The sequence below is a fragment of the Sphingomonas beigongshangi genome (genome assembly GCF_016820445.1).
GTDB classification, from domain to species: Bacteria; Pseudomonadota; Alphaproteobacteria; order Sphingomonadales; family Sphingomonadaceae; genus Sphingomonas; species Sphingomonas beigongshangi.
On the sequence record NZ_JADHDT010000010.1, the window covers coordinates 1 to 53,857 of the forward strand.

61 protein-coding genes (1 of these 61 cut by a window edge) are annotated in these 53,857 nt (G+C 68.5%); 31 read left to right on the forward strand and 30 right to left on the reverse strand.

Annotated elements, in window-relative coordinates:
• The first annotated feature begins 186 nt into the window (after positions 1 to 186).
• Entirely contained in the window at positions 187 to 1,668 is a 1,482-nt protein-coding gene (locus IQ292_RS16185) for a lipopolysaccharide biosynthesis protein (protein WP_203311366.1), read from the forward strand.
• Between the two features lie 4 nt (positions 1,669 to 1,672).
• Here the strand turns inward: IQ292_RS16185 and IQ292_RS16190 are convergent, their stop codons facing one another.
• On the reverse strand, positions 1,673 to 2,098 hold the full coding sequence (locus tag IQ292_RS16190) for a CBS domain-containing protein (protein ID WP_203311367.1): 426 nt from the start codon (positions 2,096 to 2,098) through the stop codon (positions 1,673 to 1,675).
• 89 nt (positions 2,099 to 2,187) lie between these two features.
• Here IQ292_RS16190 and IQ292_RS16195 point away from each other — a divergent pair, with 89 nt between their 5' ends.
• Positions 2,188 to 2,469 (forward strand): hypothetical protein, encoded by a 282-nt coding sequence (locus IQ292_RS16195; RefSeq protein ID WP_203311368.1) that lies wholly within the window; start codon positions 2,188 to 2,190, stop codon positions 2,467 to 2,469.
• A 78-nt stretch (positions 2,470 to 2,547) separates the two neighbouring features.
• Here IQ292_RS16195 and IQ292_RS16200 read toward each other — a convergent pair whose 3' ends face one another.
• From IQ292_RS16200 to hisS, 4 genes are all read right to left on the reverse strand, one after another.
• Positions 2,548 to 3,387 carry a DUF4167 domain-containing protein gene (locus tag IQ292_RS16200; RefSeq protein WP_203311369.1) on the reverse strand — a complete coding sequence of 280 codons (840 nt, stop codon included), beginning with the start codon at positions 3,385 to 3,387 and terminating at the stop codon, positions 2,548 to 2,550.
• A gap of 290 nt (positions 3,388 to 3,677) precedes the next feature.
• Positions 3,678 to 4,499, reverse strand: a complete 822-nt coding sequence (gene prmC, locus IQ292_RS16205) for a peptide chain release factor N(5)-glutamine methyltransferase (protein ID WP_203311370.1) — start codon at positions 4,497 to 4,499, stop codon at positions 3,678 to 3,680.
• Positions 4,500 to 4,652: 153 nt separating this feature from the next.
• Positions 4,653 to 5,726, reverse strand: coding sequence for a peptide chain release factor 1 (gene prfA / locus IQ292_RS16210; RefSeq protein WP_203311371.1), 1,074 nt, complete (start codon positions 5,724 to 5,726; stop codon positions 4,653 to 4,655).
• A 121-nt stretch (positions 5,727 to 5,847) separates the two neighbouring features.
• Positions 5,848 to 7,092 (reverse strand): histidine--tRNA ligase, encoded by a 1,245-nt coding sequence (gene hisS / locus IQ292_RS16215; RefSeq protein WP_203311372.1) that lies wholly within the window; start codon positions 7,090 to 7,092, stop codon positions 5,848 to 5,850.
• Between the two features lie 49 nt (positions 7,093 to 7,141).
• Between hisS and IQ292_RS16220 the strand changes: the two genes are divergently transcribed.
• The 3 genes from IQ292_RS16220 to ppa all read left to right on the forward strand — a co-directional run bounded on the left by IQ292_RS16220 (position 7,142) and on the right by ppa (position 10,391).
• Positions 7,142 to 7,795, forward strand: coding sequence for a DUF1345 domain-containing protein (locus IQ292_RS16220; RefSeq protein ID WP_203311373.1), 654 nt, complete (start codon positions 7,142 to 7,144; stop codon positions 7,793 to 7,795).
• 65 nt (positions 7,796 to 7,860) lie between these two features.
• Positions 7,861 to 9,780, forward strand: coding sequence for a M61 family metallopeptidase (locus IQ292_RS16225; RefSeq protein WP_203311374.1), 1,920 nt, complete (start codon positions 7,861 to 7,863; stop codon positions 9,778 to 9,780).
• Between the two features lie 29 nt (positions 9,781 to 9,809).
• The gene (ppa, locus tag IQ292_RS16230) at positions 9,810 to 10,391 is read left to right on the forward strand and encodes an inorganic diphosphatase (protein ID WP_203311375.1); all 582 of its coding nucleotides are present in this window, start codon (positions 9,810 to 9,812) and stop codon (positions 10,389 to 10,391) included.
• 114 nt (positions 10,392 to 10,505) lie between these two features.
• Here the strand turns inward: ppa and IQ292_RS16235 are convergent, their stop codons facing one another.
• The 3 genes from IQ292_RS16235 to IQ292_RS16245 form a co-directional block, all read right to left on the reverse strand.
• Positions 10,506 to 11,366 carry a S1/P1 nuclease gene (locus IQ292_RS16235; protein WP_203311376.1) on the reverse strand — a complete coding sequence of 287 codons (861 nt, stop codon included), beginning with the start codon at positions 11,364 to 11,366 and terminating at the stop codon, positions 10,506 to 10,508.
• A 134-nt stretch (positions 11,367 to 11,500) separates the two neighbouring features.
• Positions 11,501 to 12,430, reverse strand: coding sequence for an isoaspartyl peptidase/L-asparaginase family protein (locus IQ292_RS16240; RefSeq protein WP_203311377.1), 930 nt, complete (start codon positions 12,428 to 12,430; stop codon positions 11,501 to 11,503).
• Positions 12,427 to 13,635: an acyltransferase family protein gene (locus IQ292_RS16245; RefSeq protein WP_203311378.1), complete on the reverse strand. Its 1,209-nt coding sequence runs from the start codon at positions 13,633 to 13,635 to the stop codon at positions 12,427 to 12,429. Before IQ292_RS16245 ends, IQ292_RS16240 begins: the two co-directional genes overlap by 4 nt.
• Positions 13,636 to 13,698: 63 nt before the next feature.
• Here IQ292_RS16245 and ispG point away from each other — a divergent pair, with 63 nt between their 5' ends.
• Genes ispG through IQ292_RS16270 form a run of 5 tightly spaced genes read left to right on the forward strand, consistent with a single transcriptional unit; the run spans position 13,699 to position 16,858 of the window.
• A complete protein-coding gene (ispG, locus tag IQ292_RS16250; RefSeq protein WP_203311379.1) occupies positions 13,699 to 14,826 on the forward strand; it encodes a flavodoxin-dependent (E)-4-hydroxy-3-methylbut-2-enyl-diphosphate synthase in 1,128 nt (375 codons plus the stop codon).
• Positions 14,827 to 14,878: 52 nt separating this feature from the next.
• Positions 14,879 to 15,124 (forward strand): AbrB/MazE/SpoVT family DNA-binding domain-containing protein, encoded by a 246-nt coding sequence (locus IQ292_RS16255; RefSeq protein ID WP_203311380.1) that lies wholly within the window; start codon positions 14,879 to 14,881, stop codon positions 15,122 to 15,124.
• Positions 15,121 to 15,501, forward strand: a complete 381-nt coding sequence (locus IQ292_RS16260) for a type II toxin-antitoxin system VapC family toxin (RefSeq protein WP_203311381.1) — start codon at positions 15,121 to 15,123, stop codon at positions 15,499 to 15,501. Before IQ292_RS16255 ends, IQ292_RS16260 begins: the two co-directional genes overlap by 4 nt.
• Entirely contained in the window at positions 15,498 to 16,391 is an 894-nt protein-coding gene (locus tag IQ292_RS16265) for a DMT family transporter (protein ID WP_203311382.1), read from the forward strand. Before IQ292_RS16260 ends, IQ292_RS16265 begins: the two co-directional genes overlap by 4 nt.
• The gene (locus IQ292_RS16270) at positions 16,388 to 16,858 is read left to right on the forward strand and encodes a GNAT family N-acetyltransferase (RefSeq protein WP_203311383.1); all 471 of its coding nucleotides are present in this window, start codon (positions 16,388 to 16,390) and stop codon (positions 16,856 to 16,858) included. The genes IQ292_RS16265 and IQ292_RS16270 overlap by 4 nt, the downstream gene beginning before the upstream one ends.
• 2 nt (positions 16,859 to 16,860) lie before the next feature.
• Here the strand turns inward: IQ292_RS16270 and pal are convergent, their stop codons facing one another.
• The 6 genes from pal to IQ292_RS16300 all read right to left on the reverse strand — a co-directional run bounded on the left by pal (position 16,861) and on the right by IQ292_RS16300 (position 21,668).
• Positions 16,861 to 17,391 (reverse strand): peptidoglycan-associated lipoprotein Pal, encoded by a 531-nt coding sequence (gene pal / locus IQ292_RS16275; protein WP_203311384.1) that lies wholly within the window; start codon positions 17,389 to 17,391, stop codon positions 16,861 to 16,863.
• A 52-nt stretch (positions 17,392 to 17,443) separates the two neighbouring features.
• Complete coding sequence (gene tolB, locus IQ292_RS16280; RefSeq protein ID WP_203311385.1) at positions 17,444 to 18,853, reverse strand: Tol-Pal system beta propeller repeat protein TolB; 1,410 nt, start codon at positions 18,851 to 18,853, stop codon at positions 17,444 to 17,446.
• Positions 18,854 to 19,020: 167 nt separating this feature from the next.
• Positions 19,021 to 20,046, reverse strand: coding sequence for a cell envelope biogenesis protein TolA (locus IQ292_RS16285; protein ID WP_203311386.1), 1,026 nt, complete (start codon positions 20,044 to 20,046; stop codon positions 19,021 to 19,023).
• On the reverse strand, positions 20,046 to 20,501 hold the full coding sequence (tolR, locus tag IQ292_RS16290; protein ID WP_203311387.1) for a protein TolR: 456 nt from the start codon (positions 20,499 to 20,501) through the stop codon (positions 20,046 to 20,048). Before tolR ends, IQ292_RS16285 begins: the two co-directional genes overlap by 1 nt.
• Positions 20,502 to 20,514: 13 nt before the next feature.
• Positions 20,515 to 21,207, reverse strand: coding sequence for a protein TolQ (gene tolQ / locus IQ292_RS16295; RefSeq protein ID WP_203311388.1), 693 nt, complete (start codon positions 21,205 to 21,207; stop codon positions 20,515 to 20,517).
• On the reverse strand, positions 21,204 to 21,668 hold the full coding sequence (locus IQ292_RS16300) for a YbgC/FadM family acyl-CoA thioesterase (RefSeq protein WP_203311389.1): 465 nt from the start codon (positions 21,666 to 21,668) through the stop codon (positions 21,204 to 21,206). The genes tolQ and IQ292_RS16300 overlap by 4 nt, the downstream gene beginning before the upstream one ends.
• Before the next feature lie 128 nt (positions 21,669 to 21,796).
• On the opposite strand from IQ292_RS16300, the gene IQ292_RS16305 reads away from it, so the two are divergent.
• The 3 genes from IQ292_RS16305 to IQ292_RS16315 are packed head-to-tail and all read left to right on the forward strand — an operon-like array spanning position 21,797 to position 22,897.
• Positions 21,797 to 22,216 carry a hypothetical protein gene (locus IQ292_RS16305; RefSeq protein ID WP_203311390.1) on the forward strand — a complete coding sequence of 140 codons (420 nt, stop codon included), beginning with the start codon at positions 21,797 to 21,799 and terminating at the stop codon, positions 22,214 to 22,216.
• 40 nt (positions 22,217 to 22,256) lie between these two features.
• Complete coding sequence (locus IQ292_RS16310) at positions 22,257 to 22,691, forward strand: hypothetical protein (RefSeq protein ID WP_203311391.1); 435 nt, start codon at positions 22,257 to 22,259, stop codon at positions 22,689 to 22,691.
• Positions 22,688 to 22,897, forward strand: a complete 210-nt coding sequence (locus IQ292_RS16315) for a helix-turn-helix transcriptional regulator (protein ID WP_203311392.1) — start codon at positions 22,688 to 22,690, stop codon at positions 22,895 to 22,897. The genes IQ292_RS16310 and IQ292_RS16315 overlap by 4 nt, the downstream gene beginning before the upstream one ends.
• On the opposite strand, the gene IQ292_RS16320 is transcribed toward IQ292_RS16315, so the two are convergent.
• The 3 genes from IQ292_RS16320 to IQ292_RS16330 form a co-directional block, all read right to left on the reverse strand.
• Positions 22,891 to 23,646 (reverse strand): hypothetical protein, encoded by a 756-nt coding sequence (locus tag IQ292_RS16320; protein WP_203311393.1) that lies wholly within the window; start codon positions 23,644 to 23,646, stop codon positions 22,891 to 22,893. The genes IQ292_RS16315 and IQ292_RS16320 overlap by 7 nt on opposite strands.
• Positions 23,647 to 23,794: 148 nt before the next feature.
• Positions 23,795 to 24,814 (reverse strand): NAD(P)H-dependent flavin oxidoreductase, encoded by a 1,020-nt coding sequence (locus tag IQ292_RS16325; RefSeq protein WP_203311430.1) that lies wholly within the window; start codon positions 24,812 to 24,814, stop codon positions 23,795 to 23,797.
• A gap of 106 nt (positions 24,815 to 24,920) precedes the next feature.
• On the reverse strand, positions 24,921 to 26,177 hold the full coding sequence (locus IQ292_RS16330) for an aspartate kinase (RefSeq protein WP_203311394.1): 1,257 nt from the start codon (positions 26,175 to 26,177) through the stop codon (positions 24,921 to 24,923).
• A 53-nt stretch (positions 26,178 to 26,230) separates the two neighbouring features.
• Between IQ292_RS16330 and ubiG the strand changes: the two genes are divergently transcribed.
• The 3 genes from ubiG to IQ292_RS16345 are packed head-to-tail and all read left to right on the forward strand — an operon-like array spanning position 26,231 to position 29,217.
• Positions 26,231 to 26,992, forward strand: coding sequence for a bifunctional 2-polyprenyl-6-hydroxyphenol methylase/3-demethylubiquinol 3-O-methyltransferase UbiG (ubiG, locus tag IQ292_RS16335; RefSeq protein WP_203311395.1), 762 nt, complete (start codon positions 26,231 to 26,233; stop codon positions 26,990 to 26,992).
• Positions 26,993 to 27,052: 60 nt separating this feature from the next.
• A complete protein-coding gene (locus IQ292_RS16340; RefSeq protein ID WP_203311396.1) occupies positions 27,053 to 28,495 on the forward strand; it encodes a hypothetical protein in 1,443 nt (480 codons plus the stop codon).
• A complete protein-coding gene (locus IQ292_RS16345) occupies positions 28,492 to 29,217 on the forward strand; it encodes a DUF2334 domain-containing protein (RefSeq protein ID WP_203311397.1) in 726 nt (241 codons plus the stop codon). Before IQ292_RS16340 ends, IQ292_RS16345 begins: the two co-directional genes overlap by 4 nt.
• On the opposite strand, the gene IQ292_RS16350 is transcribed toward IQ292_RS16345, so the two are convergent.
• Genes IQ292_RS16350 through IQ292_RS16360 form a run of 3 tightly spaced genes read right to left on the reverse strand, consistent with a single transcriptional unit; the run spans position 29,193 to position 31,877 of the window.
• Entirely contained in the window at positions 29,193 to 30,389 is a 1,197-nt protein-coding gene (locus tag IQ292_RS16350) for a glycosyltransferase (protein WP_203311398.1), read from the reverse strand. The two genes, IQ292_RS16345 and IQ292_RS16350, sit on opposite strands and share 25 nt — an antisense overlap.
• A 1-nt stretch (position 30,390) precedes the next feature.
• Positions 30,391 to 30,927 (reverse strand): DUF2141 domain-containing protein, encoded by a 537-nt coding sequence (locus tag IQ292_RS16355; RefSeq protein ID WP_203311399.1) that lies wholly within the window; start codon positions 30,925 to 30,927, stop codon positions 30,391 to 30,393.
• A complete protein-coding gene (locus IQ292_RS16360) occupies positions 30,924 to 31,877 on the reverse strand; it encodes a hypothetical protein (RefSeq protein ID WP_238941187.1) in 954 nt (317 codons plus the stop codon). The genes IQ292_RS16355 and IQ292_RS16360 overlap by 4 nt, the downstream gene beginning before the upstream one ends.
• A 114-nt stretch (positions 31,878 to 31,991) precedes the next feature.
• Here IQ292_RS16360 and IQ292_RS16365 point away from each other — a divergent pair, with 114 nt between their 5' ends.
• Complete coding sequence (locus IQ292_RS16365; protein WP_203311400.1) at positions 31,992 to 33,089, forward strand: glycosyltransferase; 1,098 nt, start codon at positions 31,992 to 31,994, stop codon at positions 33,087 to 33,089.
• On the opposite strand, the gene IQ292_RS16370 is transcribed toward IQ292_RS16365, so the two are convergent.
• Genes IQ292_RS16370 through pyrE form a run of 5 tightly spaced genes read right to left on the reverse strand, consistent with a single transcriptional unit; the run spans position 33,034 to position 36,819 of the window.
• Complete coding sequence (locus tag IQ292_RS16370) at positions 33,034 to 34,092, reverse strand: AI-2E family transporter (RefSeq protein ID WP_203311401.1); 1,059 nt, start codon at positions 34,090 to 34,092, stop codon at positions 33,034 to 33,036. The two genes, IQ292_RS16365 and IQ292_RS16370, sit on opposite strands and share 56 nt — an antisense overlap.
• 10 nt (positions 34,093 to 34,102) lie before the next feature.
• Positions 34,103 to 35,068: a signal peptidase I gene (lepB, locus tag IQ292_RS16375; RefSeq protein WP_203311402.1), complete on the reverse strand. Its 966-nt coding sequence runs from the start codon at positions 35,066 to 35,068 to the stop codon at positions 34,103 to 34,105.
• A complete protein-coding gene (acpS, locus tag IQ292_RS16380) occupies positions 35,065 to 35,475 on the reverse strand; it encodes a holo-ACP synthase (protein ID WP_203311403.1) in 411 nt (136 codons plus the stop codon). The genes lepB and acpS overlap by 4 nt, the downstream gene beginning before the upstream one ends.
• Positions 35,476 to 35,485: 10 nt before the next feature.
• On the reverse strand, positions 35,486 to 36,238 hold the full coding sequence (locus IQ292_RS16385) for a pyridoxine 5'-phosphate synthase (protein WP_203311404.1): 753 nt from the start codon (positions 36,236 to 36,238) through the stop codon (positions 35,486 to 35,488).
• Complete coding sequence (gene pyrE, locus IQ292_RS16390) at positions 36,235 to 36,819, reverse strand: orotate phosphoribosyltransferase (protein WP_203311405.1); 585 nt, start codon at positions 36,817 to 36,819, stop codon at positions 36,235 to 36,237. The genes IQ292_RS16385 and pyrE overlap by 4 nt, the downstream gene beginning before the upstream one ends.
• Before the next feature lie 258 nt (positions 36,820 to 37,077).
• On the opposite strand from pyrE, the gene coxB reads away from it, so the two are divergent.
• The 4 genes from coxB to IQ292_RS16410 all read left to right on the forward strand — a co-directional run bounded on the left by coxB (position 37,078) and on the right by IQ292_RS16410 (position 43,271).
• A complete protein-coding gene (coxB, locus tag IQ292_RS16395; RefSeq protein WP_203311406.1) occupies positions 37,078 to 38,250 on the forward strand; it encodes a cytochrome c oxidase subunit II in 1,173 nt (390 codons plus the stop codon).
• A gap of 1 nt (position 38,251) precedes the next feature.
• Positions 38,252 to 39,922 carry a cytochrome c oxidase subunit I gene (gene ctaD, locus IQ292_RS16400; RefSeq protein WP_203311407.1) on the forward strand — a complete coding sequence of 557 codons (1,671 nt, stop codon included), beginning with the start codon at positions 38,252 to 38,254 and terminating at the stop codon, positions 39,920 to 39,922.
• A 252-nt stretch (positions 39,923 to 40,174) separates the two neighbouring features.
• Entirely contained in the window at positions 40,175 to 41,887 is a 1,713-nt protein-coding gene (locus IQ292_RS16405) for a DUF1800 domain-containing protein (RefSeq protein ID WP_203311408.1), read from the forward strand.
• Position 41,888: 1 nt separating this feature from the next.
• Entirely contained in the window at positions 41,889 to 43,271 is a 1,383-nt protein-coding gene (locus IQ292_RS16410) for a DUF1501 domain-containing protein (protein ID WP_203311409.1), read from the forward strand.
• Between the two features lie 28 nt (positions 43,272 to 43,299).
• Here the strand turns inward: IQ292_RS16410 and IQ292_RS16415 are convergent, their stop codons facing one another.
• Positions 43,300 to 44,193, reverse strand: coding sequence for an iron-containing redox enzyme family protein (locus IQ292_RS16415; RefSeq protein ID WP_203311410.1), 894 nt, complete (start codon positions 44,191 to 44,193; stop codon positions 43,300 to 43,302).
• Positions 44,194 to 44,343: 150 nt separating this feature from the next.
• Here IQ292_RS16415 and IQ292_RS16420 point away from each other — a divergent pair, with 150 nt between their 5' ends.
• The 8 genes from IQ292_RS16420 to IQ292_RS16450 are packed head-to-tail and all read left to right on the forward strand — an operon-like array spanning position 44,344 to position 50,200.
• On the forward strand, positions 44,344 to 45,249 hold the full coding sequence (locus IQ292_RS16420; RefSeq protein WP_203311411.1) for a heme o synthase: 906 nt from the start codon (positions 44,344 to 44,346) through the stop codon (positions 45,247 to 45,249).
• Positions 45,246 to 45,380, forward strand: coding sequence for a hypothetical protein (locus tag IQ292_RS17840; protein ID WP_275298340.1), 135 nt, complete (start codon positions 45,246 to 45,248; stop codon positions 45,378 to 45,380). Before IQ292_RS16420 ends, IQ292_RS17840 begins: the two co-directional genes overlap by 4 nt.
• Positions 45,377 to 45,934, forward strand: a complete 558-nt coding sequence (locus IQ292_RS16425; protein WP_203311412.1) for a cytochrome c oxidase assembly protein — start codon at positions 45,377 to 45,379, stop codon at positions 45,932 to 45,934. The genes IQ292_RS17840 and IQ292_RS16425 overlap by 4 nt, the downstream gene beginning before the upstream one ends.
• A 37-nt stretch (positions 45,935 to 45,971) precedes the next feature.
• Positions 45,972 to 46,904, forward strand: a complete 933-nt coding sequence (locus IQ292_RS16430; protein ID WP_203311413.1) for a cytochrome c oxidase subunit 3 — start codon at positions 45,972 to 45,974, stop codon at positions 46,902 to 46,904.
• 23 nt (positions 46,905 to 46,927) lie between these two features.
• Positions 46,928 to 47,332, forward strand: a complete 405-nt coding sequence (locus IQ292_RS16435; RefSeq protein WP_203311414.1) for a DUF983 domain-containing protein — start codon at positions 46,928 to 46,930, stop codon at positions 47,330 to 47,332.
• Positions 47,333 to 47,337: 5 nt separating this feature from the next.
• Positions 47,338 to 47,940, forward strand: coding sequence for an SURF1 family cytochrome oxidase biogenesis protein (locus IQ292_RS16440; RefSeq protein WP_203311415.1), 603 nt, complete (start codon positions 47,338 to 47,340; stop codon positions 47,938 to 47,940).
• Positions 47,940 to 49,334: a threonine synthase gene (gene thrC / locus IQ292_RS16445; RefSeq protein ID WP_203311416.1), complete on the forward strand. Its 1,395-nt coding sequence runs from the start codon at positions 47,940 to 47,942 to the stop codon at positions 49,332 to 49,334. Before IQ292_RS16440 ends, thrC begins: the two co-directional genes overlap by 1 nt.
• Complete coding sequence (locus IQ292_RS16450) at positions 49,331 to 50,200, forward strand: class I SAM-dependent methyltransferase (RefSeq protein ID WP_203311417.1); 870 nt, start codon at positions 49,331 to 49,333, stop codon at positions 50,198 to 50,200. The genes thrC and IQ292_RS16450 overlap by 4 nt, the downstream gene beginning before the upstream one ends.
• Before the next feature lie 126 nt (positions 50,201 to 50,326).
• Here the strand turns inward: IQ292_RS16450 and IQ292_RS16455 are convergent, their stop codons facing one another.
• From IQ292_RS16455 to IQ292_RS16465, 3 genes are read right to left on the reverse strand one after another with little or no spacing between them, the layout of a single operon-like run.
• The gene (locus IQ292_RS16455) at positions 50,327 to 50,953 is read right to left on the reverse strand and encodes a heme exporter protein CcmB (protein ID WP_203311432.1); all 627 of its coding nucleotides are present in this window, start codon (positions 50,951 to 50,953) and stop codon (positions 50,327 to 50,329) included.
• A gap of 2 nt (positions 50,954 to 50,955) precedes the next feature.
• Positions 50,956 to 51,510: a heme ABC exporter ATP-binding protein CcmA gene (gene ccmA, locus IQ292_RS16460; protein WP_203311418.1), complete on the reverse strand. Its 555-nt coding sequence runs from the start codon at positions 51,508 to 51,510 to the stop codon at positions 50,956 to 50,958.
• Positions 51,507 to 51,917 carry a metallopeptidase family protein gene (locus IQ292_RS16465; RefSeq protein ID WP_420853713.1) on the reverse strand — a complete coding sequence of 137 codons (411 nt, stop codon included), beginning with the start codon at positions 51,915 to 51,917 and terminating at the stop codon, positions 51,507 to 51,509. Before IQ292_RS16465 ends, ccmA begins: the two co-directional genes overlap by 4 nt.
• A 47-nt stretch (positions 51,918 to 51,964) precedes the next feature.
• Between IQ292_RS16465 and IQ292_RS16470 the strand changes: the two genes are divergently transcribed.
• Positions 51,965 to 52,270 (forward strand): 4a-hydroxytetrahydrobiopterin dehydratase, encoded by a 306-nt coding sequence (locus IQ292_RS16470; protein WP_308814841.1) that lies wholly within the window; start codon positions 51,965 to 51,967, stop codon positions 52,268 to 52,270.
• 55 nt (positions 52,271 to 52,325) lie between these two features.
• On the opposite strand, the gene IQ292_RS16475 is transcribed toward IQ292_RS16470, so the two are convergent.
• Complete coding sequence (locus IQ292_RS16475; RefSeq protein WP_203311420.1) at positions 52,326 to 53,114, reverse strand: SDR family oxidoreductase; 789 nt, start codon at positions 53,112 to 53,114, stop codon at positions 52,326 to 52,328.
• 53 nt (positions 53,115 to 53,167) lie between these two features.
• Here IQ292_RS16475 and IQ292_RS16480 point away from each other — a divergent pair, with 53 nt between their 5' ends.
• A protein-coding gene (locus tag IQ292_RS16480) for an ATP-binding cassette domain-containing protein (RefSeq protein WP_203311421.1) crosses the window boundary here: on the forward strand, positions 53,168 to 53,857 show its 5' portion. It continues 63 nt past the right edge of the window; only the first 690 of its 753 coding nucleotides appear in the window; it begins with the start codon at positions 53,168 to 53,170; the stop codon falls past the right edge of the window.

A 53,857-nucleotide genomic window follows, 5' to 3' on the forward strand; every position in this document is an offset into this window, starting at 1 on the left:
GTCAGCGCGCCAGATTTTTCGTGACTGCCTCAGCGACCGTGTCGGCCACCGCTGCGGTGACACCCATCTAGGGAAGGGGTTCCGGACCGTCAAACACTTTTTTGCATTTTTCTTTCGGTCGCGCCGAAAGCCGCGGAAAAGCTGGGGTTTACGCCTTGTGAAGGCCTTTCCCGCTATCGCTCTGGCATGGAAGTCGCGTCGAATCAGCCCTCAAACGGTGCCGAATCCCTCGGATCGCAGATTCGCCGCGCGGTGATCTGGCGCTCGGGCAGCCAGATTCTCGCCCAGACGCTGCAATGGGCGGCGACCTTCCTCGTCATCCGCATCCTCGATCCGCACGATTATGGGCTGTACGCGATGACGGGCGTCGTGCTCGGCTTCCTCAACATGCTCAACGGCTACGGCCTCGCGAGCGGACTCATCCAACGCGAGCATGTCACAGAGCACCAAGTCCGGCAGCTGTTCGGCATGCTGATCGCGCTCAATGTCGCACTGGCGCTCGCCCAGCTCGCGCTCGCGCCCGTCGCCGCCCGCTATTACGGCCAACCCGCTGTCGCGCACCTGCTGCGGGTGCAGGTGCTCATCTACTTCATCACGCCCTTCGCCGCGCTGCCCTATGCGCTGCTCAGCCGCACGATGGACTTCCGCCGCCAAGCGACGGCCAACGTCGCCGCCTCGATCGTCGGGGCTTGCACCGCGCTGGGCGGCGCGCTCGCCGGCTGGGGGGTCTGGGCGCTCGTCGCCGCGCCCATCGCGCTCTTCGCGGCGCGGGCCATCGTCCTCACCTGGAATGCGCATTCGCTGATGTGGCCGAGCTTCGACTTCCGCGGCGCGGGCCATCTTGCCCGCTTCGGGGGGATCATGGCGGCCGGGCAGTTCTTCTGGTTCCTGCAGAGCCAGGCGGATGTCTTCATCGCGGGCCGTCATGTCACGCCGCATCTGCTGGGCATCTATACCACGGCGTTGTTTCTCGCGCAGATCTTCGTGTCGAAGTTCGTGCCGCCGCTCAACGAAGTGGCGTTCAGCGCCTATGCGCGCATGCAGGGTGACGCCGCGGCGATCCCACGCAGCTTCCTGCGCGCGCTCCGGGTCATCATGCTGGTAGCGATGCCCTTCTACGTAGGGCTGGCGACGACTGCGGACCCGCTGGTCCTCAGCGCGCTCGGCGACAAATGGGGCGAGGTGGCACCGATCGTGCGACTGCTGGCACTCGCCATGCCGCTGATGACGCTGCACGTCCTCTATGCCCCCGCCTGCGATGCGCGGGGGCGGCCAGATATCAGCGCGGGGAACGGCGCCTTCGCCGCGGGCATGCTCACGATCGCCTTCCTCGTCAGCATCCGCTGGGGCATCACGGGACTCGCCTGGAGCTGGATCGCGTCCTACCCTGCCCTGCTGACGATCATCAGCTGGCGCTCGATACCCGTGATCGGCGTCTCCGCGCGCGATGTCGCGGCGGCTGTCGCACCCTCCGCGATCGCGGCGCTCGGCATGGGGGCGGTGGTCCTCATGGCCGACCGCGCGCTTCCCGCCATGCCGCCGCATCCCCATCTGGCGATCCTCGTCGCGACCGGTGCGGCGACCTACGGCCTGTGGCTGGCGCTGTTCGCGCGCGGGACGTTGCGCGAGCTGGTGGCGATGGTCCGCAAGCGACCGCTGCCAGCTTGAAGCGCTATTGCTGGATATAGTCACGCATCGCCGAGGCCTCCGCCTCGATGCGGTCGATGCGGTATTTTACGAGATCACCGATCGATACGAAGCCGATCATCCGGCCGCCTTCCACGACGGGCAGGTGCCGGATCCGCCGCCGGGTCATCAGAGAGAGCGCCGCGATCACCGCCTGATCGGGTGCGACGCTTTGGACGGGACGGGTCATCACCTCCACCAGCGGGCGATCGAGCGCGGCCGCCCCATCCCGCGCGATGCCATGGACCAGGTCGCGTTCCGAGAAGATGCCTGCCACCAGGTCGCCGTCCATCACGGGAACGGCGCCGATGCGCCGCTTCGCCAGCAGCGCCACCGCCGCCGCGACGGTGGCCGTCATCGGGAGCGATGCGACCTCATCGCCCTTCGTCCGCAGGATTGCCGCAATCGTCATCCTCGCCTCCTCGGTTCGCCGACAACCGGTACGCGCCGGCCTGCTTCAGGTGATTGAGGAAATCACGTTTTCGCGGCACATGCAAAGCCATGGATTATCCCGGCCTCGACGACCCCGATCAGGCGGCGCACGCCTGGGCCCGATTCCGCAGGATCATGGCATGGATGACGCTGGTCGCGGCGATCGCGAGCGCCGGGACGATCGTCGCGCTCGCCTGGGTCCAGGGACCGCTCCACCTCGTCACGATGCTCGCGGTCCTGGGCGGCGTCGGCGGCTCGATCATGATGGCGGGCGCCCTGATGGGCCTCGTCTTTCTTAGTTCGGGCACGGGACACGACGAGGCGGTCGAGCGATTCGACAAAGACGCCTGACCGAAGGCTTGATACGAAAAGGGCCGGTCCTCCCGCGACGGGAGAGCCAGCCCCTTGGCCACCGGATCGGCGGACCAGTTATTCCGCGGCGGGTGCCTCCACCGCGCGGGTGGTGCGGCGGCGCCGCGGCTTCGGCGCGTCGTCCGCATCGTTGGCGACCAGGGTCAGCGACGGCAAAAGGCGATCGGCATCGACCCCGTTGCTTTCGCCCTCGGCCTGCGCCGCCTCGACCTGCGCGTCGCGGCGCGGACGGCCGCGACGGCGCGGCGCCGCCGGCGCATCGGCAGCGATCACCGCCTCGCTGCGCGCCTCGGGCGTTTCGCCCTCCGCGAACGGCTCGGCGCGATGCTGCCCCGCGACCTCGACCGGCCGCTCGTCTGCCGAGGGGTCGGCAGCGGCCTCCGCGCGACGCGGCCGGCGCTCGTCCCAGTTGCGGCCCTGACGCGGCTCGCCCTCGTTGCCCCGCTGCTCGCCACGGTCGTTGCCGCGCTCGCGGCGACGCTGCTGCCGACTCTCGTCGAACCCGCGCTCGGCCTGGCGGAACTCGCCACCGTCCTGCTCACCCACACGGATCGGCTCGCCCTCGTCGCCGAACTCGTCGTCGCCATCGAGATCGAACGGCTGCTGGCGACGCGGCTGCTGGTCCTCGAACCGGCCGCGCTGATCGGCGAGCACGCGGAAATAATGGTCGGCGAACTGCAGATAATATTCGGTGTTGATCCGGTCGCCCTGACGCTGCGCCTCGGCCGCCAGGTTCTTGTACTTCTCGAGCAGCTGATTGGCGTTGCCGCGCGCGCGGCTGTCGATGCGGTTGCCGTTGTCGGGACGCCCCTGGCCACCGCCACCCTGGCGCGGACCATTGTTGTTGCCACCACCACCACGGCCGCGACGACGACCGTTCTGCCGATTGTTTATCAAGCTACTGTCCTATGATCCGAGTATGTGGTCCGTGAAACCAAACTGGTCCAAGCTCCTGCCCACCAAGGGCTTCCCGACCCGATGGCGCAAACCTCCGGCACCGGCGCCAGGTTCACCGCGACGCGCGGGCCTTGCCAGGGCCGCTGGATCGCAGCGGCTTCCATGACGAAGGATGCGGGCCATCGCCCTGCAATCAACCACATGACGGTGATGATGCGTGCCCCGACGCTTGCAATAGCGGCCGGCAGGGCGGTCCTACAAGCGAAATATGCGTCCTGGCCCGGCAATATTCAAGTCGTGACCAGCAGACAGCGGTCGTGCCCGGCGAGGTCGCGATGGACCCGGCAGTCGAGGCCCGCGTCACCGAACAGGCCGGAGACGGCCGCAGCCTGCCGATGGCCGATCTCAACGGCGGCGCAGCCGCCCGGCGCGATCAGCCGCGGCAGCTGCTGCGCAAGGGTCCGATAGTCGTCGAGGCCATCACTACCCGCGAACAGGGCCGCGGCGGGCTCGTAGGCGCGAACCTCGTCGGGCAGCGGCTCGTCCGTGCCGATATAGGGCGGATTGGCGAGCACCAGGTCGAACCGCCCCGCGATCGCCGCCGCCCAGTCGCCGCGCACGAAGACCGCACGATCCGCCATGCCGAGCGCCGCCGCATTGGCCCGCGCATAACGAAGCGCGATGTCGGAGCGATCGACCCCCAATCCGCGCCCCGGCCATTCGTCGAGCGCGGCCAGCAACAAAGTCCCCGGTCCCGTACCCAGATCGAGGATGCTGCCGGGCGGGCGGCCGGCGAAATGCGACGCGGCGGCGACGAGCAGCGTCTCGCTGTCGGCGCGCGGCACGAGCACGCCGGGGCCGACCTTGAGGTCGATCGTCCAGAAACCACGCGTGCCGACGATATAGGCGACCGGCTCCTGCGCCTCGCGGCGCGCGACGAGGTCCCAGAATGCGGGGGGAACGGCGCGCTGCATGTCGAGAAGCAGCGCATTGCGATCGATGCCGAGCGCATGGGCGAGAAGCAGCTCGGCGTCGAGCCTGGGCGTGTCGGAGAAGGCGAAGCGGGCGGCAGCCTCGGCGAGGGCGGTGCTGACCGCGTGAGACGCGCTCATCTCCCCTCGTCATCCCGGCGAAAGCCGGGCCCCATGGTCTCGGTATGGCGCACCGCATCACGGACCATAGGCCGCTCGCGGCCATCGGCCCCTGCTTTCGCCGGGATGAGGGGGAAGAACGGAGCGCCGCCGGCTCTCAGCCCTCGCACACCCTCACGCATCCAGCGCCGCCAGCCGCTCCGCCTCGTCCTCGGCGATCAGCGCGCCGAGCAATTCCTCCATCTCGCCCTCGATGATCTCGGGCAGGCGGTGCAGGGTCAGATTGATACGGTGGTCGGTGACGCGCCCCTGCGGAAAGTTGTAGGTGCGGATGCGCTCCGACCGGTCGCCCGACCCGACCATCGCCTTGCGCGTGCCGGAGCGTTCCGCCGCCAGCCGCTCGCGCTCCGCCTCGTACAGGCGCGTGCGCAGAACCTTGAGCGCCTTGGCCTTGTTCTTGTGTTGCGACTTTTCGTCCTGCTGGATGACGACGAGGCCGGTAGGCAGGTGCGTGATGCGCACGGCGCTGTCCGTGGTGTTGACCGACTGGCCGCCCGGCCCAGACGATCGATAGACGTCGATGCGCAGGTCCTTGTCGTCGATCTGCACGTCGACATCCTCGGCCTCGGGCAGAACCGCCACCGTCGCGGCGGAAGTATGGATGCGCCCGCCGCTCTCCGTCGCCGGCACGCGCTGGACGCGGTGCACGCCGCTTTCGAACTTGAGCTTCGCGAACACGCCCTGCCCGGTGACGGAGGCGACGACTTCCTTGTATCCGCCCGCATCCGAGCTGGAGGCGCTGATCAGTTCGACCCGCCAGCCCTGCGACTCCGCATAGCGCTGGTACATGCGAAAAAGATCGCCGGCGAACAGCGCCGCCTCGTCGCCACCGGTGCCGGCGCGGATCTCGAGCATCGCCGCGCGGCTGTCGGCCGCGTCGCGCGGCAGCAGCGCGAGCGCCAGGCTGCGATCCGCGCTTTCCAGCGCCGCCTTGTTGGCGTGGAGCTCCTCCGCCGCCATGGCACGCAGTTCCTCGTCGCCATCTTCCGCCATGAAGGCGAGGCTGTCCGCCTCCTGCCGCAGCCGCCGGACTTCGGCCGCCGCGCGGGCGACGGGTTCCAGCTCCGCATATTCCTTCGACACCTGCACGAAGCGGTCGGACGGCAGATCGCCGGTCGCCATCAGCGCCTGCAGCTCGTCGCGCCGCGCCTCGATCTGCGCGATCCGTTCGGCAGAGATGGTGGTCATGCGCGCGGCACCCCCGCTCCATCATTCCCGCGCAGGCGCGAGTCCAGACTCGCGGACGGCGTGGCCCTTGCGGCGTGACAGCGGCTCTGGATCCCCGCCTCCGCGGGGATAACGAGCGGGGTCACCGTAGCGCCTCCGCCACCGCGTCCAGCGGCACCTGACGCTGCTCACCGTTCGACAGCGTCTTCACCGCGACGACGCCTGCCGTCAGCTCGTCGTCGCCGAGGATCAGCGCATGGCGCGCGCCCAGCGTATCGGCTTTCGCCAGACGCTGCTTCATCTTGCCCTTGTACGCCATGTCGACCGCCAGTCCGCAGCGTCGCAGCTCGGCGAGCAGCCCGGTCGCGCGCACTTCGGCGGCCTCGCCCATCGGCACGATGACCGCGTCGATCGTGGGCCTGGCGGGCTCCTCCAGCAGCATCGCGAGCCGCTCGACGCCCGCCGCCCAGCCGACGCCAGCGGTCGGCGCGCCGCCCAGGCTCTCGATCAGCCCGTCGTAGCGGCCGCCCGCCAGCACCGTGCCCTGCGCACCCAGCCGGTCGGTGACGAACTCGAAGGCCGTATGCCGATAATAGTCGAGGCCGCGTACCAGCCGCGGATTGCGTGTCCAGGCGACGCCTGCCGCGTCGAGCCCCGCGGTCACCGCGTCGAAGAAGGCACGCGCGTCGTCGGTCAGGAAGGCGTCGATGTCCGGCGCGGCATCGGCGATCGACCGGTCGCGCGGGTCCTTGGAATCGAGGATGCGCATCGGATTCTTGTCGAGCCGGACGAGGCTGTCCTCCGACAATGCCCCGCGATGCGCCTCGAAATGCCCGACCAGCGCGCTACGCCAGGCGTCGCGCGTCTCGGCATCGCCCAGCGTGTTCAGCTGCAACGTCACGCCGTCCGCGATGCCGAGGTCACGCAGCAGCTGGTCCGCCATGACCAGCAGCTCGACGTCCGCCGCGGGTTCCGCCGCGCCCAGGATCTCCGCATCGATCTGGTGGAACTGGCGGTACCGTCCCTTTTGCGGACGCTCGTACCGGAAGACCGCGCCGCTGGTGGCCAGCTTGAGCGGCACATATTGCTGCCACCCTTCCGTCAGGAAGGCGCGCGCGATGCCGGCGGTGAATTCGGGCCGTAGCGTCAGCGAGTCGCCGCCCCGATCCGGAAAGGTGTACATCTCCTTCGACACGACATCGGTCGTCTCGCCGATCGATCGCGCGAAAACCGCGGTATCCTCGAAAACCGGCACGTCGACGCGGCCAAAGCAGTAGAGGCGCCGGACGCGGTCGAACGTGTCGAGCACGTGCCCGAATCGCCGCTGGTCCTCGCCGAAGATGTCCTGGGTGCCGCGTATGCGTCGCGGAGTTTCTATTCGGGCCATGATCGGCGGGTATCTAGGCGAGGCGCGCCGGAAGCGCTAGCGCCACCATATGACAGAAAGACCGCGCTGGTGGGGAATCGGCAAACGGGTGGCGCCGCCGCGCTTCGCCCTGTTCGCATTGCTGTTCGCGGTCGGGCTGGTTCCGCTGATCCCGTGGCTGGGACGAGCACGAGGGTGCATGATCGCCTTCGACATGGCCAGCGCGGTGTTCCTCGTCTCGCTGATCCCCCTGTTCAGACGCGGCAGCGTCGAGCACATGCGCCGTGCCGCTCGCGACAATGACGCCAATCGCGCGGTGCTGCTCGGCATCACGGGGGCGACGATGCTGGTCATCCTGGTAGCGGTCGCGGACGAGCTGAAGGGCAAGAACGACGCGATCGCCATCCTCATCGTGATCGTCACGCTCGCCCTCGCGTGGCTGTTCTCGAACATGGTCTATGCGCTGCACTATGCGCATCTGTTCTACAGCGCGAACGAGAAGGGTAAGGACGCGGGCGGCCTCGACATCCCCGAATGCGACCAGCCCGACTACTGGGATTTCCTCTATTTCAGCTACACTTTGGGCATGACCTTCCAGACCTCGGACGTACAGATCACCTCCCGTCGCATCCGCCGCGTGGCGATCGGCCAGTGCCTGGCGGCATTCGTGTTCAATCTCGGCGTCATCGCCTTCACGATCAACGTACTCGGGGGAGGGAGCTAAGGGGCTGGACGGCTGACGTTTTCCGCGCAACATTCGTACATCGTCTTCAGCCGCAAAGGCCTTCCATGCACGCCAAGCTTTTCGTCGCCTCCCTTCTTGCGTCCGCCATCGCCGTTCCCGCGATCGCGCAGGTGCCCACCGGCAACACCGCGCCGCAGCCTGTTCCCTTCGTCGACACCATCCCCGTCGCCGTCGACGCGCCTTATCCCGGCACGATCAAGCTGGACGTCGACGCGACCGACACGGAACGCGGCATCTTCCGCGTGAAGGAGACGATTCCCGTGACGAAGAGCGGGCCGATGGCGCTGCTCTATCCGAAGTGGCTGCCCGGCAATCACGCGCCGCGCGGAGAGATCGAGAAGCTGGCCGGCCTCGTCATCCGCGCGAACGGCAAGGTGCTTCCCTGGACGCGCGATACGGTCGACGTCTACGCCTTCCACATCGACGTGCCCGCGGGCGCCAAGTCGCTCGACGTCGAATTCCAGTTCATCTCGGCGACGCAGGGCAACCAGGGCCGCATCGTCGCCACGCCGAACCTGATCAGCCTTCAGCCCAATTCGGTCAGCCTCTATCCGGCCGGCTATTTCACCCGCCAGATCCCAATCCAGATGACCGCGCGCTTCCCGACGGGCTGGACCGCGGCGGGCGCGGTGCCGGCGAACGCGAACGGCTCCACCTATGCCTATCAGACGACGAACTACGAGATCCTCGTCGATTCGCCGGTGCTCGCCGGCCGCTATGGCAAGACCTGGCCACTGTCTCCGCGCGTCAACCTCAACGTCTTCGCCGACTCGCCCGAACTGCTCGCCGCCACGCCGGAGCAGATCGACGCGCACAAGCGTCTCGTCGATCAGGCGGTGAAGACGTTCGGCGCGCAGCATTACGACCATTACGAATTCCTCGTCTCGCTGAGCGATCAGCTCGGCGGGATCGGCCTCGAGCATCACCGCTCGTCGGAAGACGGGACGGCGAAGACCTATTTCACCGAATGGGATTCGAACGTCGCCGCACGCAACCTGCTGCCGCACGAGTTCACGCATAGCTGGGACGGCAAGTTCCGCCGCGGCGCCGACCTGTGGACCCCGGACTTCCGCACGCCGATGCGGGACTCGCTGCTGTGGGTGTACGAAGGGCAGACGCAATTCTGGGGCTATGTGCTCCAGGCGCGCTCGGGCCTCGTCAGCAAGCAGGATACGCTCGACGCCTATGCCGCGATCGCCGGCTCCTATGCGCTCGCGCCCGGCCGCCAGTGGCGCGACCTGCTCGACACGACCAACGATCCGATCATCTCGGCGCGGCGGCCGAAGGGCTGGACCAGCTGGCAGCGCAGCGAGGATTATTACAACGAAGGCCTGATGGTGTGGATGGAGGTCGACGCGATGCTCCGCCAGAAATCCGGCGGGACCAAGTCGATCGACGATTTCGCGCACGCCTTCTTCGGCATTCGCGACGGCGACTGGGGCGAGGTCACGTACACGTTCGATGATGTCGCGCGGACGCTGAACGGCATCGTTCCCTACGACTGGGCCGGTTTCCTCAACAAGCGGCTGACGGAAACGGGCAAGCCCGCGCCCGTCGACGGTTTCGCGATGGACGGCTACAAGCTCGTCTATACCGACACACCCACCAAATATTTCAGCAGCCTGGAAAAGACCCGCGGCACCGACGTCACCTATTCGATCGGGCTCAACGTCGCGCCGGACGGCAACGTCAACGGCGTGATCTGGGATTCGCCCGCGTTCAAGGCGGGACTGGACGTCGGCACCCAGATCCAGGCGATCAACGGCGAGGCCTATAGCGGCGACAAGCTCAAGGCGGCGATCCTCGCGGCCAAGACGTCGAAGGAACCGATCCGCCTGTTGGTCAAGAACGGGCCGCGCTTCCGCGATGTCGCCATCGACTATCACGGCGGCCCCCGCTATCCGCGGCTCGAGAAGGTCGGAACCGGCGAAGGCGGTCTCGATCGTCTTCTCGCCCCGCGGTAAGCGGCGGCAGGTCTTAACAAGGGAAAAGCATGCGCATCGATCTCATCCCGGTCGGCAAGTCGCCGCCCGACGACCTCAACGTCATCATCGAGGTGCCGACCGGCGGCGAGCCCGTGAAGTACGAGTTCGACAAGGCAAGCGGCGCGCTGTTCGTCGACCGCATCCTGCACACGCCGATGCGCTATCCCGCGAACTACGGTTTCGTGCCGCACACGCTGTCGCCGGATGGCGATCCGCTCGACGCTCTGGTGATCGCGCGCTCGCCGTTCATCCCGGGCTGCGTCGTCCGCGCCCGGCCGATCGCCGTCCTCAACCTCGAGGACGAGGCGGGCGGCGACGAGAAGCTGGTCTGCGTGCCCGTCGACCAGGTCTTCCCTTACTATTCCAACGTCGGCGAACGGGCCGACGTGCCGGAGATCGTCTTCGAGCAGATCGAGCACTTCTTCACCCACTACAAGGACCTGGAGAAGAAGAAGTGGGTGCGCGTCGGCACCTGGGGCGACGCCGCCGAGGCGCGCCGCATCACGATCGAGGCGATCGATCGCTACAACGCCGCCAAGGCGAAGGGCGAGGAACCGCACGATCACGACGTGCCGGGCCGCGAAGGATAACGACGTCGTCCTCCCCGCGCGCGGGGAGGAGGTCGCCTGCCGTACTTTGTGGAGGGACGGTTCGTCGGCGCACCGCCGCGCGTCCCTCCGCCCCCTCGTTCGCGGCAGGGTCGATCAGCCGAGCGCCTCGTCGAGCAGCTTCGCCAGCCTCAGCCCGCCGCGCTCGACCTCGAGCCGTGCGACGGGCACGATCTTCGCCACCGTCGCATCGTCCAGCGTCACTTTCGCGGGGGTGGGGCCGCACGGGTCGCCGTGCAACGCGCTGGCGTAGACGACGTCATGCGCGACCTGCCACGATTCGCGGCTCCAGTCGTCGACGCCGCCCCGGGCGATCCGCGCCTTCTCCGCAGGCGAATACCGCCGGACAAGGCTCGGCCCGCTGGTGATCGCACGTTCGGCCAGCGTCCCGTCCCAGACGGAGTGCAGATTGAACCGCTTGGGGCTGTACACGCCATAGGCCGCCGCGACGTCGTTGCCGCCCTTGTCGCCCTTCTCGCCGGCATGCAGCGGCTGGTGCAGGTCGCCGACGAAGTGGATCAGGAAGACCAGCGCCTGCGCCCGCTCCTTCGCTCCGGCACGCTTGTCCTTGAGCACTGCGACATCACGCTTGATCTGCGCGGAGACGCAATTGCCGTCCTTGCACGCCTCCTCCAGGCTGAACGGCGCGCAGATGTTCACGTCCTGGAAGTGCCAGTTGTAGGCATAGCCGAACCGCGGCTTGCCCTCGGCGGTCTTCAACGGCTTGACGCAATCGGCCCAGGTGCTCGCCCCCTCGATGGTCGTCGCGGGACAGGTGGGCGTATCCAGCTTCGGCGTATCGGCAAGGATGCGCCGGATGGCCGCGCGTGTCCGCGGCGCGACATTGGCGTATGCGATCCGCGCCACCGTCTGATGCCCGAATTCCCAATAGGCGTGGGCCGGTGCGGCGACGACGAGCGCAGGCAGCGCGGCGAGACAAAAGCGAAGCGTTTTCATGGACTCACGCTGTAGCGAGAAGCGGCCCCGGACAGAAGGGTCAGGATCGCTGAAGCGCTTGCGCCAGAGTTTGAATTACGGGCGTGGAAGCGGCACCGCCCCGATCCAGCCGCGCCGGATCGCACGCCAGCCCGTCATGTCGCGCTTTCGCCATACAGCGCCACGTCGCGCACCCCCGCCGAGGTGGCGCGGGCACGGTACATGCCGGGCGTGGTGAAGTGCCACAACGCCTCGCCCGACGACGTCACGACGATGACGCCGCCCGTGCCGCCCAGCGCCCGGACGTCCGACAAGGCGGCGGCGGCGGCGATCGCGGCGGCGTCTCCGGCCAGACGGATGCGCGCGGCGATCTCGTGCGCGACGCCCACCCTGATGAACTGCTCGCCCGACCCGGTGCAGGAAACCGCGCAGGCGCGATCGTCGGCGAACGTCCCGGCGCCGATCAGCGGCGAATCGCCGATGCGCCCCCATCGCTTGCCCGTCACACCGCCCGTCGAGGTCGCCGCGGCGAGATGGCCGTGCACGTCGCACGCCACGGCGCCGACGGTGCCGTATTTCATATCGACGTCGAACGCGTCGCCGCCGCGTGCGACCAGTTCATCGAGCTGCCGCCGCCGCTCCGCCACCGCGAACCAGGCGGGGTCGACCGTCTCGACCCCCAGCGTCGCGGCAAAGGCTTCCGCGCCGTCGCCCGACAGCAGCACGTGCGGGCTGTCGCTCATCACGCGGCGGGCCAGCGTGACGGGGTTGCGGATGCGCGTCAGTCCCGCGACCGACCCTGCCGCGCGCGTCGTGCCGTCCATGATGGCGGCGTCGAGCTCGATACGTCCGTCCAGGGTGAAGGCGGCCCCGCGCCCCGCATTGAAGTGCGGATCATCCTCCAGCACCCGCACCGTCGTCTCGACCGCGTCGAGCGCGCTGCCGCCGCCGGCCAACACCGCCGCCCCGGCGTCGCGCGCGCGGGCAAGTGCCTCGCTCGCTCCGGCTTCGGCCGCGCCACCGATCCGCGCGGGGGTGATCGTGCCTGCGCCGCCGTGCAGGACGAGGCTCCAGGTCTGGGTCATGATGCGGGCACCTTGTGCTTGGAAAGACGGCGGAGCCCGATCAGCGGGCGCAACGGCTCGACCTTTCGGCCGATCAGATAGAAAGCGAGCGAACCCAGCACCGTGGCGGCGACCAGGATCGCGAATTCCGCGCCCCCGGCCAAACCGGCCGGGATCAGCCAATAGGCGACGACGACGATGATCGTCTGGTGGACGAGATAGAAGGGGAAGACCGCCTCGGTAAGAAGCGGTCGCCAGCGGTGATCGCGGTTCCAACGCCGTTCGGCATGCCCGATCAGCGCGACGATCGCGCCCCATTGCTGGATCGCATGCGCGGCGCCGTAGGTGGGGTAGAGCCAGCGCGGCGGCTCGGCCGCATCGGGGGAAAGTTCGATGCCGACGATCACCCCATAGCCGAGGATCGCCGCGATGCCCGCCGGCCAGCGATAGCGCACGCAGGCGGCCAGCACGCGCGGCGCGCCGGCCAGTGCGAAACCGAACAGGAAGGCGGGCAGATAGATCAAATGCGCCATCAGGTCATGCGCGGGATCGTGCGTTTCATAGCCCATCGGAAACCACCAGGCATGGACGCCGATCAACCATGCCGTCGGGACCAAAAGCACCAGCGGCCCGGCGAAGACGCGCTCGAACAGGTGCTGCATGGTGTCTGCACGGAGCAGCGCCCTGTGGGCCGGTCCCGCCGAAGTCACCTTCGCCAATCCGACCACCGCGGCGAGCACGACCGTGTACAACCAGAGATAGAGCACGAACCAGAGGTGGTTGAGCGCCGGCAGGCCGATGCCCGCGAGCTTTCCGAAGCGGAAATAGTCGTGCAGCCAGAAGGTCGCAAAGCTCGCGCGATAGCCGTGCTGGGTCACCAGTTCGACGAAGGATTGCGGCGGCACGAGGACCGCCACGCCGAACGCCAGCGGCACCAGCAGCCGCATCGTCCGTTGCCCCAGGAACCCGCCGACGCCCGTCGCACGCCCGAGCAGGGCCCGGCTGGCATAACCGGAGACGACGAACAACAGGCTGAGCCGCCAGGCGTTGACCGCAAGCATGGGCAGCACCGCCCAATCTGCGCCATGCGGGCTCTTCGCATGGAAACCCCATGGCACGAACACCATGCCGACGTGATAGGCGATCAGGATCGCAAAGGCCGCGATACGCAGCCAGTCCAGGCCGAAATGCCGTGGGATCGGCGATGTGGGAAGGGGGCGCGCCATGGCAGGCATGCTTCCCTACACCAGCGTCTTTGAACCGCAACCCGCGCGCTGTATATGAGAGCCATGTCAGTACGTCCGTGGCGCGACATCGTCCGCCGTCCGAGCCGCCAGATCATGGTCGGCAATGTTCCCGTCGGCGGCGATGCGCCGGTCACCGTCCAGACGATGACCAACACGCCCACGCCCGACATCCGCGGCACGGTCGATCAGATCCGCCGCTGCGAGGAGGCGGGCGTGGACATCATCCGCGTATCCTGTCCGGACATCGAATCGACGACCGCGCTGAAGCAGATCGTGCGCGCGAGCCACGTGCCGATCGTCGCCGACATCCATTTCCACTACAAGCGCGCGCTGGAGGCGGCGGACGCGGGCGCCGCCTGCCTGCGCATCAATCCGGGCAATATCGGCAGCAACGAGCGCGTCGCGGAGGTCGTCCGAGCCGCCAAGGCGAACGGCTGCGCGATCCGAATCGGCGTCAACGCCGGCAGCCTCGAGAAGGACCTGCTCGAGAAATATGGCGAGCCGTGCCCCGATGCATTGGTCGAAAGCGCGCTCGATCACATCAAGCTGCTGCAGGATCACGACTTCCACGAATATAAGGTCGCGGTGAAGGCGTCGGACGTCTTCTTGGCGGTCGCCGCCTATCAGGGTCTGGCCGAAGCGACGGATTGTCCCTTGCACCTGGGCATCACCGAGGCGGGCGGCCTGATCGGCGGCACCGTTAAATCGTCGATCGGCATCGGCAGCCTGCTCTGGTTCGGCATCGGCGACACGATTCGCGTGTCGCTATCGGCGGAGCCGGAGGAGGAAGTCCGCGTCGGCTTCGAGATCCTCAAGGCGCTCGGCATCCGCAACCGCGGCGTGCGCGTGGTGTCCTGCCCCAGTTGCGCCCGACAGGGATTCGACGTGATCCGCACCGTGCAGGCGCTGGAGGAACGGTTGCAGCATATCCGCACGCCGATGAGCCTGTCGGTGCTGGGCTGCGTCGTCAACGGCCCCGGCGAGGCGCGCGAAACCGACATCGGCATCACCGGCGGGGGCAATGGCAAGCACATGGTCTATCTGTCCGGCGTCACCGACCACCACGTCCAGGACGCCGACATGATCGATCATATCGTCAAGCTGGTCGAAGCGAAGGCGGCGGAGATCGAGGCTGCGTCGGTACCGTCGCAGCCGGTCGCGGCGGAATAGCCCTGACGCCTCTTGGTACCTGTGCTATGACACAGGTACTGGAGGTTTCGACATGACCTATCATGCCAAGGTGATCGCGGGCGGCAAGGTGGTGATTCCGGCGGATATCCGCCGCGAACTCGGCATCAAGGACGGCGATTCGCTGGTCGTCGACCGCACGGATGATGGTGGCGTCAGATTGATGACGTTCGATCAGTCGGTCCGCAACGCGCAGGCCAAGGCGCGCGCCATCTTCGGTGAGGATTATACGGTCGATACGTTTCTGAGGGAACGACGCGCCGACTGGGGCGAGGAATGAGCGCGGTCGTCGATGCATCCGCGGTGATGGCGCTGATGCTCGGCGAAACGGGGGCAGACATCGTTGCCGGGATCGTCCGGGGCAGCCGGATGTCGACCGTCAACGTCGCCGAATGCTGCGCACGCGGGGTGGAACGCGGCGCGAGCGCCGAGGCGGTGCTGGCTATCCTCGGTAGCTACGAGATCGCGGTCGTCCCCTTCGATCTGCCCATGGCGCTCGAGGCGGCACGGCTGCGGGAGCCGACCCGCGCGCAGGGCGCGTCGCTCGGCGATCGGGCGTGTCTGGCGCTGGGTCTTCTCTACCGCCTGCCCGTCTATACGAGCGATCGCCGTCTCGCGGAGGTCGAACTCGATATCGACATCCGGCTGATCCGGTGACCCGCGCCGCATCGCCCCTTCTCGCCTTCGGCGTCGCCGCCGGGGGAATCGCGGTCTATTCGGCGATGGACGCGCTGATGAAGGGGCTGTCCATCACCAGCGGCGCTTACGATGCCGTGTTGTGGCGCTCGATCGCGGGGGTGGCGCTGATGCTGCCGGTGTTCCTCCTCCGGCGCCGTCCCTGGCCGACGCGCGCGGCGCTGAAGCTTCATGCGGCACGTGGCTCGGTCGCGGGCGCGTCGGTGCTGCTGTTCTTCTGGGGTCTGGTGCGCGTGCCGATGGCGCAGGGCGTCGCGCTGACCTTCCTCGCGCCGCTCATCGCGCTGTTCCTCGCCGCGCTCACCCTGGGCGAGCGGATCAGGCGCGCCGCGATCGGTGGTTCCCTTGTCGCCAGTCTCGGCGTCCTCGCCATCGCGATGGGCGAGGTCCAGGCGCGCGCGTCGCAGGACGCGGTACTCGGGAGCGTGGCGGTGGTCGCGGCGAGCATCCTCTACGCGGGTAGCCTGATCCTGTTGCGTCGCCAGGCGCAGGTGGCGGACCCGCTGGAAGTCGCGCTGTTCACCAGCGTCGTGCTGAGCCTGCTGCTGCTCGTCGGCGCGCCCTGGTTCGGCAGCATGCCCGCGACCGGACAATGGCCCGAAATCCTCGTCGCGGCGCTGCTCGGTTCGGCGTCGGCGGTCGCGCTCGCCTGGGCCTATGCGCGGGCGGAGGCGCAGGTACTCGCGCCGGTGGAATATACCGCCTTCGTCTGGTCGGCGCTGTTCGGCTGGTTCGTTTTCGCCGAGGTCGTCTCGGCATGGACGGTGGCGGGAGCGGCACTGATCATCGCGGGCTGTATCGTCGCCGTGCGCCGCCCCTTCCCCGCCCCGCAGACCGAGGCTTCCGCATGATCCGACCCGCCACATCCGCCGACATACCCACGATCCTCCACCTCGTCCGCGAACTGGCAGCCTTCGAGCGCGAGCCCGATGCCGTCACCGCGAGCGAGACGGACCTGCATGCCGCGCTGTTCGGGCCACGACCCGCCGCCGAGGCCGTGATCGCGCAGGAGGACGACGCCGTGCTCGGCTTCGCGCTCTTCTTCCACAATTTCTCGACCTGGACGGGGAAGCGCGGCCTCTACCTGGAGGATCTATACGTCACGCCCGCCGCGCGGGGCAAAGGTATCGGCACGGCCCTGCTCCGCCATCTCGCGCAGGAAGCGGTGGCGCGGGGCTGCGCGCGATTCGAATGGTCGGTGCTCGACTGGAACGCCGACGCCATCGCCTTCTACCGGGCGATGGGTGCGGTCGGCATGGAGGAATGGACGATCCAGCGCGTGACGGGCGAAGCGCTGGAGCGCCTCGCCCGCGGCTGAATTCAGCCGACCACGACGGTCACGGCGCGCCGGTTCTGCGCCCAGGAGGCGTCGTCGGACCCGAGCGCGACGGGGCGCTCCTTGCCGTAACTGATCGTGGTCAGGCGCGACGGGTCGATCCCCTTGGCGACCAGATAGTTCTTGGCCGCATTGGCGCGACGATCGCCGAGCGCCAGATTGTATTCGCGCGTGCCGCGCTCGTCGCAATGGCCCTCGATCGTCGCGCGGACGTTCGGGTGGCTCGCCAGCCACTGTGCCTGCGTGTCGAGGATCGTCCGTGCTTCCGGATCGATGTCGTACATGTCGAGCCCGAAATGCACCGTGTTCGAGCTGACCGAGCGGCGGAAATCCGCGTCGGAGCCCGGCACCGTCGCGTCGCCGACCTGGCCATTGTTCGACGGCGGCAAGTTGCCGGTGTTCATCCCGCCGGTGTTGTCGACCGGCGGCGGCGGCAGCTGCTTCGGCTTGTGCGCGCAGGCGGCGAGCGACAGCATCGCCGCAGCGGTCATCAGCGTCGTGGAAAGCTTGGCCATCATCGTATCTCCCTAAGAATCGTCCCGCCCCCGAAACGCCCCCAATTCGGCGTCACGGCCTGATCGGCCCCCAGGCCGGATCCGAGCCGTCGAGCGGCGTCGGGATCTTGCGTTCGACCTGACCCGTCAGGTCGACCATCCACAGATCCGCCTTGCCCGATCCGCCCTGCGTCGAGCGGAAGAAGGTGATGGCGCGGCCGTTCGGCGACCAGCTCGGCCCCTCGTCCTGCCAGCTGTTGGTGAGCAGCTTCTCGCCCGACCCGTCCGGCGCCATGATGCCGATCCGGAACGCGCCACCCAATTTGGTGAAGGCGATGAGGTCGCCGCGCGGACTCCACACCGGCGTGCCGTAGCGGCCGCCGCCGAAGCTGATGCGATGCTGGTTCGACCCGTCGGCGTTCATCACGTAGAGCTGCTGTCCGCCGGAGCGGTCGCTCTCGAACACGATCCTCGATCCGTCGGGCGAATAGCTGCCGCCGGTGTCGATGCCGGGCGAGGTCGTCAGCCGTTGCGGCGTGCCGCCGCTCGCCGCGACGCGGTAGATGTCGGTGTTGCCGCCCTGCGCCATCGAGAACAGGATCCAGCGACCGTCCGGCGAGAAACGCGGCGCGAAGGTGAGCGACACGTTCTGCACGATCCGGCGCGGCCGGCCCGAGCCCAGGTCGTAGACGTAGATCGACGGCCGGTTGTCCTCGTAGCTCATGTAGACGATCGACTGCTGGTTCGGTGCGAACCGCGGCGTCAGCACGATCGCCTGGCCGTTGGTCAGGAAGCGGTGGTTGAAGCCGTCCTGGTCCATGATCGCCAGCCGCTTGATCCGCTTCGCCTTCGGCCCCGTTTCGGAGACGTAGACGATGCGGCTGTCGAAATAGGGGCCCTCGCCGGTCAGGCGCGCATAGACCATGTCGGCACATTTGTGCCCCGCGCGACGCCAGTCGGCCGGCGGCACGACGAAGCCGGTGCGCGTCAGCTCGACCTTGGAGAAGACGTCGTACAGGTAGCAGCCGACCGTCAGATTGCCGTCAGCACCGGCGCGTACGAAACCCTGGACCAGCGCCTGCGCGCCCGTGCCGCCCCAATAGTCGAACGCCGGCGCATTGACCTCCTGGAAGCCGACCGGTCGCAGCTTGCCCGGCGCGAGCGGGGTGAAAAGGCCCGAATTCCTCAGGTCGTTCGCGACGATGTCGGCCAGCTGGCGGCCGAGCACGTCGGTCGATCCCGCCGGCGTGTCGACCACCTGCGCGGTCGGCATCACGGGGATGGCGATCGGCATCGGCTCGGACACGCCGCCGGTCACGGACACTTCGAGCGGGGCGGCGTTCTGATCCTGCGGCTGGCCCGCCGGCTGCTGCTGCGACGGCGGCGTGGAGGCGGGTGCCGTCTGCGCCGCTGCCGGAACAGCAAGGGCCGACAGGGCCGCGGTGGCGGCCAGCGCCGCGAAGACTTTTCCAATCATGCGCATGTTCCTGTTGGCATTCCGGCCTGTATCACGTCCGGCGGGTCCGGGCTTTCCTGCTGCATCCGCGCCAGATCCGCGCCGAGCGTGTCGAAGCCTCGCCCTTCCACGCGAAGAGGAGGAAAGCCCGTCGACGGACGCACGGCGAACGGCCGGAGGATGCCCTTGGGCCATCACCGGATCGTCCAATGGAAGTTGATGTTATTCCAGCCGCCGGTGGGCGTCGAATAATATTCGGCCGGGAGCTTCAGTGGCGAACATGCCTTCAGGGCAGCGATGCCGAGATCGATCACCCGCTGCTTGTACCGATCGTTTTCGTCGGTGACGCCGGTCTGGCGCACCATCCGCGGGGTCGCCGCGAGCGAACCGTCCTGATTGAGTCGCAGATTGAGGACGGACACGATGGAATTTGCCCCGGGCATGCCCGTGGTCGCCTGCCGGTCCGCGCACGGCTGGATCTGGCGCTTGATGGCGTCCTCGATCCCCGCCATCGCTCGCGCGTCGATCTTCGCTGCCTTGGGCGCGGGCGACGTGCTCGTCGACGCCTCGCTGGTCAGGCCCTTCAGGAAGTCGCTGCCGAGCCGCGAGCCGCGAGGACGCTCGGCCTTGCTCGCCTCATCGCTGCCGCGACCCGCCTTGGCGGCAGGCCTGGCTGCGGCTTGCGGCTTGGCCGCCGGCTTCGACGGCGCTGGACGATCGGCCGGCTTCGCTTCCGCTCTCGGCTTGGCGGCGGGCTTGCTCGGCTTGGGCGTCGGCTTGGCCGGTTGCTCCGCCGCCTCGGGCTTCGGCTTGGGTTCGGGCTTCGGCTTGACCGGGGCCGGCTTGGGCTTCGGCTGGGGCTTGGCCGGCGCGGGCTTGGGCTCGGGCTTCGGTTCCGGCCTGGGCTGGGGCTTCGGCGGCGCGGGCTTGGGTTCGGGCGGCGCGGGTTCGGGCTCCGCCGCCGGCTCCGGCTCGGCCGCCGCAGGCGGTGCCGCATCCTCGGGCTCGCCGGTGTCGGGCGCCCTGGATTGCGCCGGCGGAGTCACCGCCTGTGGCGCGGTCGCCTCCAGCGCGACGTCCTTGACCAGGCTGACCTCCATCGGCGTCTGCTGGAGCTTCGCCGGATTGGGCGTGGCGAGGAAACCGACCGACAGCAGGCCGAGGAGCACGACATGCCCGACGACCGCCACACCAAGGCCGATTTTCTCCGCCCGATCCATCAGCGCGTCCCGCCGCCCTCACCGGCGCCTTCGACGGTCAACAGCGATACGCGATTCAGCCCTGCCCGGTTCAGCTCGCCCATCACCCGCATCACGCGGCCATAATCGAGCGCGCGGTCGGCGCGCAGGAATATCTGCGGCGGCTGGCCTCCGGCCTCCGTCTTGGCCGCGATCGCTTCGAGCCGCTGCGGCAGCGCGTCCTCGGCGACTTCCTGGTCGTCGATGTACAGCCGCCCTTGCGAATCGAGCGAAATCTGCACCGGCTTCTGGTCCTGATCCAGCGCCTTGGCGCGGCTGTCGGGCAGGTTGACCGGGACGCCCGCCGTGAGCAGCGGCGCGGTGACCATGAAGATGATCAGCAGCACCAGCATCACGTCGACCAAAGGGGTGACGTTGATGTCCGCCACCGGCGCCCGGCGTCCACGTCCGCGCTGCGAGGGAAGGTTCATCGCCATGGCGCGCGCTCCCTTACCGGCCCGAGTCCAGCTGGCGGCTGAGTGTCGTGTGGAAGCCGTCGGCGAAGCGGCCCAGCGCCGCCTCGATCCGGTTCACGCCATGGCTGAAGCGATTGTAGGCGATCACCGCCGGTATCGCCGCGAACAGGCCGATGGCGGTCGCGAACAGCGCCTCGGCGATCCCGGGCGCGACGACCGCCAGCGAGGAATTCTGCGCCTGTGCGATGCCGGTGAAGCTGCGCATGATGCCCCAGACGGTGCCGAAGAGGCCGACGAAGGGCGCGACCGAGCCGATCGTCGCGAGGATGTTCAGCTTGTCGCTGATCCGGTCGATCTCGCCCGCCGCCGCCGCGCCCATCGCAGTCGCCAGCCGTTCGCGGGTGCCGCCCTTGTCGATGCTGCCGCCCGCGGTCGACCGGCGCCATTCCTTGACGCCGGCGGCGAAGACCTTGGCGGACGGAAGATCCTGATCCGCCTCCGCCTTGTAGAAGGCGTCGATATCCTCCGCCTTCCAGAAATCGCGTTCGAACCGCGCCATGCCCTTGCGGATACGCCCCAGCCGCCGCCAGAAGGCGACGATCAGCGTCCAGGTCCAGATGCTGGCGACGAGCAGCCCCGCCATCACCACCTTCACGACGACGTCGGCCTGCAGGAACAGGGCGACGGGCGACAGGGTCGCCGCATCCATGTTGAACACCGGATTCATTCGTTGGTCCCCTGCCACACCAGGCGTTGATAGATGTCCGTCCACGCGGCCGGCTGGCGACGGGGGCGGCCGTTCGCGGCGACGAGCGCCGCCGTCACCTCCGCCTCCGTCAGAACAAGCGGACCGCGCCTGACTGTCTGATGAATGACGACGCTGGCCGCGCGCACGGACATCACGCGGCTGACCACCAGCAGCGCGTCGTCGAGATGCGCGGGCGCGCGATAGCGGATGGCGAGATCGGCGACGGCATAGGCGCCCTCGCCCGCATCGAACACGGCGCGCTGATCGATCCCCGCCAGCCGCAGCATCGCGGAGCGCGCGCGCTCCATGAAGCGCAGGTAATTGGCGTGGTAGACCACGCCCGAAAGGTCGGTGTCCTCGAAATAGACGCGCACCGGGAACAGGTGCTCGCGCCCCTCGAACCGTCCCGCCGTCGGCTGGTCGATGCTGTCCTCCCGCATAGGCAAGCGCCGTTAACCTAACCGCGCGACTCGGGGAAGCCCGTTGCCGCGCGTGACGCGACGGAAAGCGCTTGACGGATGTAACGCATGGGTTACATGTAACCCGCAGGTTACAGGAGGGTGCGATCATGGACTCGATCGAATTGGCCGAACGCAAGAGCCGGGCGTGGGCGGTGATGCTGTACGTGCTCGGGGCGGTACTGCTGCTGTCGGAGCTGATCGGCATGACCGTATTGCAACGCGATTTCGTCGACGGCTTCTGGCTGGGCGTGGCGCTCGTCTGCGCCGTGACACTGCTGCCCTGGCGGCGCTGGCTGAAGCCGGACAGCCCGATCAACCGCCTGCTGGAGGACGAGGTGGTGCGCGAGCATCGCCGCATGAGCTGCGTGGCCGGGTTCTGGGCCGGCCTGGCGTCGGCGCTGGGCACCGCGCCCTTCGCGCATGACGGAATGCTGTCGGCCTATGACGTATCGCGCGTCGTCGCCACCGCGGCGCTGTTCGCGGCGATGGTCAGCTTCGCCACGCTCGAACTGCGGGCGGCGCGATGAGCGCCGCCGGCACGCGCAATCCGAACGCGGGAGCAGAATGATGACAATGGTCGAAAGGGCGGAGCGCAAGGGGCGGGCACGCGCGGTGCTCTTCTACATGATGGGCGGCATATTGACGGTGAACGTCCTTCTGCCGCTGCTCCCGTTGGAGAGGGACGGTGATCCGGCATCCAAGGCGGTCGTCCTCGGGTCTTGGCTGGTGATGATCGCGCTGACGCTGTGCAATTTGCTGCCGATCGCCCGCCTGACGCGTCACCCGCTTGCCGCCTTCATGGACGACGAGGCGACCGGCGCGCACCGCATCAAGGCCCTCGCGGCGGGCTTCTGGGCCGCCATCCTGTCCGGGGCAGTGCTGGCGATCGTCGCATCCTATCGCACGGTCGGCGCGGTCGACGCCGCCAAGCTGATCATCACGGCCGCCATGGTGGTGGCGCTGTCCAGCTTTGCGACGCAAGAGCTGCGGGCGGCGCGATGAGCGAGCTGCTCAACAGCCTGAAGGACGAACGCGAGCGGCTGGGCCTGACGCAGGCAGGGCTGGCCGAACGCGCGGGCGTCAGCCGCAAGACGATCAATACGGTCGAGAACGGCGTCTTCGTGCCGTCCACCACGCTCGCGCTGCGACTGGCGCGCGTGCTCGGGCGGCCGGTCGAGGCGATCTTCCGCCTCGCCGACGATCAGTGAGCGACAGCGGTGTCGAGCAAGGCGCGGACGTCGACCGTCAAGCGCGGGCGCACGGCGGGGGTCGCGGCCGGCACCGCCTGCACTGCGACGACATTCGCCGGCACCGGCATGGTCGCCATGGCCAGCTGGTCGAGGCGGGCGCGATCCTTCCGCCAGCCATCATAAGCGGCGTAGAAGTCGGTGAAGGGCTTTTCGAGCACCGCCAGCCGCCCTGCGGCGAAGGCGGGCAATTCGGCGGCCGTCACCGTCTGCGAATCGGCCAGCGTCGCGGCGGCGGCGCGGCAGAAACCGTCGCGCGCGGGTGATTGCGAGAAGAAATTGTACAGCCGCGTCATCGCATCATCATATCGGTCCTGCCAATCGCCGCCGGCAGCTTTCCATTCGGCCGCATAGCGTTTCTGCGCGTCGGCGAGCGGCAGCTTCTGCGTGGTCAGCAATGCATTGTAATCGGCGACGATCGCGCCGGCATCCGCGCCGCGACAGGCCAGCGCCGCGACGTTGAGCGCGGCCCGCAGGTGCCAGACGGTTCCGGCCTGCGTGAGATCGCGATTGGGGGTGGCGTATCGGCCGTCGGCGAGCAGCGCGGGTACCGGCATTCCGGGATATGCGCCCTTCGGCATCGGCACCGCGGCAACCGCCACTGGCGGCGGCAGGGTCGCGACGACGGCGGGCGCCTGCACGGCGCGGCGGGTGGCACAGCCGGCGGTCAGCGCCAGCACGGTCATGGAGATGGCAATCGAGCGGCGCATGGCTCCGGCGTCCTTCCTGCCCCCCGGCTGATGGAGGCAAGCTTGGCCGCGCGATGGTTAACGTCAGGTAATCACCGCGGCGAACCGACGCTCGTCCGGTCGCACGGCGGGCATGGACGCGCGCACGCGGGACCGGACGAGGGATGCGTCAGGCCGCCCGCGCCTCGAACGCCGCCGCCGCTTCCGCCATCAGCGACGCGATGATGTCGGCAAGCGGCTCCTCCTTCGTCACCATGCCGACCGACTGGCCCGCCATGACGCTACCGTGCTCGACGTCGCCCTCGATCACCGCGCGGCGCAGCGCACCTGCCCAGTAATGTTCGATCTGCAACTGCGCCTCGGCCATCGCGACGCGGCCTTCGTCCAGGCTCTGCGCGACCTCGCGCTGCTTGGCGGTGAACAGCTCGCCGCCGGCATTCTTGAGCGCACGCACGGGGATCACGGGCAGGCGCGGATCGATCTGCACGCTCGCCACCGCGTCGCGCGCGGAGGCGCGGATGAACGCCTTCTTGAAATTGGGGTGCGCGATCGATTCGGTCGCGCAGACGAAGCGCGTGCCGAGCTGGACGCCCGCCGCGCCCATGTCGAGATAGCCCGCGATCGCCTCGCCACGGCCGATGCCGCCGGCGACGAACACCGGCACGTCCGCCGCGATCTCGGGCAGCATCTCCTGCGCGAGCACGCTGGTGGAGACGGGACCGATATGGCCGCCGGCCTCCATGCCCTCGATGACCAACGCATCGACGCCCGACCGGATCAGCTTCTTGGCGAGGGCGAGCGTCGGGGCGAAGCATATCGCCTTGGCGCCCATCGCCTTGATCGCCTCCAGCGAGCCCTTGGGCGGCAGGCCGCCGGCGAGGACGACATGGCCGACCCGGTGCTTGGCGCACACCGCGATCAGGTCGAACAGCGCGGGGTGCATGGTGATCAGGTTGACGCCAAACGGCTTGTCGGTCAGCGCCCTGGTGCCCGCGATCTCCGCATCGAGCAGGTCCGGCGTCATGGCGCCGCAGGCGATCACGCCGAAGCCGCCGGCATTGGACATGGCGGCGACGAGGTTGCGCTCGCTGACCCAGGACATCGCGCCGGCCATGATCGCGACCTCGCTGCCCAGGAACGCGGCGCCCCGCGCCATGCGACGGTCGAGCCGCTGATGGCCGCTGGACATAAGAGCGCGATGGTCGGCCCGATCGGCCGTTTCGGAGACGGAGACTGTCATGCGATGCGCCATGCCCGTCCCCGGCCCCTCCCGCAAGCGGGAGGGCAAAGGAAGCCTATGCCGCCTCGGCGTCGAGCCCGTAGGCGGTGTGCAGCACGCGCACCGCGAGTTCGGTCTCGTCCTCGTGGATCAGCACGCTGACCTTGATCTCGCTGGTCGAGATCGCCTGAATGTTGATCCCGCGCTGGCCAAGCACGGTGAACATCGTGCTCGCGACGCCGGCGTGGCTGCGCATGCCGACGCCGACGACGGAGATCTTGGCGACGCGCGTGTCGTGGACCAGTTCGCCGAAGCCGATCGCCTCGCGCGCCTGGTTGAGCGATTCGAGGCTGCGCGCCAGATCGGCCGAGGGCACGGTGAAGGTGACGTCGGTCGACCCATGGTTGTGCGCGATGTTCTGGATGATCATGTCGACGTTGATGTTCGCGTTCGCCAACGGCTCGAAGATCGCCGCCACCGCGCCCGGCTTGTCGGGCACGCTGGTCAGGGTGATCTTCGCCTCGTTCTTGTCGTGCGCGATGCCGGTGATCAGCTGGCGTTCCACGTCTTCTATCTCCTCTTCGCCGACGATCATCGTCCCCGGCAACGTCTCCGCCATCGGCGCGTCGTCGCCGGTGAACGACGAGAGCACCTGGACGCGGACCTGTTCCTTCATCGCCAGCCCGACCGAACGGGTCTGGAGCACCTTCGCGCCGACGCTGGCGAGTTCCAGCATCTCCTCATAGGTCACCTTGGCGAGCTTGCGTGCGCGCGGGACGATGCGCGGATCGGTGGTGTAGACGCCGTCGACATCCGTATAGATGTCGCACCGGTCGGCCCGCACGGCCGCCGCCACCGCGACCGCCGACGTATCCGAGCCGCCCCGGCCCAGCGTCGTCACGCGGCGATCCTCCGCCAATCCCTGGAAGCCGGGGATCACCGCGACCTCGCCCGCCGCCATGCTCGCGATCAGCGCGTCGGTCTCGATCCCGCCGATCCGCGCCTTGGCATGCGCATCGTCGGTGTGGATCGGCAGCTGCCATCCCAGCCAGGAGCGCGCCTGCACGCCCGCCGCCTGCAGCGCGATGGCGAGCAGCCCGCTGGTGATCTGTTCGCCCGCCGAGACGACGACGTCATATTCGCACGGATCGTAGAGCGACGACGCCTCGCGACAGAAGCCGACCAGCCGGTCGGTCTCGCCCGCCATGGCGGAGACGACGACCGCGACCTCGTTGCCCGCCGCCACCTCGCGTTTGACGCGCGCGGCGACGCTCCGGATGCGCTCGATCCCGGCCATGGAGGTGCCGCCGAACTTCATCACGATCCGCGCCATCGTCGTCTGCCAAACTCCTTGGGTGAATGGGTGCGCCCTGATAGGTAGCGCCCATGGCAAGCGCAAGCAGCACGAACGACGGCATCGACAGGGCTAAAGCGATCACCACGATCGACCCGCGCGAGGCCGCGCATTTCGGCCGCATGGCCGCCGAATGGTGGGATCCCAAGGGTTCGTCGGCGATGCTGCACAGGCTCAACCCGGTACGGCTGCGCTACATCCGTGCGGCGATCGACCTGCACTGGGATGGCGACGACACCAGCTTCGCCCCGCTCGCGGGCAAGACGGCGCTCGACGTCGGCTGCGGCGCCGGCCTTCTCGCCGAACCGCTCGCCCGTCTCGGCGCGACCGTGACCGGGCTCGACGCCGCTGCGGAGAATGTCGCGGTAGCCCAGGCCCATGCCGCCCAGTCCGGCCTCGCGGTGACCTATCGCGCGCATGGCATCGAGGCGGAGACGGGCCGCTATGATCTCGTCACCTGCCTCGAGGTGGTGGAACATGTCGCCGATCCCGCCGGCTTCGTCCGCGGCCTGGCGGCGGCGCTGGCCGACGACGGCCTGCTCGTCATGTCGACGCCGAACCGCACGCCGCTGTCGCGCCTCGCCCTCATCGGCCTCGCGGAGGGCACGGGCCGCATTCCGCGCGGGACGCACGACTGGAACAAGTTCCTCACGCCCGACGAACTGACCGCTTTGCTGCGCGACGCCGGGCTCGAGGTGACGGACGTCACCGGCCTGTCCTTCTCCCCCGCCAAGGGGTTCGACCTGTCGAGCTCGACCGCGCTCGATTACCTGCTCACCGCGCGGCACGCCTAGCAACATCCGGACATCGATCTGTATTTGGCAAGCGGTGGCCGTGCCGCTACCGACCCGGCCATGGCGGCCCTGACCCATCCGCGCGCCCGGCTCGCGATCCTCGTCCTCGTCGCCCTGGTGGCACGCGCGCTGACGTTCGGCAATCCGGTCGTCCATGTCGACGAGGAATTCTATTATTTCACCGGCAGCGCGCTGTGGCACGGCCAGCTGCCGTTCGTCGACGTGTGGGACAGGAAGCCGATCGGGCTTTTCCTGCTCTACGCGGTGCCGGCCGGACTGGGCTTTCCGTCCGGCATCTGGGCCTATCAGCTGCTCGCGCTCGGCGCGACGATCTGGGCCGCGATGCAGGTCGCCTGGCTCGCGACCCGCGCGGGGTTCGCGCGCGGCGCGACGGCGGGCGGCATCGCCTATATCCTCTGGCTCGACCTGCTCGGCGGACAGGGTGGCCAGTCACCCGTCTTCTACAACCCGCTCGTCGCCGCCGCCGCGCTGCTGATCCTCGGCGCGGCGGCATCGCCCCACCGGCGCGTACGGGGCGCGATCGCGATGACGCTGATCGGCATCGCGCTGCAGATCAAATATTCGGTGCTGCTGGAGGGCGTGTTCTTCGGCCTGTGGCTGCTCGCCGACGAATGGCATGCGACGCGCCGCCCGATGGCGCTTTTCGGCCATGGCGCCGCGCTCATCGCGCTGGCCTTGCTGCCGACGGTCGCCGCCGGCGTCGCCTATGCCGCGATCGGGCAGTGGGACGCGTTCGCCTATGCCAATTTCCTGTCGATCTTCCACCGCAACCCCGACCCGCTGAAGGAGCTGGCGGGCAATCTGGGGCAGATCGTCCTCATCACCTCTCCGCCGGTGGCGCTGGCGATCATCGCCCTTCGCCGTGCGCCGCGCGCGGCCGACCGCCACCACGATCGGACGCGGCGATTCCTCGCCTGGTGGCTGGGCGTGGCGTGCCTCAGCGTGCTCGCCTTCCGGCCGTGGTTCGATCATTACAGCCTGCCGATCCTGATCCCCGCCTGCGCCGCGGCGGCGGGCATGCTTGGCAGCGCCGCCTGGCAGCGATGGCGGACGCCCGCGCTGCTGCTCACCGCGGCGCTGGCCGGACAGATCGTCCTCGTCGCGCTACGCGCGGAGCGGGGCGAAGCGCGGCAGTTCGCAGCGCTGGCGCAGGCGGTAGGCGATGGGCCCGGCTGTCTCTACGTCTATTCGGGCAGCACCATGCTCTACGTCGCCACCAAGCGGTGCGCGCTGTCGAAGTACATCGTCCCCGCCCATCTCGGTCGCGCTCGCGAGGCGGGCGCTACCGGCGTCGACCAGCAGGCCGAAATCGCGCGCATCCTGGCGCAGCATCCGGCGGTGGTCGTGATGCGCCCACCCTATGGCGGCGAGCGCCCCGCCGCCCACGCCTTCATCACGGCGGCGCTCGCGTCGGACTATCAGCAGACCGCCGCGCTGCCGATGGGCAACGAGACGATCCGCGTCTATAAGCGCGCGCGATGAAACGCCTGCTCGCCTCGATCCACGACGTCTCGCCCCGGTTCGAGGGCGAGGTCGACCGGCTGCTCGATCATCTGGCCCCGCATGTCGGACGGCGGCTGGCGATGCTGGTCGTGCCCGACCACTGGGGCGGCGCGCCGATCACCCCGGCCTTCGCGCAGCGGCTGCGCGGCTGGGCGGACGAGGGCGTCGAGATGTTCGTCCACGGCTGGTTCCATCGCGACGACACGCCGCACCAGGGCAAGGTCGCCGCGCTCAAGGGCAAGCACATGACCGCGGGCGAGGGCGAGTTCCTTGGCCTCAGCCATGCCGACGCGCTCGACCGGATGCGCCGCGGCAAGGCCTTGGTCGAGGACATCATCGGCCGCCCGGCGGCCGGCTTCATCGCCCCAGCCTGGCTCTATTCGGACGGCGCGAAGACGGCGCTCGCCGACGCCGGCTTCGCGCTGGCGGAAGATCACGCGCGCGTCTGGGTGCCCGCCGACGGACGCGCGCTCGCCAAGGGGCCGGTGATCACCTGGGCCAGCCGCTCCCGGCCGCGCCAGCTGTCGTCGCTCGCCGCCGCGGCGGTGTTGCGCCCGCTGCTCCAACCGCTCTCGACCGTGCGGATCGCGGTGCATCCGGGCGACGTGCGCGTTCCCGCGCTGCTCGACAGCATCACGCGGACCTTCGCCGCCTTCCGCCGCCACGCGCCGGCGCGTTACGCGGACCTTCTCGCCGCCTGATCCTCGCCCGCCTTCGCGGCGATCACCGCTTCGTAATGCGCGACGAGTTCGGCGGCATGCGCCTCGTCGGTGCGCACCTTGCCCGACGCAACGGCGGCGGCGCGGCGGACGATCGCCGGATCGCGCGCGCACATGCGCAGGATGGCGTCGGCGCAGGACACCGCGTCACGTTCCCGAAAGCTTTCGGTATACAGCGGATTAGCGAGTTCCGCCGCGCCGCCGCTGTCGGGCAGGATCAACGGCGCACCACAGGCGAGCGCCTCCGCCGGCACCAGCCCGAACGTCTCGGTGCCGCAGCCGTGCACATAGGCATCGCAGCTCGCCATGATCTTCGCCAGCCGCGCGCGGTCGTAGACCGGATGGAACAGGCGGATGTGCGGGCTGCTGCCGATGTGGCGTTCCAGCGTCTTGGTATCCATGCCCTGCCCCAGGATGACGAGGCCGACGGGCACGCGCGCGCCCGCACGCTGCACCGCGTCGATCACCATCGGCCAGCGCTTTTCCGGATGATGCCGCCCGACCCCGAGCAGCAGGTGCGCGTCGGGCGGCAGGTCGCATTGCGCGAGCAACGCGGCGCGCAGCTGCTCGTCGCGCAGGGCGGGCGAGAAGGGCGTCCGCTCGATACCCAGCGGCACGGTCGTGTCGACGCGCACGCCGCGCGCGGTCAGCTGCCGCGTCAGCGCCGGGCCGTTCGTGACGACGGTATCGAATTCGCGCAGGAAGCGCTGGAGGTAGCGGTCATACCAGGAGAACGCGCGCTCGATCCGCCCCTCCGACGCCAGCCGGTTGAACCAGCGCTTGGCATAGGCTTCGAGATTGTCGTTGTGCATGAAGAAGGACCGGATCGCCCGCCCCTTCCAGTTGAGTACGATCCAGGCGGAACGCCACGGCGAGCAATTCTCCACCACGTCGGGGTCGAGCGCGTCGAGCCGCGCGTGGATCGGCGCCGGATCCCAGAACAGGCCGTAGTTCGAGTCGAACGGCATGCCGCGCGACTTGATATAATGGATCGCGCCGCCGCCGGGACGATGCTCGATCCGATCCTCCTTGCCGGGGGCGAGCACGATCAGCTCGTGCCCCATGCTCGCGAGCACGCTGATCTTGCGGTCGATATACGTCCGCACGCCGCCGCCGGTCGGCGAATAGATCTCGTTGACGTCGACGATCCGCATCTCAGTTGCCCTTGATCGGCCCGAAACCGCCCAGGCCGCGCAAATATTGCATGCGGATATTGGTGGTCGCAACGCCGTTGCCAACCTCGATCAGCGCCTGCGGCAACTTGGGCCGCGACATGCCGAGCCGCGCGCCGCCGGGAAAACCGGCGCCGTCCTGGAAGAAGTTGAACTTGTTCTTGCCGTCGCGGTCGTGGGTCGCGAACAGCGCATAGCGGCCGGGATGCGGCACGCGGATGCAGATGTCGACGGCACCCGACGGCGGCGTTTCGACCCAGACGCGGCGGAAGGTCTTGCCCTGCGCGACCAGGTCGCGATCGTCCTTCAGGAAATCGTCCTCGTTCGCCGGGTAGAGTTCCAGCTTCAGCCGGCCCTTGCGGTCCTTCAGGCCGGTGATGTTCGCCAGGATGGCCGGTCCCTCGCGGCTGGTGCAGGCGGCCGCGTCCATGCCGATCACCTGCGCCGACGCCTGCACGGGCGCCAGCACCGTCATGGCCGCGGCCAGCGCCGCGCAAGAGGCCAATCCTGCCGTCTTCATGCCTGCCGTTTCCTCATCACCAGTGATTCGACCGCGAACCCTACGATCAGCACCGCATGGACCAGCAGCACTGCAGCGGCGGTGAACGCGATCAGTTCGGACAATTGCTGATCCTGCCCGATCATCAGGATCGCAAAATTGGCAAAAAGCAGGTCCTTGTTGGGCAAAAGCGGCAATCGTGAGAACAGCATCCGCCCGGCGGACAGGAATATCCACGTACCTACCGACACGGTCGGCATCGCCAGTGCCCAGGCGATCGCGAGGAACAGGGCGCCGCCGATCAGCCGCCCGCAATGGACGACGAATACGAACCAGAGGTCACGTCGGGAAAGCGAAAAGACGCGCTTCGAGAAGATCAGGAACGGCAGCGACGTACCGAAGATGACGACGAGCGAGCCATAGACGTAGCGCATCATCTCCGGCGGGATCAGCGCGCGTCCGACCGGCAGCGCCATCGCGATCATCGCCAGCGTCACCGCATTGCCCGCGATCGCCGACAGGATCGACACGTCCTTGACCGCGCCGAACGGCGCTGCAACGAGATGCGCCCGCGCCCGTGCCCAGGCGTAGAAATACGCCTCGCCCGAATAGCCCATGACCACGTCGTTCGCGATCCGCTTCTTGATCAGCGCGATCAGCCCCGCGGCCGGAATGCCCCAGAGCCGACGGAAGATCAGGAAATCGGCGAGCGGCGGGATGAAATAGAGCGCGGCGAACGCACCGTAGAACAGCGGATTGCGCGGCACGGACTGTTCCAGACCCTTGAGGCCCGAACTCAACAGCTCATGCGCCAGGCCGCCGAGCATCGCCAGCGTCAGCAGGCCGCCGATGATGGTCGGCCAGCGGCTCTTGATCGTGGCGAGCGGCTCCAGGCCGGGAATGGGGGCGCCGGGGGCGGGATCGGCGTCGGGACGCTCGGATGGCCGGTCTGTACGCTGGTCGATCTGCAACCCGATGGTCCGCTTTGTGTTGGGGCGCCCTTAGCTGTATCGCATGTGGGGCGCACATGAAATCGCCGTAACTTTCGTATGTGGCCAAGCTGTGGCAGGAGGGCGGCACCACCGATGATCGCCCACCACATCCTCACCTATGCCTGTGACCTTTCCGGCGGCGGCGTCGAGCGTGCGCAATTGCGTCTCGCACGAAGCTGGCTGGCCGAAGGACGCCGTGTCACCTTCGTCGTCGGCGACACCGACGGACCGCTGGCGGCCGAAATGCCGCACGGGCTGGAGGTCGTATCGCTCGGCTCTGCCGCGTACATGGCGCAATTCCGCCTGCCCGCCATCGTGCGCGAGGCACGGCCGGACGTGATCTTCTGCGCCGGCAACTTCTATACGGCCATCGCCGCCTGGACGAAGCTGAGGCTGGGGGCCGACTGTCCGCCGATCGTCGGCAAGATGTCGAACGCCGCCGCGCGTGGCGACCACGGCGCCATCCTGGATCTCGGCCACCGCGCCTGGCTGACGCAGCACGGCTGGTTTCTCGATCATCTCGTCGCGATGACGCCCGCCACGGCGGCGGAGGCGGGGCGGCTGACCCGGATGCACGACCGCACCAGCGTGATCCCCAATCCGCCGGCCCCGCCGGTCGTCGACGCGCCGATGCCGCCCCTGCCCGACGGACGCTTCGTGCTCGGCGTCGGCCGGCTCGTGCCGCAGAAACGATGGGATCGCCTGATCGCCGCGCTGCCCGCCCTGCCGCGCGACGTCCATCTCGCGATCCTGGGCGAGGGCGAGCTGCGCGCGACGCTGGAGCGGCAGGTCGCGGAGCTCGGCCTGACCGGGCGCGTCCGTCTGCTCGGCCATGCCGCGGATCCGCTGCCCGCGATGGCGCGCGCCTCGATGCTGGCCTTGCCGTCGGACTATGAGGGCGTGCCCGGGGTGCTCCGCGAGGCGCTGTCGGTCGGGACGCCCGTCGTCACGACCGATTCGAGCCCGGCGGTGGCGGAAATCGTCGGCGATCGGCGGCTCGGCAGCATCGTCGCGCGCGACGACGCGGATGCCCTCGCCGCCGCCCTGTCGCACTGGCTTGCGGCGCCGCGCCCCGACCCCGTGCCGCAACCGGGCAGCGACTCCGCCGCGCGCTACCTGCGGCTGTTCGACTCGCTTATTCGCCCGCCTGTTCGCCTTCGCGCTCGGCGCTACGCTCCAGCGCAGTCTTGACCATCGCGGTCATCGGATCGGCAAGCGCCAGCCCGAGGATGCCGAACAGCGCGCTCGCCATGATCTGCGTGCCCAGCGTCAGCGCGGGCGGCAGGTCGACCGTGCGGCGCGCGACCATCGGCACGACGACATAACCGTCGATCGTCTGGACGACGAGATAGGTGACCAGCGCCCAGATGCCGGTGTGCGTCCCCGCACTGAAGCCGACCGCGACCATCAGGACGCCGGTGATGATGGCGCCGATATTGGGGATGAAGGCGAGGATGCCGGCAATGATGCCGAGCAGCATCGCCATCGGCACACCGCCGATGGCGAGCGCGATGCCGGTGAACACGCCCTCGAACGCCATGCCGACGAGCCGGCCGGCGAGCAACTTGCGCAGGGTCACGCCCATGCGACGGATGGTGCGCGCGAATTCGGGGCGGGCGTCGGTCGGCACCAGCCACTGCAGCCCGCGTTCGTAGACGCCGGGTTCGATCGCCAGGAACAGGCCAAGGACCAGCATCATGAACAGGCTGGTGATGGCGCCGATCGCCGTGCCGACCCAGGACGTGACGCGCCCGACGGACCCGAGCGCCTGCTTGGCGATGCCGTTCAGGTCCGACGCGCCGGGCATCAGTCCCTGCTTGCTGAGGAAGCTGGTGAAGCGGTTGGCCTGCGCCTCCAGTGTCGAGCGCAGCTGCGTCACCTGTTCGGTGACCTGCACGCCGGTGAGGTAGAAGGTGCCGAGCAGGAAGGCGACGACGAGCAGCACGACGATCAGCAGCCGCCATCCGCGCCCGATCGGCAGCACCTTGCCGAGCAGACGGACGCCGCCGTCGAGCAGCGCCGCGAAGACGATGCCCGCGAGGATGATGAGCAAAGGCTGGATCAGCAGCACGGTGAGTGCGATCGCGCCGGCCATGCCGAACCAGACGCTGGCGCGCTTCAGCTCCCGCCGGATGAACGGATCGCGCAGCTCGTTGGGGCTTGGCTCCTGCACGAGCGGCGTATCCGTGGCCATCGGTATCCCCTTATTGCGTCTGCTGCGGATGCAGCGAAATCCCCGCCCGATGCGAACGGATCGAACCCCACCAGGTCAGCGGGTTGAGCGTCGCGTCGCCGTCGAGGCTGAACGTGATGAACTCCGCACGGCCGCCAAGGTTCTCGTAGGGCACCGGTCCCCCCAGTCCGAGCTGGCTCAGCGCGAAGCGGCTGTCCGCCGAACGGTCGCGATTGTCGCCCATCAGGAAGACGTGATCGGCGGGGATCGTGATCGGCCCGTAATTGTCGCCGGGACTGTCGGGCTCGAGGTCGACGGTGTCGTAACGGCGACCGTTGGGCAGGGTCTCGGTGACGATCGGCAGGTGACAGACGTAGCCGCCGCCCGGTGCGGGCCGCTTCGCGCCGAAATAATCGGTTTCGCTGCACGGGCTGTTGGTGTCGACGGGCAGGTCGACATAGTGGAGGGGGCCGCGGGCGACGGGCTTGCCGTTCAGGATCACCGTGCCGCCGCGTACCGCCAGCGTGTCGCCGGGCAGGCCGATGACGCGCTTGATATAGTCGTTGTGCGTCCCCGGCGGCGTGACGATGACGACGTCGCCGCGCGTCGGCAGCCGGCCGAACAGGCGCCCATGGATGAAGGGCAGGCCGACGCTCCAGCTTTCGACAGGCCTGCGGAGCACCACCGATTCGAAGATCGCGACGGGATCGGGAATCGTCGGCGAGACGAACGACCATCCGTATGCGAATTTCGACACGACCAGACGGTCACCGATCCGCAGACCGGGCAGCATCGATTCGGACGGGATGTAGAACGGCTTGGCGATGAAGCTGTGGAAGCCGAGCACGATCAGCACCAGCCAGAAGATGCCCTTGATCTCCCCCCACCAGTCCGTGCCCTTCTTCGCGGGGGGCGTGTCGGTCGTCGCTGCGACCGGGGCCGGGGTCGGGGCAGTGCGCTCGGCCGTTTCGCTGGTGTCCAACACCGCTTCCTTCATGCCTTGGGGTCGGGGATCGCCTCGATCACCACGAAGGCCTGCGCCCAGGGATGATCGTCGGTCAGGGTCAAGTGAATGCGGGCGACGTGGCCCTCGGGAACCATCGCGTCAAGGCGTTCCTTCGCACCGCCCGTCAGCGCCAGCGTCGGCGCGCCGGACGGGGCGTTCACGACGCCGATGTCCTTCATGAACACGCCTGCCTTGAAACCGGTGCCGACCGCCTTCGAGAACGCCTCCTTGGCGGCGAAGCGCTTGGCGAGCGTACCGGCACGGGTGAAAGGCCGCCGCTCGGCGCGGGCCAGCTCCTGCTCGGTGAACACGCGCTGCTCGAACCGCGCGCCGAACCGGTCGAGCGATGCCTGGATCCGCTCGATGTTGCACAGGTCGGAGCCGAGACCGACGATCACGCCGCCATCCTCACCGCGCCGCATCCATCTCGGCGCGCATGCGGCGGACCGCCTCGTCCAGGCCGACGAACAGCGCCTCGCCGATCAGGAAATGGCCGATGTTGAGCTCGCGCACCTGCGGGATCGCCGCGATCGGCCCGACATTGTCATAGGTCAGGCCATGGCCCGCATGCACCTCGATCCCGTTCTTCGCCGCGAGCGCCGCGGCGTCGGACAGGCGACGCAGTTCCTCGCTGCGCACTTCGCCATCCAGTTCCGCGTAGCGACCGGTGTGCAGCTCCACGACCGGCGCGCCGAGCCGGATCGCGGCATCGATCTGCGCGGCGTCCGGCTCGATGAACAGCGAGACCCGCACGCCCGCCTCGGCCAGCGCGGTGACCATCGGCGCCAGATGATGGAATTGTCCCGCCGCGTCCAAGCCACCCTCGGTGGTCCGCTCCTCGCGCTTTTCCGGCACGATGCACGCCGCGTGGGGGCGATGGCGCAGCGCGATGCCCAGCATCTCGTCGGTCGCCGCCATCTCGAGGTTGAGCGGGATCGTCAGTTCGGCCGCCAGCCGCGCGATATCCGCATCGGTGATGTGGCGGCGATCCTCGCGCAGGTGTGCGGTGATCCCGTCCGCGCCGGCCTCCGCCGCGAGCAGCGCGGCGCGAACGGGGTCGGGATAGCCGCTGCCGCGCGCGTTGCGCACGGTCGCGACGTGATCGATGTTGACGCCCAGGCGAAGCCGGCGATCGTCGAGGCGGGACGCAACGCCGGTCATGCCGCCGCCCGGCTCCCCGGCTTGATCGCGGGGATCGCCGCCAGTTCGGGCGGCAGCGCGTCGGGCTCATAGGTCGGCACGTCCAGCCGGATCAGCGGGAAGAAGGGCACGCCGATGTCGGCCTGGCCGTTCGACCGGTCTACCAGAGCGGCGCCCGCGATCACGCAGCCGCCAGCCGACTCGATCGCCTTGATCGCTTCGCGGCTCGACAGGCCGGTCGTCACGACATCCTCCATCATCAGCACCGCCTGCCCCTCATCAAGGCGGAAGCCGCGGCGCAGTTCGAAAGTACCGGTCGGCCGCTCGACAAACATCGCCGGCACGCCGAGTGCGCGCGCCATTTCGTGACCCGCGATGACCCCGCCCATGGCCGGCGAGACAACCGCGGTTATCCGGTCGCGCAGGTCCGCGGGGATGCGCGCGGCGAGCGCCTCGCTCAGCCGCGCGCCGCGGCGCGGGTCCATCAGCACGCGCGCGCACTGAAGATAGCGCGACGAGCGCAAGCCGGACGAAAGGATGAAATGCCCCTCCAGCAACGCATCGGCGGCACGGAATTCGGCGAGGACGTCGTCGTCGGTCATCGGCTTTCCTTATAGCGGCGGGCGAGCCGTCGCGCGCGTCCATAGGACCGCGCCGGCCGCGCGCCAAGCGGGCCGACGCGCGCTTTTCGACGGCGGCGCTTGAGGCGGGCCTAGCCGCCGCGTATAGGCCGTGGCAAAAGGGGCGCGAAAGGCGTGCCGCAAACGGCCGAGGGCCGACCGGACGACGGGCACCAGCGGCTCCGAAGGCCGCTTAGGACGAGGGCACTGAACGGGGTGACGACACAGATGCGCAACAGGATGAGGGGGATGGCCGTGGCCGCCGGGCTGGCGCTGGCCGGTCTCGGAACGGTCCCGGCAGGAGCGGCGCCGCAGGCGGGTGCCACGGCGCAGACGGCCCCGGCCCCGCAGGCCGCGGCCGGTCCCGGCAAGGTTTCGACCATCGCGCCGACGACGGCGAACGCCACGCCGCCCGCCGCGCCCGCCTCGCCGACGCTGGCGATGGACGGCGCCCCCGCGATGACCGCGGCGCCCGACGTCGGCCATCCCATCGACGGCCGCATCGGCCTGCAGCCCCAGGTGACGACGAACGGCCAGTTCGCGCACTGGATGCACGACAGCATCCTGCTGCCGCTGATCTCGGTGATCTCGATCTTCGTGCTGCTGCTGCTCGTTTGGGTGGTGATCCGCTATCGCCGTGCGGCGAATCCGGTGCCGTCGAAGACCAGCCACAACACCTTCATCGAGGTGATCTGGACGCTCGCCCCGGTCGTCATCCTGGTGCTGATCGCCATTCCGTCGATCGGGCTGCTCCAGGCGCAGTTCAAGCCGGCACCCGCCGGCGCGGTGACGCTCAAGGCGATCGGCAACCAATGGTATTGGAGCTACCAATATCCGGACAACGGCGGCTTTGAGATCACCGCCAACATGCTGAAGGAAAAGGGTGATCCCACGCTGGCGCCGGGCGCCCGCTACCGCACCGACGCGGACGGCCCGCGCCTGCTCGCCGCCGACAACCGCATCGTCCTGCCGGTCGGCGTGCCGATCCGGCTGATCACCACGTCGCAGGACGTGATCCATAGCTGGGCGGTCCCCGCCTTCTGGATCAAGCTGGACGCGGTGCCCGGCCGCCTCAACGAGACGAGCTTCACGATCAAGCAGCCCGGCCTTTATTTCGGCCAATGCTCGGAACTGTGCGGCGCGCGCCACGCCTTCATGCCGATCGCGGTCGAGGCCGTGCCCCCGGCGCAGTTCGCGGCCTGGGTCAAGGCGAAGGGCGGTACGATGCCGGGCGGCAAGGCGCCGTCCGACAAGGTGATCCCGCAGCCGGGCGCCGACGGCTCCGCCGCCAAGCAGGCGGAGGCCAAGGCCGCCGACGCCGCCACCGGCCCGGTCGAGAACACGACCGCCGCCGCTCCCACTTCATCGCAAGGTGCGACCGCCAACGGGGCGGTCGGCAACGCGGGACAGTAAGATGACAGATACCGCACTCCACGCCCCCCACGGCGCGCATTTCGTCGCCCACGACGATCATGCGCACCACGATGCCGACCATAAGCCCGGCTTCTTCGCCCGCTGGTTCATGTCGACGAACCACAAGGACATCGGCACGCTGTACCTGATCTTCGCGATCGTCGCGGGGATCATCGGCGGCGCGATTTCCGGCCTGATGCGCGCCGAACTCGCCAAGCCCGGCATCCAATATCTGGTCGGCTGGGCGAACTGGCTGCCCGGCGGCGACGGCGGACTCGACCACGCGCTCCACCTGTGGAACGTGCTGATCACCGCGCACGGCCTGATCATGGTCTTCTTCATGGTCATGCCGGCGATGATCGGCGGCTTCGGCAACTGGTTCGTGCCGATCATGATCGGGGCGCCCGACATGGCCTTCCCGCGGATGAACAACGTCAGCTTCTGGCTGCTCATCCCGGCCTTCTCGCTGCTGCTCGCCTCGCCCTTCTTCGGCGGTGCAGGCACCGGCTGGACGGTGTACGCCCCGCTGTCGACCTATGGCGAACCGGGCCCCAGCGTCGACATGGCGATCCTGTCGCTCCACCTTGCCGGCGCCTCGTCGATCCTCGGCGCGATCAACTTCATCACCACCATCTTCAACATGCGCGCGCCGGGCATGACGCTGCACAAGATGCCGCTGTTCGTCTGGTCGGTGCTGGTCACCGCCTTCCTGCTGCTGCTCGCGCTGCCGGTGCTCGCCGCGGCGATCACCATGCTGCTGACCGACCGCAATTTCGGCACGACCTTCTTCGACCCGGCCGGCGGCGGCGACCCGATCCTGTACCAGCACCTCTTCTGGTTCTTCGGCCACCCCGAAGTGTACATCATGATCCTGCCGGGCTTCGGCATCGTCAGCCAGATCATCGCCACGTTCAGCCGCAAGCCCGTCTTCGGCTATCTCGGCATGGCCTATGCCATGGTCGCGATCGGCGTGGTCGGCTTCGTCGTCTGGGCGCACCACATGTTCGTCACCGGTCTGTCGGTGAACGTGAAGATGTACTTCACCGCCGCCACCATGGTGATCGCGGTGCCGACCGGCATCAAGATTTTCAGCTGGATCGCCACGATGTGGGGCGGCTCGCTGTCGTTCAAGACGCCGATGGTCTGGGCGATCGGCTTCATCTTCATGTTCACCGTCGGCGGCGTGACCGGCGTCGTGCTCGCCAATGGCGGCATCGACGACTATATGCAGGACACCTATTACGTTGTCGCCCACTTCCACTACGTGCTTAGCCTCGGCGCGGTGTTCGGCCTGTTCGCGGGCTTCTATTACTGGTTCCCGAAGATGTTCGGGAAGATGTATAACGAGTTCCTCGGCCAGCTGCATTTCTGGGTGTTCTTCATCGGCGTGAACCTGTTGTTCTTCCCGATGCACTTCCTGGGCCTGCAGGGCATGCCGCGCCGCTATCCGGACTATCCGGATGCCTATGCGACCTGGAACGCGCTGGCGAGCCACGGCTATGAGATCATGGCCGCGGGCATGGCGATCTTCTTCGTCAACGTGATCTATTCGCTGATCGCGGGACCGAAGGCGCCGGACAATCCCTGGGGCGAAGGCGCCACGACGCTGGAATGGACGTTGTCCTCTCCCCCGCCGTATCACCAGTTCGAGACCCTGCCGAAGATCGACTGACGGATCGGAAGGCACGGGGCAGATAGCGACGCCCCGCCCCTTCCGATCGTCAACCATTTCCGGCCTGCTCGAAGACGCCCCGGCACCACTGCCGGGGCGTTTTTCGTTACGCCTACGACCAGCCCGGCCCTTTTTGCGGCGAGCGGTAAGTCGTTCACCTTCTTCGTTAACGTCTGCACGGCTAGGGTTTGGCGTATCTCGGGTGCGCCGGCGGGAGGGTCGCCGGCGCGCGGGGTGGGGACCAGAGACGACATGTTGGACGCGGATGGCGCGGGCGGATCGACGCCCGTCGAGGAGGCGGGTGTAACGGCAGCGGCGGGAGCGACCGCCTTGTCGGCGAAGACTGCGACCGTGATCGGCGCCGCCACGCTGCTGGCGGCATGCGGCGGCAGCGACGGCGGCACCAGCGCGACGGCGCCGAGTGCCCCCGTCGTCGTGGCGCCCGCGGCGATCACCACAGCGCAGGCAAGCCGCTTCCTGGCGCAGGCGACGATGGGCGCCACGCGCAGCATGATCGATACGGTCGTCAGCCGACGGTTCGAAGGCTGGATCGACGATCAGTTCGCGATGCCGCGTGCGACGTCGCACTGGGACTGGCTGGTCGCCAACGGCTATAACGTCGCCGCGAACATCAACAGCGAGGCCGGCTTCGACGCGACGATGTGGCGCCAGCTGATCGCGGAGCCGGACCAACTGCGCCAGCGCGTCGGCATGGCGCTGCTCGACATGCTGGTCGTCGGGATCGGCGGCGTGAACCTCAACTGGAAACAGTTCGCCACCGCCGCCTATGTCGACGTGCTGCTCGACAATGCGTTCGGCAATTATCGCACGCTGATGGATGCGATCACGAGCAATGCGGCGATGGGATCGTTCCTCACCTTCCTCGCCAACCGCAAGGCAAATCCGGCAACGGGCGCGCAGCCGGACGAGAATTACGCACGCGAGCTGATGCAGCTGTTCACGCTGGGCCTGTACCAGCTCAACATGGACGGCAGCGTCAAAGTCGGCGCATCCGGAACGCCCCTCGAAACCTATACGCAGGCCGACGTCTCCGGTCTCGCCCGTGTCTTCACCGGCCTCAGCCTCGCCAGCTCCGTTTCCACGACACCTGATCGGTATCGCCAGCCACTGGTGATGAACGCCGCGATCAACGAAACCGGCAGCGCGAGCTTCCTCGGCACCAGCGTCAGCGGCGGCGGCATGGCGGCGGTCAAGACCGCGCTGGACACGATCTTCGCCCATCCCAACATCGCGCCGTTCGTATCGAGGCAGCTGATCCAGCGGCTCGTCACCAGCAACCCGTCGCCGGCCTATGTCGGCCGGGTCGCCGCCACGTTCGCCGACAACGGATCGGGCGTGCGCGGCGACATGAAGGCGGTGATCAAGGCGATCCTGCTCGATACCGAAGCCCGCAGCGATGCGGCACTGACCAGCGCGACCGCCGGCAAATTGCGCGAGCCGGTCATGCGCCTCACCGCCTGGGCACGGGCATTCGGCGTCGCCTCGCCCTCCAATGCCTGGGCAATCGGCGATACGTCGAACATGTCCAGCCGGCTGGCCCAGTCGATGGGCCGCAGCCAGACCGTCTTCAATTTCTTCAGGCCCGGCTACGCGCCGCCGGCGACCGCGATCGCCAGCGCGGGCCTGGTCGCGCCCGAATTCCAGATCACCAACGAACAGAGCGTCGTCGCCTACGTCAATTATATGCAGGGGCTGGTCGCCAACGGCACCGGCGACGTGAAGGCGGATTATACGGCGATCCTGACCAAGGCGTCGGACAGCGCCGCTTTGGTCGACGAGGTCAATCTGGTCCTGGCCGCCGGCCAGCTGAGCGGCACGACCGTCACCGCGATCCGTGCCGCGGTCGACAGTATCGCGACCACCGCCACCAATGCCGCGCAGAACCGCGTGAACGTCGCGATCCTGCTGACCCTCGCCTCCCCCGAATTCATCACGGTGCGCTGACATGGATCATGATTGCCAAAGCCGCCGCGCCTTTCTGAAGCGCGGCGCCGCGCTCGGCCTCGCCGGGGTCGCCACGCCCTTCGTCACCAGCCTCGCCGCGATCGGCGAAGCCGCGGCGGCGACCGCGACCGATTACAAGGCGCTGGTCTGCATCTTTCTCTACGGCGGCAACGATTACGCCAACACTTTGCCGCCCTACGACCAGGCCAGCTACAACCAGTATCTCGCCGCGCGCGCCAATATCGCGCTGACCCGCGATTCGCTGGCCAATACCGTGCTGTCGCCCGCGGGGGACCTGGCGGGGGGGCGCCAATATGCGCTCGCGCCGACGATGGGATCGCTGATGCCGCTGTTCAATCAGGGCAAGCTGGCGGTGGTCCTCAACGTCGGCACGCTCGTCCAACCGACGACCAAGGCGCAATATCAGGCGAACAGCGTCAGGCTGCCGCCAAAGCTGTTCAGCCACAACGACCAGCAAAGCTATTTCCAGGCGTCCAATCCGGAAGGCGCGACGTCGGGCTGGGGCGGCCGGACGGGCGATCTGTTCCAGAGCGGCAACGGCGCCTCGACGCTGACCTGCATCAACACCAGCGGCAACGCGGTCTATCTGACCGGCAAATCGGCGGTGCAATATTCGGTCGGCACCGGCGGCCCGGTCGCGCTGATCAACAATGCGTCCAGCCTGTACGGGTCGACCACCGCGGCGGCGACGCTGCGCAGCCTGATGACGGGCGGCAACGCCAACATGTTCGCGAGCGAACATGCCCGCGTGGCGAAACGGGCGCTCGACACCTACACGCAGGTCGCCGGCGCGCTGGCCAATGCGCCGGCCAGTGGCTTCTCGCTGTTCCCGAGCGGCAACAGCCTTGCCGATCAACTCAAGATGGTGGCCCGGATGATCTCCGTCTCGTCCGAACTGGGCGCGAAGCGGCAGGTATTCTTCGTCTCCATCGGGGGTTTCGACCTGCACGACAATCTCGTCGCCCAGCATCCGGGGCTGATCGGCAAGGTCGCCGATGCGATGCGCGCCTTCTACGACACCACCGTGGCGCTAGGCGTCGCCGACAAGGTGACCAGCTTCACCGCCTCCGACTTCGGCCGGACGCTGCAATCGAACGACGACGGTTCCGACCACGGCTGGGGCAGCCACCATTTCGTCATGGGCGGCGCCGTGAAGGGCCAGCGCTTCTACGGCACGCCGCCCGCGATCGGGAACGGCACCGCGGACGACGTCGGCCAGGGCAGGCTGCTGCCGTCGATCGCCGTCGACCAATATGCCGCGACGCTGGCGAGCTGGTTCGGCATCGCCAATGGCGACCTGACGACGGTGTTGCCCAACATGGGCAATTACAACGCGTCGAGCTGGAACCTGGGCTTCGTATAAGGCTGGAGCAGGCGCGAGCCCGCTCGAATCACTGCATGAGCACAGCGCGATAGGCCGCGAAGCAGCGCTCGCCGCACTTGAGGCGGATCAGCGCGCCCTCGGCCATCGCGGTCGCGCGACGCGGATCCTCCTCAACCGCCGGGCGGATCGCCTCGCGGTTCCAGTCCTCCGAATGCTTGACGTCTAGCACCGCGTGCAGGTCGAAATATCGGCGCTCCTTCGTTGAGAAGCCGAGCCGCTTGAGGCCCTTCGCCGTTGCGGCCGAACGATCCGGCGCAGTCAGCTCGATGACGCCGAGCGCGCCGACCGACTGCCATGCGTAGCGGCGGCTGGTCGCCATCGCCGTCATCGCATTGGCCAGGCACAGGCTTTGCCACAGCGTGTTCTCGATGACCGGGTCGACATCCAGCGTCTCGACGAGCGCGTCCAGCATCGGGCCATGCATGCCGGCGGCCTGACCCCGGCCCATCTCGTCCCAATAGTTCCGCGCCAGCTCCAGCTTGGGAAGCTTCGGCAATTTGACCTGCGTCATCGCGACGAGGTCGTCGAAACCGGCCTCGCCCGCCGCTTCCTGTTCGAAGAACCAGCGGAGCTGGTCGAGATCGGCATGGTCGGCGAGCCAGGGGAACAGGGGGTCGTGCTGGCCGGGCCCGCTTGCCTTCAGCGCCTCGAACCAGGCGATGAAGCCGTCGACGTCGGTCGGCGCGGTTGCGGCTTCGTCCGCCACCTCCTCGCGCAGCTCCTCGAGGAAACCGCCTTCGAGCCGCTGCATCCGCACGTCGCGGTCGAGCGTCCGCTGCCAGTCGGCATCGGGAAAGCCCGGTTCCAGCCGTTCGCGGTTCCAATGCGCAAGGCCGCGCTGGAAGCTGTCCGTCAGGAATTGCGAGCCTCGTGAGGGCGCGTCCGCGATCCGCGTTGCCATAAGTGATCTCTCCCGTATCGACCCGGGCAACCCGTTGTTTTCGCCAACGTTCCAGTGCGACTCGGCGCCGTTGACCTCGATCAGTACGTTCGTGCGCCGCGGGCGGCGGCGCCCTTCCCCCACCTCCCCTGGATGCGTATAGCCGCAGCCATGACGACGGCCGAGACGCCTCTCCTGATCCCCGCCGACTGGCGCGATTTCCTGGCGCTGACCAAGCCGAGGGTGATGACGCTCGTCGTCTTCACCGGCCTGTGCGGCATGCTCGCGGCGCCCGTGCCCATTCATCCCGTGCTGGGCTTCACCGCCATCCTGTGCATCGCGCTCGGCGCCGGCGCGGCGGGCGCGCTCAACCAATGGTATGAGGCCGACCTCGACGCGGCGATGCGACGCACGCAGCAGCGCCCCCTGCCCGCGGGCCGCATGGACCGGCAGTCGGCGCTGCATTTCGGCGTCGGTCTGGCCGCCTTCTCGGTCATTCTGATGGGATTTGCGGTCAACCTCGCCGCCGCGGCGATCCTGACCGTATCGATCCTGTTCTACGTCCTCGTCTACACCGTCTGGCTTAAGCGGCGGACGCCGCAGAACATCGTCATCGGCGGCGCGGCGGGCGCGTTTCCGCCGCTGATCGGCTGGGCGGCAGCGACGGGCGACGTGGCGTTGCTGCCCGTGCTGCTGTTCGGCCTCGTCTTCCTGTGGACGCCGCCGCACTTCTGGGCGCTCGCGCTGTTCGTGAAGACGGATTATGCCAATGCCGGCGTCCCGATGCTGCCCGTCGTCGCGGGCGAGCGCGTCACGCGCCACCAGATCGGGCTGTACACCATTCCCATGGCGCTGGCGGGGATCGCACCCTGGCCGCTGGGCCTGACCGGCGCGATCTATGGCATCGTCGCGACCGTGACGACGCTGGTCTTCGCGCTGCTGGCGCTGCGCGTCGCGACGCGGCATACGCAGGCGGACGATCGCATGAAGCCGGAGAAGCGCTTGTTCAGCTATTCGATCCTGTATCTTTTCGTGGTGTTCGGCGCGCTGGTCGTCGACCGCTGGGTGATGGCATGACCCCCGACGATCAAGACCTGATCCGCCGGCGGCAGAAGTCGCGCGCGCTCGTCATGGCGCTGTTGCTGGGTGCGTTCGCGATCCTCGTCTTCGCGATCGCGCTGACCAAGATCCGGCAGGGCATGGTATGAGCGCGCCGGCGGATCCGACGACCCGCCGCCAGCTGCGCACCGCGATGTTCGCCGTGCTCGGCATCTGCCTGATGACGGGCGTCGCCTGGGCCAGCGTCCCGCTTTATCGATTGTTCTGCCAGGTGACGGGGCTGAACGGCACGACGCAGCGCGGCCTCGCGGCGCCGGGCGCGGTCAACCACAAGATCCGCATCGACTTCGACACCAACGTCGCGCCGCACATGCCGTGGCGGTTCCGCCCGGAGAATCCGTCGGACACGGTCGACATCGGTGCGCGCGACATGGCGTTCTTCCTCGCCACCAACACCAGCGACAAGCCGATCACCGGCAGCGCGACGTTCAACGTCACGCCTTCGCAGGCGGGGAAGTATTTCACCAAGATACAATGTTTCTGCTTCACCCAGCAGACGCTCAAGCCGGGCGAGACGGCGCGCATGCCGGTGATCTTCTTCGTCGATCCGAAGATCCTTCAGGACCCGGATGCCAGCGACGTCGAGACGATCACGCTGTCCTACACGTTTTACCCGGTAGATTCCGGCAAGACGCCAAGCTAGGGTCGCCGGCAAGAGAGGGTATAACAGGGACACGACGATGGCCGGCGCCAAGAACCACGACTATCACATCCTGCCACCCAGCATATGGCCCCTGTTCGGCTCGCTGTCCGCGCTCGTCATGGCGTCGGGCGCGATCATGTGGATGCACGGCGGCCATCTGGCGGCGGACAAGGCCAACGGCGGCGGCTGGATCTTCTTCGCCGGCCTCGCGGGCGTGCTGTTCACCATGTACAGCTGGTGGGCCGACGTGGTGCGAGAGGCGCATCACGGCGACCATACGCCCGTCGTGCAGCTGCACTTCCGCTATGGCATGATCCTGTTCATCGCCTCCGAGGTGATGTTCTTCGTCGGCTGGTTCTGGGCGTTCTTCGATTTCTCGCTGTTCCCGACCGCGATGAGCTTCGTCGACGGCCAGGTCGAGCGCGCGGCAGAGGGTGCTGCGGCGATCGCCGCGCAATGGCCGCCCAAGGGGCTGGAGGTGATCAACGCCTTCGAGTTCCCGCTGCTCAACACGCTGATCCTGCTGACCAGCGGCACCACGGTGACCTGGGCGCATCACGCGCTGATCCACAACCAGCGCGGCGGCGAGAAGACGGGCCTATGGGGCCTGCTCGGCGTGGGAAATCGCGACGGCGTGCTGAAGGGCCTGTGGCTGACGGTCGTGCTGGGCGTGCTGTTCAGCTCGATCCAGGCTTATGAGTATGCGCACGCTCCCTTCCCCTTCAAGGGGCTGAACTACGGCGCATCCTTCTTCATGGCGACCGGCTTCCACGGTTTCCACGTGCTGATCGGCACGATCTTCCTGATCGTCTGCCTGATCCGCGCCTACAAGGGCGACTTCACGCCGCGCCAGCATTTCGGCTTCGAGGCCGCGGCCTGGTACTGGCATTTCGTCGACGTCGTCTGGCTGTTCCTGTTCGTCACCATCTATGTGTGGGGTGGCTGGGGCGCGCCGGTCCACGGCGGCTGACGGCATGAGCGGGTGACGATCTGATGGACGATCCGTCACCCGCGCCCGTGCCGCAAAGCGCGGCACGCGCCGTGCTGGAAGCCGGCGCCAGGGGTCTTTGCCCGCGGTGCGGCAAGCCCGCGATCTTCGACGGCTGGATTCGCTTCGCGCCGCGCTGCCGTGCCTGCGGGCTCGATCTCACCCAGTTCAACGTCGGCGACGGCCCCGCCGCCTTCCTCACGCTGATCCTCGGCACCATCGTCGTCGCCATGGCGATCATCGTCGAGATCAAGCTCCACCCGCCGCTCTGGCTGCACATGCTGATCTGGATCCCGGTGACGCTCGCCGGCGTGATCTGGAGCCTGCGCCTCGCCAAGGCCGCCCTGCTCGCCGCCGAATATCGCAACGCCGCGCGCGAGGGTCGGATCGATACAAGCGTCGGGGAGTGATCGCCGTGAAGCGCCTGCCTGTCATCCCGACGCTGGTCGTCGCGCTCGCCGTCGCCGCGATGATCGGCCTGGGCCTTTGGCAATTGCTCGACCGTCTGCCGAAGAAGGAAGCGTATCTGGCGCAACTGGCGCAGAACCCCGCCAAGCCGCCGGTCGCCTTCCCCCGCTTCCCCGACGACCGGCTGCTGTTCCGCCGCACCAGCGCGATGTGCCTGCAACCCGTCGGGCAGCGGCTCGCCGGGGCGGGCGCCGCGGGGTATCGCGTCATCGTCGCCTGCCGTACCGGCGCGGAGGGTCCCGGCTTCGCCGTCCAGCTCGGCACGACGCACGATCCCCGGTTCCACAGCGACTGGCGCGGCGGCATGGTGACGGGCTTCGTCAGCCATGCGCCCGACGCGCGTCCGCTGCTCGCCACCCTGTTCGATCATCGCCCGCAGGACATGCTCCTCGTCGCCGATCGCGCACCGCCGGGGCTTGCCCCCAATGGCAAACCGGACCTATCGAGCGTGCCGAACAACCATCTCTCCTATGCGGTGCAGTGGTTCTTCTTCGCTGCCATCGCCGCCGTGATCTATGCACTCGCGGTCAGCCGACGCCGGAGCCGTTGATGCGTTACGTTTCCACCCGCGGGTCCGCGCCCGCGCTCGACTTCCGCGAGGTCACGCTCGCCGGACTGGCCAGCGACGGCGGCCTCTACGTGCCCGAAGCCTGGCCGACCCTGAGCCCGGAGGCGATCTCTGGCCTGCGCGGCCTGTCCTATGTCGACACTGCCGTCGCGGTGATGGCGCCGTTCGTCGCGGGGAGCCTGAGCGAGGCCGACCTGCGCGCGCTATGCACCGCCGCCTATGGCCGCTTCGCCCATGCCGCAGTGACCCCGCTGGTCCAGCTCGACCACGACCAGTGGCTGCTCGAGCTGTTCCACGGACCGACGCTCGCGTTCAAGGACGTCGCGTTGCAATTGCTCGGTCAGCTGTTCGAGCGCTTCCTCTCCGGCGGCGAGGCGCCGGTGACGATCGTGGGGGCGACCAGCGGCGATACCGGGTCGGCGGCGATCGACGCGGTCGCGGGCCGCGCCGGCATCGACATCTTCATGCTGCACCCCGCGGGGCGCGTGTCCGATGTCCAGCGACGCCAGATGACGACGGTGCTGGCGCCCAACGTCCACAATATCGCGATCGACGGCGACTTCGATACGGCGCAGGCGCTGGTCAAGGCGATGTTCAACGACGCCGGTTTCGCCAGCCGGTTCCGCCTGTCAGCGGTCAATTCGATCAACTGGGCGCGGCTGATGGCGCAGGTGGTCTATTACTTCCATGCCGCCGTCCGCCTCGGCGCACCGGAGCAGCCGATCGCCTTTTCCGTCCCGACCGGCAATTTCGGCGACGTCTTCGCCGGCTATGTCGCGGCGCGCATGGGACTGCCCATCGCGAAGCTGATCGTGGCGACGAACGTCAACGACATCCTCTATCGTGCCCTCTCCGCCGCCGACTACAGCCGCGGCACCACCGTTCCGACCGCGACACCGTCGATGGACATCCAGGTCTCGTCCAATTTCGAACGGCTGCTGTACGATGCCAACGGTCGCGACGGGCATGCCCTCGCGACGCAGATGGCCGGCTTCGAGCGCGACGGCACCATGCGGCTGACCAACGCCCAGGCCGATTTCGCGCGCAACCTGTTCGTGCCCGCGCGAATCGATGCGGACGGCATGGCCATGGCGATGCGCTGGGCGGCCGAACAGGGCGGCGAGATCCTTGATCCGCACACCGCGATTGCATTCGCCGCCGCGCGCGAAGCCGGGCTGGACGTACCGGTCGTGACGCTGGCGACCGCCCATCCGGCCAAATTCCCCGACGCCGTGGAGCGCGCGACCGGGGCTCGTCCGACGTTGCCGGCACGGCTCGGCGACCTGTTCGACCGCGAGGAGCGCTATGCGTCGCTGCCCGGCACGTTCGACGCCGTCACGGCCTATATCGCGCAGCGGGCGACGCCGCGCGCATGAAGATCGAGACGATGATCGGCGCGCCCTGGTCCGACTATGGGCTGCTCGATTCGGGCCACGGCCGCAAGCTGGAGCGCTACGGCCGCTTCCGCTTCGTGCGTCCGGAACCGCAGGCGATGTGGGCGCCGGCGACCACCGATTGGCGCGCGCAGGGCGAGTTCGTGCCCGGCTCCGACGAGGAAGGCGGCGGCCGCTGGGTCTTCGCGGAGCCGGTGCCGCGCGACGGCTGGCCGATGAAGTGGGAGCAGGTCCGCTTCACCGCGCAGACGACGCCGTTCCGGCACCTCGGCTTCTTCCCCGACATGGCGCCCGTGTGGCGGTGGATGCGCGAACGCGTCGACGGCATGGACGCGCCGGAGTGCTTGAACCTGTTCGGCTATACCGGCGTCGGCACGCTGGCCATGGCAAGCATCGGCGCCAGGATGGTGCACGTCGACGCGTCCAAGAAATCGGTGGAGGCGGCGCGCGGCAATGCGGCGCTGTCCGGCCTGTCCGACGCGCCGATCCGCTGGATCATCGACGACGCGGCGAAGTTCGTCGCGCGCGAGGTGCGGCGCGGCCGTCGGTACGACGGCATCCTGCTCGACCCGCCCAAATACGGCCGCGGGCCGGAGGGCGAGGTGTGGAGGCTGGAGGAGGATCTGCCGCGCCTGATCGCGGACTGCCGCAAGTTGCTCGACGCCGAGTCGCGGTTTCTGTTTCTCACCGTTTATGCCGTGCGCATGAGTGCGCTGGCGATCGGCGAGATGCTGCGGCAGGTCTTCGCGGATTTGCCCGGCACCGTGGAGGCGGGGGAATTGGGGGTCCGCGAGGAAGCCCGCGGCATCACGCTACCCACCGCAATCTGGGCGCGCTGGTCCCGATAGGCCGCGGCCGCTCCCACCGGCGGAGCGCAGTGCGATCCTCCGGCGCCAGGCGATCCTGATGCTTCGCCGCTCGTCCGGCGGGTAGGCGTGAGGGCCGGCACTGCCGCCGCCCTCGTGGATCAGGCGCTAATCCAGCCCGGCGCGCATCGCCGCGGCGGTGACGAACGGTGCACCGGCGACCAGCAGCAGGCTCGTCGCGCCGAGCAGCTTCAGCGCGCCCGCACCCTCGCCCGTGCCGAAGATCAGCAGCGGCACGGCGAGCGGCAGCATCACGAGCCCCGCGATCGCGCCGGCGCCGCGCAGCCCGGCGACGAGCGCCCCCGTCGCGAGGCCCAGCGCCGCCAGCCCAGGCGTGCCGAGCAGAAGACCAAGCTCGACGCGCATCAACGTCGCCGCCGAAAGGTCGAGCAGCGCCGCCGCCACGACCGTGGCCAGCATCAATGCCGGCGCGAAGCCGAGCCAATGCGCGGCCAGCTTCGCGGCGGCGACCAGCGCGAGTGGCACGTCGCGGACGGCGAATTGGTCGATGACGCCGCCTTCCAGATCGGGCGCGACCAGCCGCTCCGCCGGCAGAAGAGCGGCGAGAAGCGCCGCCGCCCAGATCACGCCTCCACCTATGCGTCCCAACAGTGCCGCATCCGGCCCGACCGCGAACGGGAAGAGGATCGCAACCAGCAAGAAGAAGGCGATCGGCCAGAGCAGACCGCCGCCGGCCCAGGCGCGGCGGAGATCGCGTGCGACGAGAGGCAGCATGCTCATCCGCCCAGCACCACCGCCCGCGCGCCGGGCAGCGTGACGACGGCGTGGCTGGCGACGACCGCGATGCCGCCGGCGGCGCGATGCGCGGCGAGCAGCCGGTCGAGGAGCGCCATGCCCTGCGCATCGAGACCGTTCGTCGGCTCGTCGAGCAGCCATATCGGCGTGCCGCTTCCCCAGATGCGGGCCAGCGCGGCGCGGCGGCGCTGGCCGGTGGACAGCATCCGCAGGGGAACGGAGGCCACGCCTGCCAGACCCAAAGCGTCGAGCGCCGCCAGGGGCGCCGCGATCCAGAAGGCCAGCGCACGGCCCAGGGGAAGTTCGGGATCCAGTGCGTGGGCCTCGGTCAGCAGCGCGACCGCGCCATCGCGCGTCACCTGTCCCGCGGCGGGTCGCAGCAGCCCCGCGAGGATGCGCATCAGCGTCGACTTGCCGGTTCCGTTCGGCCCGGTCACGAGCGCGGCGTCGCCCGCCGCAAGGGCAAGATCGACATGGTCGAACAGGATCCGCCCGCCACGCGCGGCCGCGACGTCGACGAGGGTCAGCGCGGTCAATCCGCCACCGCGTCCTCGAGCGCATGCATGTCGTCGTCGGACAGCCCGAAATGATGGCCGATCTCATGGATCGTCACATGGCGGACGAGATCATCGAGCCGCACGTCCGTCTCGACCCATTCGTCCAGAATCGCGCGGCGGTAGAGGTGGATGCGATCGGGAAGCGCACCGGAGTCGAGCGACGACTTCTCGCCGATCGGCCGCCCATGGTAGAGGCCGGTGAGATCGAGCGGATGGTCCAGCCCGAGTGCCGCGAGCGTCTCGTCGTCGGCGAACTCCTCGACGATCAGGACGATGTCGCCCAGATGCGCGCGAAACGGCGCGGGCAGCCGCGCGATCGTGTCGCGCGCGATCCGCTCTATCGTCTCCGCGTCGGGGGCCGTGCCCAGAGCCTCTTGCCCGTTCATGATCCACGCCATACCCCGTGTCCTCCCGCCGCAGCAAGGACGACACCGTGACCGACGCCCCCATCGAAGCGCTGAGCGAAGCCGAGCGCGCCGACGCGCTCGATGGGCTCCCCGAATGGGACTATGACGAGGCGCGCGACGCGATCACCCGCAGCCTCGTATTCGCCGATTTCGTCGAGGCATTCGGCTTCATGACGCAGGTGGCGCTGATGGCGGAAAAGGCCAATCACCACCCCGAATGGAGCAACGTCTACAATCGGGTCGAAATCCTGCTGACCACGCACGACGCCGGGGGCCTGTCGGGCCGCGACATCGAGATGGCGGAGGCAATCGACGCGATCGTCGACGCGTGATGCTTCAGCCGGCGGCCCGGATCGCCGCCGGCCCACTTCCGTGGCCCGGGGACGATCAGCGCAGCGCCTTGCGCATCCGCTTGCGGAGTTGCCCCGGCATCCAGCGCGCCGCGAAGCGAAGGCGGTCGGCGGTCTTGCCGACATAGGTGTGGACCGCATCGCCATGGACCGCGGCCCAGGCGGCCTCCGCGACGCGGTCGACCGGCGTCAGTTCCAGGCCGGCGCCCGTCACGCTCTCGCGGATCGTGCGGTTGGTACCGCCGGCGACGCCGTCGAGCAGCGGCGTCTCGATGAAGCTCGGCAGCAGGTCGCGCACCTTGATGCCCTCGCGATACCATTCGCCGTCCAGCGCCTCGGTCAGGCCGCGGACCGCGAACTTGGTGGCCGAATAGGTGGCGAGACCCGACGATCCGTAGATGCCGGACGCGGACGAGGTGTTGAGCAGCACCGACCCCGGCGTCTTCGCCAGATAGCCATGGCCGATCCGCGCGCCGTTGAGCACGCCCGTGAAGTTGATCGCGACGGTGCGATCGATATCCTCGAAGCTCGCCTCCGCCAGCGGGCCGCCGGTGCCGATGCCGGCGTTGTTGAACAGGACGTCGAGGCGCCCGCCGCTCTTCTTCGTGAAATCGTCGAGGCTCGCGCGCCACGCATCGCGGTCGCGCACGTCCATGACATAATGCTCGGTCAGCCCGGCGGGCAGTTGCGCCGCCGTTTCGGCGAGAAGGGCGGCGTTGACGTCGGCGAGGCCGACGCGCCAACCGCGGCTGGCGAAAAGCCGCGCGACCGCGCGGCCGATGCCCGACGCGCCGCCGGTGATGAAGATCGCGCGTACCTCGCTCAACCGTCCTCTCCTTCGATTGCCTTTGCGCCAGGCATCCCGCATCCTCGTGGACGATGCCAGCAGAATCGCTCCGCCTTGATCATATTGCCAAGCGGTTCGGCGATACGCCAGCGGTGGACGACGTCACCCTCGGCATCGCGAAGGGCAGCTTCGTCGCGCTCGTCGGGGCGTCGGGGTCGGGCAAGTCGACGCTGCTCCAGATGATCAACCGGCTGATCACGCCCGACACGGGCCGCGTCCTGATCGATGGCGTGGATGTCGCCACCGGTCCCGCTCATCTGGTGCGCCGCCGCATCGGCTACGTTTTTCAGGGGATCGGCCTGTTCCCGCACATGACTGTCGCGGAAAACATCGCGATCGGCGCCCGCATCGCCGGGCAGCCGATACCCGACGTCGCCGCCCTGCTCGACCTCGTCCGGCTGCCGGGCGCCATCGCCGACCGGATGCCCGATGCGCTGTCGGGCGGCCAGCGTCAGCGCGTCGCGATCGCCCGGGCGCTCGCGCCCGGTGCCAGGCTGCTCCTTCTCGACGAGGCGTTCGGTGCGCTCGATCCGGTGACGCGCGACGCATTGGGCCGGGAAATCCGCGACCTGCACGACCGGCTGGGTCTGACCACCATCCTGGTCACGCACGACATGGCGGAGGCGCTGCTGCTCGCGACGCGGGTGCTGGTGATGCGGGCCGGGCGCATCGTCGCGGACGAGACGCCTGCCGCGCTGCTCGCCGGCGAGGGTGGCGAAGCG

Coding starts and splice junctions, on each gene's coding strand:
- IQ292_RS16185 (WP_203311366.1), top strand. CDS start 187: ATGGAAGTCGCGTCGAATCAGCCCTCAAACGGTGCCGAATCCCTCGGA.
- IQ292_RS16190 (WP_203311367.1), bottom strand. CDS start 2,098: ATGACGATTGCGGCAATCCTGCGGACGAAGGGCGATGAGGTCGCATCG.
- IQ292_RS16195 (WP_203311368.1), top strand. CDS start 2,188: ATGGATTATCCCGGCCTCGACGACCCCGATCAGGCGGCGCACGCCTGG.
- prmC (WP_203311370.1), bottom strand. CDS start 4,499: ATGAGCGCGTCTCACGCGGTCAGCACCGCCCTCGCCGAGGCTGCCGCC.
- prfA (WP_203311371.1), bottom strand. CDS start 5,726: ATGACCACCATCTCTGCCGAACGGATCGCGCAGATCGAGGCGCGGCGC.
- hisS (WP_203311372.1), bottom strand. CDS start 7,092: ATGGCCCGAATAGAAACTCCGCGACGCATACGCGGCACCCAGGACATC.
- IQ292_RS16220 (WP_203311373.1), top strand. CDS start 7,142: ATGACAGAAAGACCGCGCTGGTGGGGAATCGGCAAACGGGTGGCGCCG.
- IQ292_RS16225 (WP_203311374.1), top strand. CDS start 7,861: ATGCACGCCAAGCTTTTCGTCGCCTCCCTTCTTGCGTCCGCCATCGCC.
- ppa (WP_203311375.1), top strand. CDS start 9,810: ATGCGCATCGATCTCATCCCGGTCGGCAAGTCGCCGCCCGACGACCTC.
- IQ292_RS16235 (WP_203311376.1), bottom strand. CDS start 11,366: ATGAAAACGCTTCGCTTTTGTCTCGCCGCGCTGCCTGCGCTCGTCGTC.
- IQ292_RS16240 (WP_203311377.1), bottom strand. CDS start 12,430: ATGACCCAGACCTGGAGCCTCGTCCTGCACGGCGGCGCAGGCACGATC.
- IQ292_RS16245 (WP_203311378.1), bottom strand. CDS start 13,635: ATGGCGCGCCCCCTTCCCACATCGCCGATCCCACGGCATTTCGGCCTG.
- ispG (WP_203311379.1), top strand. CDS start 13,699: ATGTCAGTACGTCCGTGGCGCGACATCGTCCGCCGTCCGAGCCGCCAG.
- IQ292_RS16255 (WP_203311380.1), top strand. CDS start 14,879: ATGACCTATCATGCCAAGGTGATCGCGGGCGGCAAGGTGGTGATTCCG.
- IQ292_RS16260 (WP_203311381.1), top strand. CDS start 15,121: ATGAGCGCGGTCGTCGATGCATCCGCGGTGATGGCGCTGATGCTCGGC.
- IQ292_RS16270 (WP_203311383.1), top strand. CDS start 16,388: ATGATCCGACCCGCCACATCCGCCGACATACCCACGATCCTCCACCTC.
- pal (WP_203311384.1), bottom strand. CDS start 17,391: ATGGCCAAGCTTTCCACGACGCTGATGACCGCTGCGGCGATGCTGTCG.
- tolB (WP_203311385.1), bottom strand. CDS start 18,853: ATGCGCATGATTGGAAAAGTCTTCGCGGCGCTGGCCGCCACCGCGGCC.
- IQ292_RS16285 (WP_203311386.1), bottom strand. CDS start 20,046: ATGGATCGGGCGGAGAAAATCGGCCTTGGTGTGGCGGTCGTCGGGCAT.
- tolR (WP_203311387.1), bottom strand. CDS start 20,501: ATGGCGATGAACCTTCCCTCGCAGCGCGGACGTGGACGCCGGGCGCCG.
- tolQ (WP_203311388.1), bottom strand. CDS start 21,207: ATGAATCCGGTGTTCAACATGGATGCGGCGACCCTGTCGCCCGTCGCC.
- IQ292_RS16300 (WP_203311389.1), bottom strand. CDS start 21,668: ATGCGGGAGGACAGCATCGACCAGCCGACGGCGGGACGGTTCGAGGGG.
- IQ292_RS16305 (WP_203311390.1), top strand. CDS start 21,797: ATGGACTCGATCGAATTGGCCGAACGCAAGAGCCGGGCGTGGGCGGTG.
- IQ292_RS16310 (WP_203311391.1), top strand. CDS start 22,257: ATGACAATGGTCGAAAGGGCGGAGCGCAAGGGGCGGGCACGCGCGGTG.
- IQ292_RS16315 (WP_203311392.1), top strand. CDS start 22,688: ATGAGCGAGCTGCTCAACAGCCTGAAGGACGAACGCGAGCGGCTGGGC.
- IQ292_RS16320 (WP_203311393.1), bottom strand. CDS start 23,646: ATGCGCCGCTCGATTGCCATCTCCATGACCGTGCTGGCGCTGACCGCC.
- IQ292_RS16325 (WP_203311430.1), bottom strand. CDS start 24,814: ATGTCCAGCGGCCATCAGCGGCTCGACCGTCGCATGGCGCGGGGCGCC.
- IQ292_RS16330 (WP_203311394.1), bottom strand. CDS start 26,177: ATGGCGCGGATCGTGATGAAGTTCGGCGGCACCTCCATGGCCGGGATC.
- ubiG (WP_203311395.1), top strand. CDS start 26,231: ATGGCAAGCGCAAGCAGCACGAACGACGGCATCGACAGGGCTAAAGCG.
- IQ292_RS16340 (WP_203311396.1), top strand. CDS start 27,053: ATGGCGGCCCTGACCCATCCGCGCGCCCGGCTCGCGATCCTCGTCCTC.
- IQ292_RS16345 (WP_203311397.1), top strand. CDS start 28,492: ATGAAACGCCTGCTCGCCTCGATCCACGACGTCTCGCCCCGGTTCGAG.
- IQ292_RS16350 (WP_203311398.1), bottom strand. CDS start 30,389: ATGCGGATCGTCGACGTCAACGAGATCTATTCGCCGACCGGCGGCGGC.
- IQ292_RS16355 (WP_203311399.1), bottom strand. CDS start 30,927: ATGAAGACGGCAGGATTGGCCTCTTGCGCGGCGCTGGCCGCGGCCATG.
- IQ292_RS16365 (WP_203311400.1), top strand. CDS start 31,992: ATGATCGCCCACCACATCCTCACCTATGCCTGTGACCTTTCCGGCGGC.
- IQ292_RS16370 (WP_203311401.1), bottom strand. CDS start 34,092: ATGGCCACGGATACGCCGCTCGTGCAGGAGCCAAGCCCCAACGAGCTG.
- lepB (WP_203311402.1), bottom strand. CDS start 35,068: ATGAAGGAAGCGGTGTTGGACACCAGCGAAACGGCCGAGCGCACTGCC.
- IQ292_RS16385 (WP_203311404.1), bottom strand. CDS start 36,238: ATGACCGGCGTTGCGTCCCGCCTCGACGATCGCCGGCTTCGCCTGGGC.
- pyrE (WP_203311405.1), bottom strand. CDS start 36,819: ATGACCGACGACGACGTCCTCGCCGAATTCCGTGCCGCCGATGCGTTG.
- coxB (WP_203311406.1), top strand. CDS start 37,078: ATGAGGGGGATGGCCGTGGCCGCCGGGCTGGCGCTGGCCGGTCTCGGA.
- ctaD (WP_203311407.1), top strand. CDS start 38,252: ATGACAGATACCGCACTCCACGCCCCCCACGGCGCGCATTTCGTCGCC.
- IQ292_RS16405 (WP_203311408.1), top strand. CDS start 40,175: ATGTTGGACGCGGATGGCGCGGGCGGATCGACGCCCGTCGAGGAGGCG.
- IQ292_RS16410 (WP_203311409.1), top strand. CDS start 41,889: ATGGATCATGATTGCCAAAGCCGCCGCGCCTTTCTGAAGCGCGGCGCC.
- IQ292_RS16415 (WP_203311410.1), bottom strand. CDS start 44,193: ATGGCAACGCGGATCGCGGACGCGCCCTCACGAGGCTCGCAATTCCTG.
- IQ292_RS16420 (WP_203311411.1), top strand. CDS start 44,344: ATGACGACGGCCGAGACGCCTCTCCTGATCCCCGCCGACTGGCGCGAT.
- IQ292_RS17840 (WP_275298340.1), top strand. CDS start 45,246: ATGACCCCCGACGATCAAGACCTGATCCGCCGGCGGCAGAAGTCGCGC.
- IQ292_RS16425 (WP_203311412.1), top strand. CDS start 45,377: ATGAGCGCGCCGGCGGATCCGACGACCCGCCGCCAGCTGCGCACCGCG.
- IQ292_RS16430 (WP_203311413.1), top strand. CDS start 45,972: ATGGCCGGCGCCAAGAACCACGACTATCACATCCTGCCACCCAGCATA.
- IQ292_RS16435 (WP_203311414.1), top strand. CDS start 46,928: ATGGACGATCCGTCACCCGCGCCCGTGCCGCAAAGCGCGGCACGCGCC.
- thrC (WP_203311416.1), top strand. CDS start 47,940: ATGCGTTACGTTTCCACCCGCGGGTCCGCGCCCGCGCTCGACTTCCGC.
- IQ292_RS16450 (WP_203311417.1), top strand. CDS start 49,331: ATGAAGATCGAGACGATGATCGGCGCGCCCTGGTCCGACTATGGGCTG.
- IQ292_RS16455 (WP_203311432.1), bottom strand. CDS start 50,953: ATGCTGCCTCTCGTCGCACGCGATCTCCGCCGCGCCTGGGCCGGCGGC.
- IQ292_RS16465 (WP_420853713.1), bottom strand. CDS start 51,917: ATGAACGGGCAAGAGGCTCTGGGCACGGCCCCCGACGCGGAGACGATA.